Origin of the sequence: Bacillus sp. AR2-1 (assembly GCF_008368755.1) — a bacterium.
Lineage (GTDB): Bacteria > Bacillota > Bacilli > Bacillales > Bacillaceae_G > Bacillus_A > Bacillus_A wiedmannii.
Window position 1 is genome coordinate 1 of sequence record NZ_QORY01000013.1, and the last position, 56,327, is coordinate 56,327.

A 56,327-nucleotide genomic window follows, 5' to 3' on the forward strand; every position below is an offset into this window, starting at 1 on the left:
TCAAATCCTGTCTTCCCGATATTCCCAAAAACATGGGGCCTTAGCTCAGCTGGGAGAGCGCCTGCCTTGCACGCAGGAGGTCAGCGGTTCGATCCCGCTAGGCTCCACTTTATTTATTATATGTCTCGGAGGTATACCCAAGTTCGGCTGAAGGGATCGGTCTTGAAAACCGACAGGCGGTGAGAATCGCGCGGGGGTTCGAATCCCTCTACCTCCTCCATTTTCTTTTTAAATGGTTTAGATACATATAATAATAAAATTTTTATTTTTTCCTTCATGGAGGTATACCCAAGTTCGGCTGAAGGGATCGGTCTTGAAAACCGACAGGCGGCGAGAGTCGCGCGGGGGTTCGAATCCCTCTACCTCCTCCATTTTTAAAAAAACATTATATTGTCGCGGGGTGGAGCAGCACGGTAGCTCGTCGGGCTCATAACCCGAAGGTCGCAGGTTCAAATCCTGTCCCCGCAACCAAATGGTCCCGTGGTGTAGTGGTTAACATGCCTGCCTGTCACGCAGGAGATCGCCGGTTCGACCCCGGTCGGGACCGCCATTTATGTTGGCTCGGTAGCTCAGTCGGTAGAGCAGAGGACTGAAAATCCTCGTGTCGGCGGTTCGATTCCGTCCCGAGCCACCATTTTTTTATGCCGACTTAGCTCAATTGGTAGAGCAACTGACTTGTAATCAGTAGGTTGGGGGTTCAAGTCCTCTAGTCGGCATCCTTTAGGGGCATAGTTTAAAGGTAGAACTGAGGTCTCCAAAACCTCCAGTGTGGGTTCGATTCCTACTGCCCCTGTAAAAAGTGTATGGGCCTATAGCTCAGCTGGTTAGAGCGCACGCCTGATAAGCGTGAGGTCGATGGTTCGAGTCCATTTAGGCCCACCATATATTATTCCGCAGTAGCTCAGTGGTAGAGCTATCGGCTGTTAACCGATCGGTCGTAGGTTCGAGTCCTACCTGCGGAGCCATGGCCCGTTGGTCAAGTGGTTAAGACACCGCCCTTTCACGGCGGTAACACGGGTTCGAATCCCGTACGGGTCATAAAAAAAAGAGTCAGCATATTGCTGACTCTTTTTTATTTTGTGGAATCCTCCTTTATCAACTGATTTTCCTGAAATAAATAAAGGGATTTAGGAAAAGCTATGGTATGTATAAAAAGGAGGAGACAAAAATGACACGAGTGAGAGACTTTATGAGTACTGATGTTGTACATTGTACACCGCTAGACAATGTATATGAGGCTGCTGTAAAGATGAAAGAAGAATCGATTGGATTGATTCCGGTTGTTGAAAATGAGCAAGTTGTTGGTCTTGTTACGGATCGAGATTTAGTTGTTCGAGGGATTGCTGAGAAACATCCTGGATCTAATAAAATTACAAATGTAATGACAACAAACATTGTTTCAGTTTCTCCAGATGAACCTATTGAAAAGGCTACAGAGCTAATGGCACAGTATCAAATTAGACGATTGCCAGTAGTTGAGAGTGGTCAACTCGTTGGGATGTTAGCACTAGGAGATTTAGCTATAAAAGAATCGGCAGATGATCAAGCGGGATTTGCTTTAAGTGAAATATCAGAGCATACGGAATGAAGTGAGACTTTAATTAGTGGAATAAGTTACGTATAAAAATCAGATACATTATTCTAGTATATAGGGTTAAGCTAATATGTTAGCATGATGTATCTGAGCCATTATATAATAAGTATACAGTTAGTAATTTCAACAGTTTATTTAAATTTGTCATTCCTAATTTTAAATAAGAGAAAAAATGATATACTGATAGATATAAGTATTATGATAGATTTCGAATATAACAATATTTATTGTTAATGATGTAATAATGGATTAATATTTCCTATGTAGACAAAAGGGAAGGGGAATTATATGAGGGCTATACAGCGCGATCCAAATTGGAATTTGGTTACAGATACATATATAGAACCAAATAATTTCGCTGAATTATTTTCTTTACTTGTACCTTGTCATCCGAAAGGTGAAGGGAAAGAAAGAACTATATTAGTGTGGAAAGAAAAAGAATTTTATAAAGAAGAAAATTTAGCGGCATTTATCGTATATGGAATGGATAAAGCAAAAAATTTACCACAGTTTCATAAAGATGAAATTCCAACTTTATTACGTATTCTTCGTTTATGCCAAGAGATTGGCTGGTATGAAGAAGCAAATACTTTTATGGTAACTCAAGGTCTAGCTGAGTTTGTTCACACTTCATTGGAATATGAAACGTGGGATCTTTTGACACAAGCGGTTGCTTTAAACTATTTAATTATTAAATATCGTATTGGTGAATTAACTGATGAGGATGTAGCAATTTGGGATAGAATTAAATTTAATGAGAAATGTATAACGGACTGTAAACATTTATTATCCCATAAAGAAGTATTAGAATTTACATTCTTTTATATGTGTAAGAGAGCTAAATCTCTATCAAAAGAGCAATTAAATAGTGATATGATGAGTCTAGCAATGTATTGTAATACTTTTGTATATGACTTATATACACATGACTTATTACGAAAATATCGTAAGTGTACAGACTTCCTATCATACTATGGACCTAGTCAAGCGGTGTTAGCTTGTCAAAGAGCTGTACTTTCTCAAATTTCAGATCGATTAGACCCACTCAAGACTACTCATGTAGATGATTATTTATATGTAATGAAAGATATGATGGAGCACATGACGATAGGAATAATGGATCGATATGATCATTTCATCGGAAAACTATTATCATATGTGCCATTTTTCGAAATGATTCAAGTTCCACAACATGCGTATTATTGTGAAGAATTATTGTATATTTGTAAGGGCATTGAATATAAAGAAGAAATATTACGCAATTATATATTTATACAATTACATGATTGTTTACCATCATTCTTTAAACTATTTCTTAAAAATAAGCGTTATGCAACAATTCATGATATTCTGTTCTATTGGTGTGATGATGAACAAAGAATGAGCTTAGAGAAAAAATATAATCTTAGCTTTATTTATGAAAAATATGCTTGCGGATAAAGAGCATTTTCTATATAAATTAAAAAGGATCTCAAGTTTATGTGAGATCCTTTTTTTATTAGTAAAGCAAGGAGAACGCAATTAAGACGAGAAATAACATTCCATAAAGGAGAAATTGTGCCGTATTACTTCCTTGTATACCAAAAAAAGTATTTATTTTTGTGTATAAATTCAATATATATTTTATCGGATTATCTTTGAAAGATCGGTACACAGTGTCTCCTCTTTCTAAGCTTCTTGTTCGTGTTTTTTGGTATTAGGGACATGAATGTATCTAGCTATGAATAATAAAACAGCCATAAAGAATACAGGAAATACGGTAGATAAATAAAAACCATTACTAATAATATTTGTTATTAGGGCACTTAATAGAAAGATGGCATTATATATATGAGCAATTTTTTGTTTTAGTTGTACTTGAAAGGATTCCATCATAATTTCTAAAGTAACAAAAGCAATGATAATAGATAAAAATACAGTGTTTGTATTGTAAATGATTAAACAACAGATTAAACCTAAAAAGGCGAAGTATTCAATTAAGAGAGGTATATTGATATTGCGTTGCATACAATTTACCTAACTAAATATGGCAGTGGGTTTACTGCATTTGTTTTTTCAAAATTCCATTCTCCATTGTGTAATTCAAAATGAAGATGTTGCCCGTATGAATGACCTGTGTTTCCCATATGACCTACTAATTGTCCAGCTTGTACTTGATCACCAGCTTGTACAGTGCGATCTTTCATGTGTGCATAGACTGTTGTATATAATTTCCCGTTTATTTGATGGGCGATGAACACAACATTGCCATAGCTAGCTGAATAATATGATTTCACAACTTTACCTGCAGCTGCCGCCTGGATTGAGACATTACCTTGAGCCGCAATATCTATACCATAATGCATTTGTTCCCAACGTATATCAAAGGTTGAGCTAATTCTTCCTTGAGTAGGGAATTTGAAAACTGCTGGAATGGAAGTAGGTTGAGCCGTTTGAGTTTGTGATTGCATTTGATTTTGCACCACATAATGTTTTGCCACGTATCCGTATCCTGTGCCAAAACGAATTTTATACCAAGTTCCTACAGTTTCCACTACTTGTATTTGTGTACCATTTTGTAATGAACCAAGTAGTGCACCACTTGTACTAGCGTTGCCACGTACATTAAGTTTAGGTGTTGCAACTGTGTATTTCGTATTAGTTTGAACTGTGATGCCTTTTACTAAAGGCTGTGAACCATTGGATACGAATGCTTTTTGTACGTAACCTGTTTTGCCATTATGTAAAATTTTATACCACTCGCCTTGTTCTTCTTGAATGGTAACGAATTTCCCATTTGGTAATACATCTAAAATTGAAGATTCTAAATTAGGTTCAGAACGAACGTTTAATGCATTGGCATTAACGATGTATTGATTATTAGATTGAAGTTTGTTTTTTAGTAGAATAGCATCTTTTTGTACGTAACCTACTTTATTATTAACAGATACTTTATACCAGCCATTAGTTGTTTCAAGTATGTTTACCTTCGTATTAAAGCGAATTGTATCAATTGATGAGCTATTTGCGTTATCTTTTGTATGTAAGGCTACTTGATCGACTTTGACATATCCAGTTTTCACATTAGATAATTGTTCAGCGTTGGCTGTTTGTACATTTGTTTCTCCCATAGAAGGAAGTAAAGAGGCAATTGCGACAGTAGTTGCTGTTAAAGCAGTAGCTTTCATATTCATATAATAGAGACCTCCTCTAGTTGTATAGTTGTAATTTTATTATAGTATAAAGATATAATATAGTGGGTGTATTCACATAAATGTAATATGAAATCAATATAAAAATAAATTTTTTGAGGATAATGATTCCTTTTTATCCAATTAATTAGGATAATAATTTCTAAGATAGAATATAAGTATTATATAGTTTTATTATTTTGTTGACAATTGGGAAAATTAAAACAGTTGATGATGTCTTATTACGATGTTATACTGACAGTGTTAATTTCATAGTTTGCTAGGAGAGCTGGTGTTGCCAGCTGAGAGTAGGCCGTAAGCCTTTGATCCTTTTCATTACCTGATCTAGATTATGCTAGCGTAGGGAAGCAATTCGGACACTAATAATGAGTCCCCGTTTCTTTGCGTATAGAAACGGGGCTTTTTTGTTTGAAAATTTCATATTGAAACCACTAGGGGTGCTTGTTGTGCTGAGAGAGGAATAATCCTTAACCCTTACAGACCTGATCTAGGTAATACTAGCGAAGGGAAGTGGAACAACGAATAAATTATAATTTTATTTGCTGTAACCACTTCTTATTTAGAAGTGGTTTTTTATTTAGATATATAAATTGAAAGGGGATAGAGAAATGAAATTTTGCGATAGATTATTAGAAACTGTACAACCAGTTTGGGAGATGAGTCATAATCACCCGTTTGTAGTAGGTATGGGAGATGGCACGTTAGAAAAAGATAAGTTTCAGTATTATATTATTCAAGATTATTTATATTTGTTAGATTATGCAAAGCTATATGCGATTGGTGTTGTAAAAGCAACGAATCCACAAGTAATGGGGAAATTTGCTGAACAAATTGATGGCATATTAAATGGAGAAATGACGATCCATAAACAATATGCAAAAAGACTTGGTATTTCTATAGAGGAGATAGAATCTGCAAAACCATCTGCTAAAAATTTAGCCTATACAAATTACATGATGTCTGTATCTCAAAATGGCACACTTGCGGAATTAATAGCAGCACTTCTTCCATGTATGTGGAGTTACTGGGAAATTGGAAAGCGTTTAAACGATATTCCTGGAGCAAGAGATCATGAGTTCTTTGGTGAGTGGATTCAAGGATATAGTTCAGAAGAATACGGTAGCCTTTGTATTTGGTTAATAGATTTATTAAATGAAATGGCAGTTGGAAAGTCTGACAAAGAGTTAGATCGATTAGAGGAGATATTCCTATATTCCAGTCGATTTGAATATTTATTCTGGGATATGTCCTATCGTAAGGAGATGTGGGGATTTGAGGAGCAAGAACATACTACAGTTTCATAATGTTTCTTTTCATTATGATGAGAAAACAATCATCAATGAATTAAATGCTTCTATACAAGATAAAGAGTTTGTAAGTATTATCGGACCGAGTGGATGCGGGAAAAGTACTTTATTTCGCCTTATTACAGGTTTAGAAGAGGTGAGTACTGGACAGATAGAGCTGACAGAAACAAAGAGCCATCCTGTAGGCTATATGCCCCAAAAAGATATGCTCCTGCCATGGAGAACGATTATTGAGAATGCTGCCCTGCCGCTAGAGTGCCAAGGTGTACAGAAGAAAGAAGCGCAAATAAAGGCAAAGGAACTGTTACATAAATTTGGTTTACAAGGGTATGAGACAAAATATCCGAAAGATTTATCTGGTGGTATGAGGCAACGCGTATCTTTCATTCGAACTTTATTAACAGGCGGGGAGATATTGTTGTTAGATGAACCGTTTAGCGCGTTGGACGCTTTAACGAAGGCATCTTTGCAAGAATGGCTGTTTGAACAATGGAAAGAGTGGGAAAAAACAATTTTATTTATCACTCATGATGTGGAAGAAGCGTTGTTTCTTTCTAATCGAATTTTAGTAGTAGAGCAGCAACCGATAACTACTTTAACCGAGAGGGTTGTACCACTTGATCGTAATCGAACAAGAAAAGATTTATATAAGCCTGAAGTGTTAGCGCTTAAAGATGAGCTTCTTAGTATGTTACAAAGGCAGGTACTCGTATGATGAACCGGTTGAAGGAGCTATTACCTGCCCTTACACTTACTAGTATTTTACTTGCCTTTTGGGAAGTAGGCGCAAGAATCGTAGACGAAATGTACATTTTACCGTCACCGTCTGCAATTGTGATGAAGATCTGGGAACTAAAAGATATATTATTTACGGTTCATTTGCCGGCAACCCTATCCGTCGTTTTAATAGGGGTGGCTATTTCTATCGTACTTGGGGTAGGACTAGCGATGTTAATGAATGCGAGTAATTGGATGGAGAGGGCATTTTATCCACTATTAGTTGCCTCACAAACGATTCCGATTACAGCGCTTGCTCCGCTCTTCGTTTTATGGTTTGGATATACGATCTGGAGTAAGGTCGTTGTTACGGTTTTAATTACGTTTTTCCCAATTGCGGTCAATACGTATGATGGACTACGCAGTACGAAAAAAGAATGGGAGGAGCTATTAGTTACGTATGGGGCAACGAAAAAAGATGTTTTTCTTAAATTAAAATTGCCGTCTGCTCTTCCTTATTTTTTCTCAGCTTTAAAAATTGCAGTTCCGCTTAGTGTAATTGGGGCAGCAATTGGTGAATGGCTCGGTGCACAAGCTGGGCTAGGGTATTTCAGTAAAAGAATGATGACGCAGTTAGACGGCGCAGGTGTATTTGCACCCATTGTATTGTTATCATTATTAGCTATTTTCTTCGTCATACTTATTTCGATTTTAGAAAAGAAATTTATTAGTTGGAGGAAGTATTCATGAAATTTTTAAAACGCATCTTTGTGTTTACATTATTAGTTGCAATGATTGCTGGATGTTCTAGTAATTCAGCGTCAGATAAGGGGAAAAAGGAAAAAGAAATAACGGTCATGCTTGATTGGTACCCAAATGCGGTACATAGCTTTATTTATGCGGCGATTGAAAAAGGCTACTTTAAAGAAGAAGGAGTAAAGGTGAATATTAAATTCCCTTCCAATCCGACTGATCCATTAACTTTAGCAGCTGCAGGAAAAGTAACGGTTGGCTTATATTATCAGCCAGATGTTGTCATGGCAAAAGCAAATGAACAAATTCCAGTGAAATCAATTGGAGCTGTCGTACGTTCACCATTAAATCATGTTGTATCGCTGAAATCAGCAGGCATTCAATCGCCAAAAGATTTAGAGGGGAAAACAGTTGGCTATTCTGGAACACCTTTAAGTGAGATGTATTTAAAAACGATGGTAAAAGAAGCTGGTGGTAATCCAGATACAGTGAAAGTAGTCGATGTTGGCTTTGATTTAGTACCGGCATTAATTACGAAAAAAGTGGATGCGGTAACAGGGGCATACATTAACCATGAAGTACCTGTTATGCGTCATGAAGGTCATGAGCCAGCGTACTTTAACCCAGCAGATTACGGTGTACCGAATTACCATGAGCTTGTATTTGTAACAGGTGATAAAACGTTGAAAAAAGATAAAGAAGCGTTACAAGCCTTCTTACGTGGTACGAAAAAAGGCTATGATTTCATGAAGAAAAATCCAGATGAAGCATTAAATATTTTATTAAACCATCAAGAAAAAGAAAACTTCCCGCTTGTACCAGAAGTTGAAAAAGAGAGCATGAAAATTTTATTAGAGAAGATGGAAACGAAAGATGAGCCATTCTTATCGGATTCAAAAGAGTCATGGGAGAAACAAAATAAATGGCTGAAAGATAAAGGAATGACGAAAAAAATCGTTCCGGCCGATGAGTTATTCGAAAATATTTTAAAGTAGGCGAATGAATATGAAAAATGAGCTTCATGTAATCTCAAATGGTCACATGTCATTCGAAGAGTTAGTGAATGTAGCGATGCAAATTGAAAGTGAGGTTGACTATTTGCATATTCGTGAGCGTGAGAAAAGTACGAAGGATTTGTATGAAGGTGTGGAAAGTCTTTTGAAGAAAGGCTTTCCGGCATCAAAAATAGTGATAAATGATCGAATTGATATCGCTATTTTATTAAACATTCCACGCGTGCAGCTCGGATATCGAAGCGCAAATGTAAGGTCAGTGAAAGAAAAGTTTTCTTATTTGCATGTCGGCTATTCTGTACATTCTTTAGAAGAGGCGATCGATGCATTTAAGAATGGAGCGGATTCACTCGTCTATGGTCATGTATTTCCGACAGATTGTAAAAAAGGTGTACCAGCGAGAGGGCTTGAAGAGCTTTCAGACATTGCAAAGTGTTTATCCATACCGATTACAGCAATTGGAGGAATCACCACGGAAAACACTAGGGATGTTCTTGTTAACGGTGTCAGTGGTATTGCTGTTATGTCTGGGATTATAAGTAGTAGTAACCCGTATAGCAAAGCGAAATCTTATAAGGAATCAATAAGAAAGTGGGCGGAAAAACATGTGTAAGAAGTATGATGTAGCAATAATTGGCGGTGGTGTAATTGGTAGTTCAGTTGCACACTTTCTAGCAGAAAGAGGGCATAAAGTAGCGATTATAGAGAAGCAAAGAATCGCATCTGAAGCTTCGAAAGCAGCTGCTGGTTTACTCGGGGTTCAGGCAGAATGGGATGCATATGACCCGTTATTTGAACTTGCTAGAAAAAGCCGTGCTATATTTCCACAACTTGCAGCAGTTTTACGTGAAAAAACAGGCATCGATATTGGGTATGAAGAGAAAGGTATTTATCGCATTGCCCAAAATGAAGATGAGAAGGAAAGAATTCTTCACATTATGGATTGGCAGCAGAAAACAGGTGAAGATTCTTATTTTCTAACGGGAGACCTTTTACGAGAGAAAGAGCCGTTTCTATCGGAGTCAATTATAGGTGCTGTATATTATCCAAAAGACGGTCATGTTATTGCACCGGAGCTTACGAAAGCATTCGCACATTCCGCATCATTCTCGGGTGCTGATATATATGAACAGACAGAAGTGTTCGATATTCGTATTGAAAATAATAAAGTGACTGGGATTGTTACAAGCGAAGGTATTATCGCGTGCGAGAAGGTTGTGATTGCGGGTGGTTCATGGAGCACGAAGTTACTAGGTTATTTTCACCGCGAATGGGGTACATATCCAGTTAAAGGAGAAGTAGTAGCGGTAAGAAGTAGAAAACCACTTTTAAAGGCGCCTATTTTCCAAGAAAGATTTTACATTGCCCCAAAGCGTGGTGGACGTTACGTAATTGGAGCAACGATGAAGCCTCATACGTTTAATAAAACAGTGCAACCAGAAAGTATTACTTCTATATTAGAGCGTGCTTATACAATATTGCCAGCTTTAAAAGAAGCAGAGTGGGAAAGCACATGGGCAGGATTAAGGCCACAATCAAATCACGAAGCTCCTTATATGGGAGAGCATGAAGAAATAAAAGGTTTATATGCTTGTACTGGACATTATCGAAATGGCATTTTATTAAGCCCGGTTTCTGGTCAGTATATAGCTGATTTAATAGAAGGAAAGCAGGAGAATCATTTGCTAGATTCATTGCTTTCTAAACCGGTTTAGAAAGGGGATGGAAGTTTGAATTTAAAAATTAATGGTAATCAAATGAAAGTGCCAGAGAGTGTAAAAACAGTAGCTGAGCTACTTACACATTTAGAATTAGATAACAGAATTGTAGTAGTAGAGCGTAATAAAGATATTTTACAAAAAGATGATCATGCAGATACATCTGTTTTTGATGGAGACCAAATTGAGATTGTAACTTTCGTAGGAGGCGGTTGATTATGTTAAACATTGGACCATTTTCATTTCATTCTAGACTTTTATTAGGAACAGGAAAATTCCCTGATTTTGATGTACAGCAAAAGGCAATCGATGTATCTGAGGCTGAGGTTTTAACGTTCGCAGTACGTCGTATGGATATATTTGATGCAAAGCAGCCTAATTTATTAGAGAAACTTGATGTGAAAAAATATAAGTTATTACCGAATACAGCTGGAGCAAAAAATGCTGAAGAAGCTGTTCGTATTGCAAAACTAGCAAAAGCTTCGGGGCTTTGCGATATGATTAAAGTGGAAGTTATTGGTGATGATAGAACGTTATTACCTGATCCAGTAGAAACGTTAAAGGCATCTGAAATGTTACTAGAAGAAGGATTTATCGTTCTTCCGTATACATCTGATGATGTTGTATTAGCACGTAAATTACAAGAACTAGGTGTGCATGCAATTATGCCAGGAGCATCACCAATCGGTTCAGGACTTGGTATTGTAAATCCATTAAATTTAAGCTTCATTATTGAACAAGCGACAGTACCAGTTATCGTTGACGCTGGTATTGGTAGCCCAGCCGATGCGGCATTTGCGATGGAATTAGGAGCGGATGGTGTGTTATTAAATACTGCTGTATCGGGAGCAAAAGATCCAATAAAAATGGCACAAGCAATGAAGTTAAGTATTGAAGCAGGACGATTAGGATTTGAAGCAGGTCGTATTGCACGTAAACGTTGTGCAACAGCAAGTAGTCCTTTAGAAGGAATGAGCGTAGTTGAATAATCGATATTCTCGCCAAGAATTATTTTCTCCAATTGGAGAAGAGGGGCAACGAAAGATAAGAGAAAAACATGTACTCATTATCGGTGCAGGTGCATTAGGTAGTGCAAATGCAGAGATGTTTGTAAGAGCAGGTGTTGGCACAGTAACGATTGTTGACCGAGATTATGTCGATTGGAGTAATTTACAAAGGCAACAATTGTACGCAGAGAGTGATGTAGAAAATAATCTTCCGAAGGCTGTAGCGGCAAAAAAACGTCTAGCAGAGATCAATCGTGAAGTAAGAGTAGAGGCTCTCGTTCAAGATGTAACAGCTGAGGAATTAGAAGAGCTTGTTACAAACGTAGATGTAATGATTGATGCAACTGATAATTTCGAAACACGTTTTATTGTGAATGATATAGCGCAAAAACATTCTATTCCATGGATTTACGGAGCATGTGTAGGGAGTTACGGCCTTTCTTACACAATTCTTCCTAGTAAAACGCCATGTTTATCTTGTTTATTACAATCGATTCCGCTTGGCGGGGCGACATGTGATACAGCGGGCATTATATCACCTGCTGTATCTCTCGTCGTTTCTCATCAAGTAACGGAAGCTCTTAAATTGTTAGTAGAAGATTATGAATCACTTCGAGATGGACTTGTGTCGTTTGATGTGTGGAAGAATGAATATTCATGTATGAATGTGCAAAAGCTTCGTAAGCATAATTGTCTTTCGTGCGGAGAGAATGCGATATACCCGTATTTAAATAAAGAAAACACATCGAAAACAGCAGTTTTATGCGGGAGAAATACAGTTCAAATTAGACCACCTCATAAAGAGGAAATGGATTTTGAACGATACAAAGAGCTGCTGAATGATCGTGTGCATGATTTAAATGTAAATCCATATTTATTATCATTTTCTGTGGAAGAAAAGAGATTAGTTGCTTTTAAAGATGGTCGTGTACTTGTACATGGAACGAAAGATATAAGCGAAGCAAAAACAATTTATCATCGCTATTTTGGATAGAAAAGGATGAGTGGGATGAAAGTAAATAAAGCTTTAACAATTGCAGGATCTGATAGTGGCGGCGGTGCCGGCATTCAAGCAGATTTAAAAACATTCCAAGAGCTTGGTGTGTATGGGATGACGGCTATTACGGCAATTACTGCTCAAAACACGCTTGGCGTTCAAGGGGTATATCCAGTTTCGTTAGAAGGTATTACGGAACAGTTGAATTCAATTGGTACGGATTTAACACCAGATGCTGTGAAACTAGGAATGTTATTTAGCAGTGAAATTATTCAAATTGTAGCAGAACATATTAATAAATTTGGCTGGAATAATATTGTACTAGATCCTGTTATGATTGCTAAGGGCGGTGCATCATTATTACAACAAGAAGCAGTACAAGCATTAAAAGAATATTTATTACCAGTAGCAACGGTTGTAACACCGAACGTGCCTGAAGCAGAAGTATTAACTGGAATGGAGATTCATAATATTGAAGATAGTAAAGAAGCTGCGAAAGTACTGCATGAATTGGGTGCAAAATATGTGCTTATGAAGGGCGGACATGCAGAGTATCAAGGTAATGAAGTAGTTGATTTACTCTTTAATGGTGAGCAGTTTATCGAATTTAAAAGTGAAAGAATTCCTTCAAAGCAAACGCATGGAAGCGGGTGTACATTTGCTTCAGCGGTTACAGCAGGGCTTGCGAAAGGATACTCGATTGAACAGGCAGTTCAAGAAGCTAAACGATTTATTAGTATAGCAATTGAAGAGCCGTTGAATATTGGAAGTGGTCATGGGCCGACGAATCATTTTGCATATAAAGTGAATAAAACGCGTGTATAAGTAAGTGGAAAGTCAGTTTTGTAACTGGCTTTTTTTTTATTTACTTTTTCCAAATACAGGAGTAATATATCAGCCAGAATATATTTTTTGTAATACGCTGAGTCCAATTATATGGAGCGGAGGAACCAATTTGTGCAGTGTCACTAGGGGTGAATCTTTCAATTTTGAAAGTAGGGCTACTCTCAAAGTCCGAATCCGACAGCTAACTTCGTAAGCGTCTTGAGAGAGGACGGTGCCATGATGAATACATCACTTCATCGATCTGATTAGTATAGGAGAATATCAATCTATGTTTGAGTTCTTTTATGCTAAGGAGGATGAGGTACATGGAATTAACACTTATTTGTGTTGGGGAAGAAAGCAAGGTAAATAGTTTAAGAGATTTAGTAGCATTTCAACATGAGTTGATTATTTTTACAGCCAATGAAGAGATAGCTGCTGAAGTTAGGAATTGTGGGTTTGATTGGACTTATAGCTGTAGTAAGGCGCAAGATTTTACTAGTATTTGTGAGTGTATTAAGAAGGTGATTTTACTAGGCGATGAGCTTCCAATCATTAGTTTCTTCACAGAACACATTCACTTTTCTTTTCAAGCACCTATTACTGTTGTTACAAGGAATAAACGATATCCAGCGAGGCTCTATGAAACAATTGGAGCTACATTTGTCGTGTTTACGAATTGTGATAATATTTCTTTTTTATTTTTTGAATAGGGCGGGGGGAAAAAGATGAAGGTGTTGTTACTAGGAGATATAGCGAATCGTTGGGCGGTATCAGTAGAGCGAGTTCAAGAATTGGTGGTGCTTGATCCCATTTTTCCAAGGCCCTATATCATATTGCCATCGAAAGATGCTTTATATTTAAAAACAGATGTTATCGAATATGAGCAGCTACATGCAGAATTGTCACAAGTTTATATTCGTGGGAGAAATTTGCGCGCGTTTTTGCGTGGAGAATAAATAGTGAAAAAAAAGAGCGAATGCTAAGTGCAACAAGCTATGCACTTCATGTCATTCGCTCTTTTTGTTTCGTATTTAAAAGATCATTTCTGTGAAAAAGAAAGAAAAGACGAGAAAACAGATGAAATAATATTAATAACACTCAATGTAAGCGTTTAAATAGATGGATATTTTCTTATTTTCAGTAATTTGACTCTTTACAAGTTAAATATAGAGGAGTATATTTACTCTCATAAATCATTCATAAAATTTCCAAAAAAACCTAAAATCGCTGAGTTCCAGAAATGGAGCGGGGGAACCAATTTTGTGCATCGTCACTTGGGGTGAATCTTTCAGTTTTGAAAGTAGGGCTACTCTTTAGGCCCGAATCCGACAGCTAACCTCGTAAGCGTTTAGAGAGGAGGTTTACTTTGTGTTGTTCATTTCGAACACTAAGTAGAGCTTAGTGTTCTTTTTTTGACAATTTAATGGTAAATTTTTACAGGAGAGAGGGGTAGCTATGTTAGATGTTGTAATGATCGGGATTTTTGTTGTGTTAGTCGCATCGATGGTAAGTCTTGCAAGTTGGTCAGATAAAGTTGTGAAAGAAGGGAAGCAATCATGACGGTTGCCTTATCGGTTATTGTTGCAGCAATTACTGTGTACTTAGTGTATGCATTATTAAATCCAGAAAAGTTTTAATTAGGGGGAATCATTCATTATGATTTGGGTCGCAGTTGTTATTACCATGCTGTTGTTTATTCTTGTGGCAAAGCCAATGGGGATTTATTTAGAGAAAGCCTTTCAAGGTAGTAAAAAGTTAGATAAAGTATTCGGGCCTTTTGAAAAACTTATTTTTAAAATTACGGATGTAAAAGAATACAATCAAACGTGGAAACAGTATGCATTGTCATTAGTTTTATTAAATGGATTTATGATTGTTGTCGTATATTTCATTTTCAGACTACAAGGAGTATTGCCATTAAATCCAGCACACATTGAAGGGATGGAGCCTACGCTTGCTTTTAATACAGCAATTAGTTTTATGGCTGATACAAACTTACAGCATTATAGCGGTGAAAATGGTTTATCTTATTTATCACAATTAATCGGAATTACATTTTTAATGTTTGCAGCACCAGCAACGACGTTAGCACTTGTAATGGCGTTTATAAGAGGGCTTGCTGGGAAGGAACTCGGTAACTTTTTCGTTGATTTTACGAGAGCACTAACGAGAGTATTTCTTCCTATCGCATTTATTGCGGCACTAGTGTTTGTCGCACTTGGCGTACCACAAACGTTAGACGGGGCCGTTACAGCACAAACAATCGATGGGGCAAAGCAAAGTATATTACGTGGGCCTGTTGCATCATTCGTGTCCATTAAGGAACTCGGAAATAACGGCGGTGGATTTTTCGGAGCAAACTCTACACATCCTTTCGAAAATCCAGGGCAAATGAGTAATATTTTACAAATGATGCTTATGATGTTATTGCCAACAGCACTTCCATTTACGTACGGACGAATGGTAGGCAATAAAAAGCAAGGACGTATCCTTTTCGTATCATTGTTCATGGTGTTTTTACTAGGATTTATAACGATTACTACATCTGAATTACATGGGAATCCAGCGTTAAATGGAATGGGTATCGAGCATGTACAAGGAAGTACAGAAGGAAAAGAAGTACGATTTGGGACAGTATTTTCTGCCCTTTATGCGACAGTAACGACAGCTGCTGAAACCGGAGCTGTGAATACGATGCATGATACGTTAACACCAATTGGCGGTTTAGTACCACTTGTAAATATGATGTTAAATACAGTATACGGTGGCGTTGGGGCAGGTTTTGTGAACATTATTATGTATGCGATTATCGCAGTCTTTATATCTGGATTGATGGTTGGACGGACACCAGAGTTTTTAGGTAAGAAAATTGAAGGTAAGGAAATGAAATTAATTGCGGTAACGATACTATTTCATCCATTGCTTATTTTAGGGTTTTCAGCATTAGCTCTTTCAACAAGCTTAGGAACGGATGCCATTTCTCATTCTGGTTTCCACGGTTTGACGCAAGTGGTATATGAGTATACATCGTCAGCTGCGAATAACGGATCTGGATTTGAAGGATTGGCGGATAATACACCGTTTTGGAATATTACAACTGGTTTAGTTATGTTTTTAGGGCGCTATTTCAGTTTAATTACGATGCTAGCTGTTGCAGCTTCATTGAAAGAAAAGACGGTAGTACCAGAAACAGTCGGAACGTTCCGTACGGATAATAGTTTATTTGGCGGCATTTTCATCGGAACAATTGTAATTGTCGGTGCATTAACATTCTTCCCGATGTTAGTACTCGGCCCAATTGCAGAATTTCTTACATTGAAGTAATGGAGGGTAAATGATGAGACCGGTAGTAGTAAAAGAAAAGAGAGTAAATGAGTCACAAATACATGCTGTAGAAGATGAAGTTAGACAAGCGAAAACGATGGATCGTGATATCGTGAAACATGCGATGAAACAATCCTTTGCGAAATTGAATCCGAAAGTCATGATAAAGAATCCGATTATGTTTGTTGTAGAAATTGGATTTATCATTACGTTCATTTTATCGTTTCTTCCAAGTCGTTCTAGTAGTGTCCCAGGATGGTTTAATATAACAGTTTCTCTCATTCTATTATTTACAGTTTTATTTGCTAACTTTGCAGAAGCGTTAGCGGAAGGACGGGGGAAAGCGCAAGCCGATTCTTTAAAACAGTCGAAGAAAGATGTGTTTGCAAATGTTGTAAAAGAAAATGGAGACATTGTTCAAGTTTCAGCAACTGATCTGAGAAAAGATGACGTTGTTATTGTAAAACAAGGAGAAATGATTCCGAGTGATGGGGAAGTAATTAAAGGATTAGCGTCTGTTGATGAATCTGCGATTACAGGGGAATCAGCTCCTGTAATAAAAGAAGCGGGCGGCGATTTTTGTTCCGTAACAGGCGGGACGATGGTCGTAAGTGATGAGATTACAATTGTCATTACGAGTAATCCTGGTGAATCATTTATTGATAAAATGATTTCGTTAGTAGAAGGAGCTGCTCGTCAAAAAACGCCGAATGAGATTGCTTTAAATACAGTATTAACGAGTTTAACGCTTATTTTCTTAATCGTTGTTGTGACGTTGCCGATTTTTACAAACTATTTAGGGTTTCAAATTGATACAGCTGTACTTGTAGCGTTGTTAGTTTGTTTAATTCCAACGACAATTGGTGGTTTATTATCAGCAATTGGTATTGCCGGGATGGATCGCGTGACAAAGTTCAATGTGTTAGCGATGTCGGGTAAAGCAGTAGAAGCTGCGGGTGATATTAATACAATCATTTTAGATAAAACAGGTACGATTACTTTCGGGAACCGAATGGCTCATACATTGCTTCCTGTAGGAAATGAAACGATTGAGCAAGTAGGAAAATGGGCTGCGATTAGTTCAGTTTTAGATGAAACACCAGAAGGTCGATCGGTTATAGAATATGTAAAAATGAAATCTATATCATATAATCGAGAAATTGCAGAACAAGGTGAGTTTGTTCCGTTTAAAGCAGAAACGAGAATGAGTGGTGTCGATTTACAGGACGGAACGAAAGTGAGAAAAGGTGCTGTAGGTAGCGTAATTGAATGGGTTAGGTCACAAGGTGGAACGATTCCGAAAGATGTAAATCAAAAAGCAGATTCCATTTCCAAAGAGGGCGGGACACCACTTGTAGTTGCAGTGGATAATCGTATTTACGGTTTAATTTATTTAAAGGATACAGTAAAGCCAGGTATGCGTGAGCGTTTTGAGCAATTGCGTCAAATGGGGATTAAAACGGTTATGTGTACAGGTGATAACCCGTTAACAGCAGCAACGATTGCAAAAGAAGCAGGGGTAGATGAGTTTGTTGCTGAGTGTAAGCCAGAAGATAAAATTGCGGTTATTAAAGCAGAGCAAGATAAAGGGAAACTTGTAGCGATGACGGGTGATGGTACAAATGATGCGCCGGCATTAGCGCAGGCTGACGTTGGATTAGCGATGAATAGTGGTACGACAGCTGCGAAAGAAGCAGCGAATATGATTGATTTAGATTCGAACCCGACAAAAATTATTGAGGTTGTAGGGATTGGTAAGCAATTGTTAATGACGCGTGGTGCGTTAACGACGTTTAGTATTGCGAATGATATCGCAAAATATTTTGCAATCATTCCAGCAATGTTTACACTTGCGATTCCGCAAATGGAAGCATTAAACATTATGAAACTAACATCACCACTGTCAGCGATTTTATCAGCATTAATATTTAATGCAGTTATTATTCCATTACTCATTCCATTAGCGATGAAAGGTATCGCATATAAACCGATGAGTTCGAATGCACTACTTAGCCGAAACCTACTTATTTATGGACTTGGCGGGGTTATTGTACCGTTCATTGGAATTAAAGTAATTGATATAATTGTCGGCTGGTTCATATAAGGGGGAGGGGAAAAAGATGGCGAAGAAACAAAGTATACTATCATCGATTGTCCGTATTACTTTTACATTTTTAGTGTTGTGCGGCCTTGTATACCCGCTTATTGTAACTGGTATTGCACAAGCGGTAATGAAGGATAATGCGGATGGAAGTCTAATATATAATGATAAAAATGTAGTGATTGGTTCTAAATTAATCGGTCAAAATTTCACAGATCCACGTTATTTTCATGGGCGTGTTTCTAGTATTGAATATAAGGCAGAAGCATCTGGTTCAAATAACTATGCACCGTCTAATCCAGATTTAGAGAAACGAGTAGAGAAAAGTATTGAGGAGTGGAAGAAACAAAACCGGGCTGTTCCGGTAACAGAAGTGCCGATTGATCTAGTGACGAATTCAGGTTCAGGGCTAGATCCTGATATTAGTCCGCAGGCAGCTTCTGTGCAGGTGGATCGTATCTCTAAATTAACGAATATTCCGAAAGAAAAGCTAAATCAGTTGATTAAAAATCAAACAGAAGGTGCTGCACTTGGCTTATTTGGAGAGAACCGCGTAAACGTTTTAAAGTTAAATTTAGAATTGCAGAAACTACTGAAATAGTAACAGTGCTACCTCAATCTAACGGATTGAGGTAGTGTTGTTTCGAAAGAAAGGTTGTGAGTGTGTTGTATGCGGATGACTATAAACCAACGTTTCAAAGGCGAACACCAGAAGAGTATTTAGAATATATTCGTCAGCAAAACCGCGGGAAGTTAAAGCTATACGTAGGAGCGGCTCCAGGAGTAGGGAAAAGTTATAAAATGCTACTTGATGCAAGAGAGATGAAAAAGGACGGTATGGATATTGTAATTGGTTTAATTGAAACGCATGGAAGAAAAGAGACAGAAGACGCAATTGCTGATTTAGAAAAGGTTCCTTTAAAAGAAATAGATTATAAAGAGAAAGTGTTTTATGAACTCGATGTAGAAGGAATTATAAAACGTGCACCGCAAGTAGTTGTTGTGGATGAACTTGCGCATAGTAATATTCCTGGATCTAAAAATAAGAAACGTTATATGGATGTACAGGAATTGCTAGACGCTGGTATATCCGTATTATCAGCGTTTAATATTCAACATTTAGAAAGCGTACATGACATTGTAGCTCAAATTACGAATGTTAAAGTGCGAGAACGTATTCCAGATTTTATTTTACAAAAAGCAAATGAAATTCAGCTCGTTGATGCAACCCCGGAAGTATTAAGGAAGAGATTAATAGATGGGAAGATATATAAGGAAGAAAAAATAAAGCAAAGCTTACAAAATTTCTTCACGCTTAATAATTTAGGGGCACTAAGAGAATTATCACTTCGGGAAGTTGCCGATGATATGGACGAGAAAATTAGCCAAACCGTTATAGAACCGATTGGTGTGAAAGAAAAAATTCTCGTTTGTGTACAATACAGTTCAACGGCAGAGAAGTTAATACGAAGAGGTTGGCGTATGGCGGATCGGTTAAATGCTGAATTGTATGTATTAAATGTTGAAAGGGAAAATATAGAGTCCCTTTCAGCAGGGAAAAAGCAAACGATTGAAGAGTGGAAGTTGCTAACGAATCAATTTGATGCGAGTTTTGTTTTAGAAGAGGCAAAAGGCAGAAAGCCAGCGGATGTTATTATTGAAGTCGCGAAAAGGCTACAAGTAACGCAAATTTTACTCGGACAATCAGCAAGAACAAGATGGGAAGAAATTCGAAAAGGTTCAATTGTAAATGAAATTATGAGGCAAACGAAGTATATTGATATTCATATTGTTGCGGATCAAAGAGTTTAGAATAGAGACCATTTGTAGGTCTCTATTTTGCTTTTTGTGTGGCAGGGAAGCGTAGCAGTTTCATCGCATATAAGATTATGAGTAGAAACATAATTGCACCTATGAAGAAAATCCAAAAGTAATTTTGATTAAATAAAAGAAATCCACCTACAAGTGGTCCTGTTCCCATACCGAGATAGCGAATAAAGTTGTACATACCGATAGCAGTTGCGCGTTCTTTTACGAATTCTTCTGTTAATAAAGTAGGGTGAGTTGGCATAGAAAGTCCCATACTAAAACCGTATAAAGATGTAACGATAATGATGAATGAGATATTGATGCTATATGTGAAAGAGAATAAAGTGACACATATAATATTGAAGAAACTAGTGATGAATAAAGCTTGCTTTGTTGTGAGGCGTTTTTGCAAAAGCTTGTAGCAATAACTTCCTAACATAATAGAAAGGGACATCGGTACAAATATAAGACCAATTTCACTTGCAGTTAAGTGAAATAAATTTGTTAAAATGCTCGGTAAAAAAATGAGGAAGCAAAAGTAAATACAAAATTGAATAAAGCCAATAAGAGTAATAGAAAATCCAGTTTGATTTTTTAAGATAAACCAGTAATTCTTTTTTGCTTGTGGTTGCTTAATTACAGTGGGTTTTGTTTCTGGAAGTAGTGAAATGTTTATAATTAATAAGAGAATGCCAAGTGTAGATAAAAACAAAAATACGTATAAATGGCCATTTATACTGCCGAGATAACCACCTATAAGAGGGCCAATTGCAGGTGCGAGAGCAAGTAACATTTGATACAGGCTCATCGCTTCTCCGCGTTCTTTTCCTTCAAATAAATCACCGATAATCGTTGCTGCAACTACAGGTATAGCCGCTATTCCTATTGCTTGAACAGCTCTAAAAAATAGAAATAAATAAACGTTCGCCGAAAAAGCACATCCGATTGAACCAATTGTACTAATGATTAAACTAGGGATAAGGATAGATTTTCTCCCTTTTGTATCAATTAAAGGTCCATATATGAGCTGCATAATTGCAAGAACGAATGTGAATAGTGAAACTGTTAAATTTACTAGATAAAGAGAAGTGTGAAAAGAAGCTTGAATCATAGGCAAGATAGGTGTGTAAATATTTTGAGCGAAGGAACCGAGTAAGGCACTCATACAGACAACGTATAAAATGAAATGTAGTTTGGATTTTTTCATTATGTTAATCTCCTTGTAATTTAGTTTCCTCGGAAACTAAATTTATTTTAACATGTTTTTCTCACTTGTAAATATGAAAAAATGATTTTAAAATGGTATATAGTTAAATTGTTTCTTTGGAAACTTAGGGGGCGAACGGATTGGATCATGCAACGAAACAAATGGAAATACTTTCGGATATTCGTACACTTTTGCATAAAAAAGAAGAACATTTGAAAGAACAAAATGAGAAATTTCTTCGTGAGACAGGTATAAGTGGTATGTCTTTATCTGAATTACATGTTATCGAGTGTATCGGAAAAAATGCTCTGATGAATGTAACTGCTATTACGACAGAAATGGGAATGACGAAGGGTGCAATCTCTAAAATTTGTACAAAGTTGTTTCAAAAGCAATTCGTTGAGAAGATGCAAATGTTAGATAATCAAAAAGAAATTTTCTTCCGCTTAACGGAAAGCGGAAATGAAATATATAAAGCTCATGATAAATTGCATAAACAAGCTGAAGAAAAGTGGCTATTACTTTTAGATGGATATACGAAAGAAGAACAAGATTTTATTCAAAGGTTTATAAAGGATGTCTCCGGTCATTTGGAAATATAATTGGAAGAAAAAACTCCTTTATTTCAAGACTTTTGAATATAATTTCTAAAAGAACTCATATATAATAGAAAAAGATACTTAACATGGTGAATAATTAAAGAGTCAATATATAAAGAGGAGAGAATAACATGCTTGAAAATACGGGGTTAGTATTAGAAGGCGGCGGTATGCGTGGTGTATATACGGGCGGGATATTAGAATACTTTATGGAACAAGATTTATATTTTCCATATGTAATTGGTGTATCAGCTGGTGCTTGTCATGCAGCGTCGTATCTTTCCAGACAAAGAAATAGAAATAAGACGGTCAATATTGATTATGCATCACACCCACAATATTTATCGTATAAAAATTTATGGAGAAAACGCCAATTGTTTGATATGGAGTTCATTTTTCATGAAATTCCAGAAAAACATGTCCCGTTTGATTTTGAAACATATTTTAATAGCCCAGAGCGTTTCCTTGTAGGCACAACAGATTGTGAAACAGGACAGTCTGTTTATTTTGAAAAAGAAGGAACGAATGATGATGCACTAAATTTATTACAAGCATCTAGTTCATTACCTTTCATTGCACCGGTAGTAAATTACCGTGGTAAGCAGTTATTAGATGGTGGGATTTCTGATCCAATTCCAGTTCGTAAAGCACAGGAAGATGGTTTTAAAAAATCAGTCGTTATTTTAACGAGAAATCATGGTTATGCGAAGAAAAAATCAAAGTTTGGATGGATTGCAGCGAAAGCATATAAAAAATATCCGAACCTTGTGAAGACGATGTTGAATCGTTATGAAGTATATAATGAAACACTTCACTACATTGAAAAAGAAGAGCAAGCCGGGAATTTATTTGTTATTCGCCCAGAAGTGCCGCTTCAAGTAGATCGTATGGAAAAAGATACAGCAAAACTACAAAATCTATATGAGCAAGGCTATGAAGATGCAAAGAGACAGTTTGCAGATTTACAGTCGTTTTTACAAAAATAAGTATGAGGCTGCGGAGAAGAATTTCTCTGCAGCCTTTTTTATTATTGGTTTGAATGTCGAATGACGATTATACACCCTTATCGTTATGGTATAATATGGATAAAAGTATGTGAAGAGGTGATACATATGGAAAATGTATATAAAGGTCTTAGGCATACTGGATTTACTATGATGTTTATTTTTGGTGGTGTATTTTTACTGCGCTGGTTCATTCATGATGAAATGCTACTGGATCAGCTTATTGGATTTAGTGTAGGGATGGTAATGGTTATTTCATCCGTTTTCATTCAAAAGTATAGTAAAGAAGTACAGATGAATGAAAAATATTAATAAGTTTTAACTTCTTTTATATTGTTCATAGTTTAGGAATAGTGGAGGCTTTCGTATGATTTTCTTATTTGTAGTATATTTTGTGATCATTATGACATTAGTAATTACGTTTCTTCTTTCAAAAAAATCATATAAGAAGCCTATTATTAAATATATACCAACGTTAATATTGTTTATTTTAGCTTTCATTTCTTCTGTTATGTTTGTATTGAATAACGGAATGGGAGAGCTGATAATAGCGGTATTTTTAGGGATTGCAGCGATAGTGAACGGTCTTTTACTTCTTGTATTGAAAGTAGTTCGTGTGATTGTTGCAAAAGGAAAATAGAGCATCGAAATTCGATGCTCTATTTTTTTATACATAAAAAAAAATCCCTCTTTATGAGGAATTTTAATGTGGTAAGAAAATCAATTGATAAGCGAACAAGATTCCGAATACATACACAAGTGGGTGAACAGAACGGAATTTACCTTTTGCCACTTTCATAAGTGGGTATGAAATAAATCCAAGTGCGATACCTGTTGCAATACTTGATGTAAGTGGCATGCTTAATATTACTAAGAATGCTGGGAATGCTTCATCAAATGTGTCCCAATCGATGTGGCGAACTGATCCCATCATAAGACTACCAACGATAATTAATGATGGTGCAGTAATAGCTGATACGCCAGAAACAGCACTTACTAATGGTCCGAAGAATGCTGCTAGTGCAAATAGAACAGCTACTGTAACAGTTGTTAAACCAGTACGACCACCAGCTGCAACACCAGCAGATGATTCAATGTACGCTGTTGATGGTGTTGTTCCGAACATAGAACCGATTGTTGCTGAGAATGAGTCAGATAGAAGAGCTCGTCCAGCTTTTGGAAGCTTTCCATCTTTCATAAATCCACCTTGTTGAGCAACTCCAAGTAATGTACCTGTTGTATCAAATAATGTAACAAGGAAGAATGAAAATACAACGCCGTACAATCCGTAGTTAATTACATCAGATACAGCAGTAATTGGATTGGAAACGATGATTCCTTCTGGTAATCCAGGCATTGATGTAACGCCGTTTGAGAACGATAATTGTCCTGTGAAGTAAGCGATAATACCAGTTAATAGCATGCCGATAAATAGTGCACCATTTACATTTAAAGACATAAGGACAATTGTAATTCCAAGTCCAGCTAATGCTAGTAGTACTGGAGCAGAGTGAAGATCACCAAGTCCAACTAAGTTTGCTTCATTTTTTGTAACGATACCTGTTAAACGTAAACCGATAAAGGCGATGAAAAGACCGATACCAGCAGTAATTGCATGTTTTAAGTTTTCAGGAATTGCTTCCATTAATTTTGTACGGAAAGATGTGAATGATAACAAAATTAAAATCATACCTGCTACGAATACAGCAGAGAATGCAATTGCGAAAGTCATGCCTTCATGAGCTTTTACAACAGAGTAAGAGAAGTAAGCATTTAATCCCATACCTGGTGCGATTGCGATTGGTAAGTTTGTAAAGATTGCCATAAATAATGTTCCGACAACAGCAGCGATAATTGTTGCTGTAAATGCTTGTTCAAATGGAACACCTGCATCCCCAAGGATGACAGGGTTTACGACAATGATATATGCCATTGTTAAGAAGGTAATAATACCTGCCATAATTTCAGTTTTAATAGAAGTTTTATGTTTTGAAAGGTTAAACATATAAACATCCTTTCTGTTTACGAATAATTTTCACAACAGTTATATATAATATTCGTTTTTTAACTATTTTGCAATAGTTTTGCATAAAAAGTTTACAACAATTCATATTTTGTGTCTTAAATTCGAATATTAATCGTAAAACGATGTGTGAATTTCAGTTTTTATTGTGCGCATATTATAAGGAAAAGGAGTTGAAAGAAGATATGCCACAGCAAAAAAACTTTGTAACAATGCCAGCGCAACATCAAAATAAACAACCTGGTATTGAATCGTTAATGAATCCTCTACCACAGTTCGAAGACCCAAATTATAAAGGAAGCGAAAAGTTAAAAGGAAAAAATATATTAATTACAGGAGGAGATAGTGGGATTGGACGCGCTGTTTCCATCGCTTTTGCGAAAGAGGGAGCAAATATTGCGATTGCGTATTTAGATGAGGAGGAAGATGCAAATGAGACGAAACAATATGTTGAGAAAGAGGGGGGGAAATGTGTATTGTTGCCGGGTGATTTAAGTAATGAACAGCATTGTAAAGATATTGTAGAAGAGACCGTTCGGCAGCTAGGTAGTTTGAATGTTTTAGTAAATAATGTCGCGCAGCAATATCCGCAGCAAGGGCTAGAGTATATTACAGCAGAACAGCTAGAAAAGACTTTTCGTATTAATATTTTTTCTTATTTTCACGTTACGAAAGCAGCACTTTCTCATTTAAAGCAAGGGGATGTCATTATAAATACGGCGTCTATCGTTGCGTATGAAGGAAATGAAACTTTAATTGATTATTCCGCAACGAAAGGAGCAATCGTAGCTTTTACAAGATCGCTTTCTCAATCGTTAGTGCAAAGAGGGATTCGTGTAAATGGTGTTGCGCCGGGACCAATTTGGACACCACTTATCCCATCGAGTTTTGATGAGAAGAAAGTCTCTCAGTTTGGAAGCAATGTTCCGATGCAAAGACCTGGTCAACCATATGAACTAGCGCCAGCATATGTATACTTAGCGTCTGATGATTCATCCTATGTTACCGGACAAATGATGCATGTAAATGGAGGCGTTATTGTAAATGGATAGTTTTCATTGATAAGAGCAAAGTAAAGTTAATTCCACTAATTATATTGAGCGCTAGGGGAGGGATATAGATGAAAAAATTATATTTCGTCATACTATTATTTTTCATCCTACCGGTTAGTGCTTTTGCTGATACAGATCATTTAATATTAGTGAATCTTACGACAAACCAGTTGTCTTTTTTTGAAAATGGAAATTATACAAAAACATTCCCCGTAACAACTGGAAGAGATCGTACACCTACGCCTGAAGGTAATTTTTGTATTATAACTAAATTTAAAAATAAAGAATACCATCGAAAAAAAATAGCTGGTGGTGCACCGAATAATCCTCTCGGTACGCGTTGGTTAGGTTTGGATAAAAAGGAGTATGCGATTCATGGAACAAATCGGGAATGGACGATTGGAAGCCGAGAGTCGAATGGCTGTATTCGCATGCATGACCGGGATATACAATGGTTATATGATCGGGTGCAATTACAGACGAAAGTAATCATTTCTCGTTTTCATACGAGCCCTGAATATGAAGCGAATAAGCTTGGTTACCGCGTTGTGAGCTGGAATGGTCGTAAAATAGAAGAAGAGCAAATTGGCATGCTTACGTTAGTAGACCGTGCTGATATATATTGGCAAGAACCAAATGGGCAGTTAACGAAAGTGAAAACGGTATTGCCGAACGAAAGATATGCAGTGTACTCAAAACGAAAAGATGGAATATATTATATAGGAAACAATTTGTATATTGTGGATGAAACAGGAGAAAAAATTCGTTATGAGCAAATTCCTGCCTCGACTTTAAGTAATATATATAAACGGAAATATAATGTTCCATAATGGCTACCGTATTACAGACGGTAGCTTATTTCTACTTCGAGTTTAACTGCAACTATTGTATTTTGCTGAATATAATACAGTACAGATAGGGGGCGGTTACATTATGAAAAGTGAATTTGCTTTTAAAGTTTTCTTAGTAACGACCTGTTTATTTATCGTGTATTTGTATGCGTTTCTCGTCTTTTCTTTTTATGTTCCATATTTTGATTTAATATTATTTTTTGGATTTATTTGGGCATTTGTGAAAGCGAGAGAAGGAGAGAAGAGTATATATCGGCGCATTACCTTATGTGGGACAGTTGTTCTCGTTATTTTGTACTTTTTTATCATGCATGATTTTTGGAGAGGAATGTAAAAAAAGCATACGAGTAATCGTATGCTTTTTATGTTTAATATTTTGGCTTAAATGTATGACAACAAGTTTCTACACTCGTTGCTACAGAACTTTCTAGCGTCTCGTTTGTTAAAACCGCACCTGTATACGAATCATTTGCATTCGAACCGGCCTCTTGTGCATCTGGTTGAACAACGATTGCACTTGCTTGACAAAAGTTACCTTGTCCCCAAAATGAGCAATTGGAAACAGAACATTTCACTTCTGGCATAAAACCCCCTCCTTATACATTAGTTTGGGATTTTACGCCCATTTCATGTGTAGAAGGAGTTTCCTTTTCGCATTATTTTTTTGTTTGCTCAAGCCATTCTTTTAATTTGTCTTTCGGTTGTTCACCACTAATACGGCTTACTTCTTTGCCATCTTTAAAGTGAATGATTGTTGGAGTTCCTTTAATTTTATATTCATCCCAAGGAGCATCTAGTTTTTCAATATCCATAACTTTCATATCAACGTTCAAGTCTTTAGCCATTGGTACTACGACAGGAGATAGCTTTTGGCAATGAACGCAAGATGTTTGATAAAAGTATACTGTTTCTTCTTTTTTCTCTTTTAAATTCTTTTGAAGATCTGAAAGAGAGATTTTGTTTGTATAGTAGTCAGGGCCATTTGTTTTACTATCAGTAGCATTATCAATTTTTTGACTAGTAGCATTTTTTTCTTCCATTTGTGTGACAGCGAAAATTGCTGCAAACAAAGCGATAATAATACCACCAAATATAAGCATTTTTTTCATTGTTTCATCTCCTTATTTGTTTTTTATTACAATAAAACTACATACAGCGATTGTAATAAAGCCGATAAGTGCTAAAAACGGGATTGTAATAAAACCAAACCAGTTTATGAATTCTCCGGTGCAGGGTACACGGCCGCAAGCTGCTCCAGCAGCTGAAAATGCTGGGACTTTTTGAATTGCATAGTGATATAAAGAAATACAAGCACCGATACTTGCAATTGGTAAAGAATAACTTGCGATGCGATAATCTTTCTTTGCTACAGCGATACCAAGCCATAAAACGAATGGATACATAAAAATACGTTGATACCAACAAAGTACACAAGGTTCAAATTTCATGATTTCGGAAAAGTACAGACTTCCTAGTGTAGCGATAAAAGAAGCTCCCCATGCGGTAAGTAAAGCATATTCTTGCTTTTTTTCTCGTCCCATATTTTATACCTCTCTTATAATAGTTACATACTAAATTATAGTATGAAGTAGCACAGAAAAGAAAGAAAAAATATGTTTATCAATAAAAGTTTTATAAGGGGAAACTTTTATTGATATAAACATTTTAAAAAAGCGCTATTCTCATAAAGAGAATAGCGCTATATTTTACATTTGAATTTGCTCTACTTCTTCTATATGTGACTTTTGGGATGCATGGTCAATATATTGAAATAGGAGCTGCAATTGTTTATCAACTTCTGGCATTTCTTTACTGTATTGATAAGCGTGTAAAAAATGTTCAATACGCTTAGAAAATAGTTGATCGTTCGTTTGAACCATAAGAACGAGTAATTTATCCCAATTACAGCTATACGTGTAATAGAGAGCTTTGTCATAGTCGTTATATGTTTGCACTGTGTACCCTCCTTACTGAGGAGTTATATATAGTGTGTGACAAGCAAGGAGAAATACACTTGAAAGAATTTGTTAAGAAAAAAAGCGAATGAAAAGAAAAAACGAGGAATATCCCCGTTTTTAAGCTTTTGGCATTGGCGTAGGTGTTGGCTTGCCGTAGCCCTCTTTATATTTATTGTCGATATAGTTACGAATTTCGAGCGTTGATTTTCCTTTTTGTTTCATGGAAGCAGATTCAACCGCGATTTCTAAGCAATTGACGCAAGTCGTTGCATGGGAGTCCCAAACAACTTCACCATTCTTTTTCATTTCACGAATAAAGCAGTTTTTATTATTTTTATGTCCCACACTCTCACCGCAACCGCAGTAACATGGAATCCAATCTAATAGCTCTGCATTTTGCCCAGCGACAGTGTAGATATCTTTCATTTGTGGATCAAGCTTGTCTAGGAAGGTAGGAAGTGTGTCGACTCCTTTTGTTTTTTCTTGAATGTCAGCTTGCTGAGTGTGCGATGCGTGGTCATGCTCTTCTTTTGATTCAGATGATTTCTTTTCATTTGTACTAGTAGCTCCGCAACCAGCAAGAATTAAACTTAGTACTGCAAGTAAAGAAAATACATATTTCTTCATACGCTTGTCCCCTTTACAAATGTATTACTCAAATTGTATCAGAGATTATGGTGTATCGGTTGAAGATTTTTTCGACGGATTTTTGAAACGCCATCGTACTGAATGGAATAGAAATAAAATTGGGATATAAGCGTATACAATATATAAACCCGCTTTAGATAGTACTGTATTTAATGTGTTGATACTTTCACGATTTGTGAAAAATAAGGAAGCTGTAAAGACCATGAAAATAAAAAATGGTAATGTGAATGTAAAGGGAATATGGAATGAACGCTTCATCGTTTGACATGATGACCAAATGGTTAAACAAAGGTTTGGCAAAATAATTAAAAACCAAACGAAAATAATAATATATTCAAAGCGTTGAATGAAAGGGACTTTAATGATTTTTAACATTGTTAAAGTAGGCCAAATCGTGTGATTTAATTGGCCCTCGCTATAATACATAAAAGATACGATGGCTAAAACTACATAAATTAAGGTACTAAAAGCAATACCTGCATGAGCCCATCTTTTTAAGGATTTTCCTTTTTCAATAAATGGATAGAAGATTAAGATTGTCTCAAAACCAAGAAACTCTAACGCAGAGTGTTTTGCAGATATAAGCATGTCAAAAGGTGAATGTGTAAAAATAGGTAAAATATTGCGGAAATGTGCATATTTCATTGGATAAATTAAAAAGAATACAACGAAAATAGGAAGAACGACTCCCCAAAAACATATTCCCGTCACAGAGCGAAATCCTCCCTTTATAATATAGTAAGTCACTAATAAAAACATAAGGGTTAGTTTCCATAACTTAATGGTAGGGAAAATCCAAACTTGTATTACTTCCATATATGTACGAAGAACAGTAAGGCAAAATAATAAGCAATAAAGAGTAAAAATTACAGAAAATATAGAACCGATCCATTTTCCAAAGCTCGTTGTATGAATGCTAATTAAATCGCCATCTTTTTCTAACATTTTTAGCATACAAAACAGTACAATATGAGTTGCAATACCTGCTATGATTAGAGATATCCAAGCGTCATAACCAGCATTTTTTAAAATTACCCGTTGATATCCTAGAATTCCTATTCCAATTTGAAGAGAATGTAACAAAACAAATGCAAAATATGGAGAGACAGTCTTTGTTTTATTCATTGTATGCATTGCTTATTTCACCTCACTATTCTCCAATTCCAGATTGTACAATGTTAATATCTAAATTTATATCCACAGCTATATTCGGGTACATATTTCGAATTTGGTTTATATTCCATTTTCTCGTATGGCTTCTAATTTCATCGCGTATTCCTAAAGGATCAATTCTCTTTTGTTGAAATTGTTTTATTAATTCTTCACAATCTTGTTCAACGTTTCGTTCAATTTGTTTTTTTATATAATTGATATTTGTTTTTTTTCTTAAATCAATCCAATTAGGGGAGTTTTTAATTAGTCCATTTAGTTTTAAATGGATTTTTACTTTTGGTATGTCACCAGTTTGATCAATATCATACTTGCTTTCCCCAGCTAAGTTTTGTATGACAACCATACCTTTATGTTTGTTCTTCTTTATCGCTGCTTCGTAACGTCCATTTTTCGTAGGGTTAATAAGTAATTTTGCTAAAACAGAATGTCTTTTATCTGTATACATAACGACTTTATCACCTTTTAAAAAAGCAAGTCCTTTGACAGCCACGGAATGATTATCGTCCATTTTAATATAAGGAACATACGCATCACATACAGAAGAGTAGTAATTATATAAAAAAATGTTTAATGTGGTTTGTGGAATGTTCTCGTTTCGTATATTTTGTTCAAGTAAATCAGCAATGTATAACGAACCATTTTTTTTTACATAATTTAAAAGCTCTTCAGCCGAGCCATCTACAATTGCTAGTTGTACATCACGCCCGATATTTGGGTCACGTTGTAAGTTAGTAATAATTTCCCCCATTCCTTGTTCTCCTAGATCTTTTCCAAATAGAACGACACGCATTTGACCTACAACTACATTGTGGGGGGATTTTGCATTTAATCGTGAAGCGATTGTTTCAAGTGAGCGGGCAGATGTTGATTGAGTTTCTGGTTTCGATTTTACACCATGTGTATACTCTGGAAATAAGATCGTTCCTTGGAATCTTTTGTTTTTTGTGATGTCAAATCCAGCAATATGAATAATACGCTGTGTATCCACTATATACGTTTGTGTACAGCCAGTTTGTAGAACAAAAAGGGGTATAATAAGGAACAATAAGAGTTTTTTCATTCATTATCACCATCACGTTTTTGCTTCGCTTTGTTTGGATTATAACGCCATTTAGATTTTGGTCTAAGGAAAGAAGGCCTTTGTGCAGTTTGGCTAAACGGTAAACGGAAAAAACCTTCCGCTGTACCTAAACCACGAAATGGATATAAAGGTAATAAATAAGGTGATCCAAGTGATTTTAATTTAATTAAATGAGCTAAAATAAACACAAACCCGACAATAAGACCTAATCCACCAAATGCACCAGCTAAAAGAATAAGCGGGAATCGTAACAACCGAATAGTAGAAGACATTTTTACAGTCGGCGTTGTGAAAGATGCAAGAGCGGATAAAGCAACTGCAATTAATAAAATCGTACTCGTTAAAGCGGCTTCAACAGATGCTTGCCCAATTACAATCCCGCCAACAATACCAATTGTTTGTCCGACTTTCGTCGGTAAACGTGCTCCCGCTTCACGAAGCAATTCGATTGTAATCTCTAGAAAGAGTGCTTCTAGAATAGGCGGGAAAGGTACGTTCGCTCTCGAGAAAATAATAGGTCCTAGTAAATCAGCAGGAATCATTTGATAATGATATGTTAAAGCCGCTGTATAAATAGCGGAGGAAAAAAGAGAAAATATAGCTCCGAAAAAACGGATAACGCGAAAGAACGATCCAATCATCCACGGTAAATAATAATCTTCTGGTGAAATGAAAAAATCTAGTAACGTTGTCGGTCCTAATAAAGCATATGGAGAGCCATCTGTTAAAATTAAAACTTCCCCGTTAATTAATGCAAATACTGCTCGATCTAATCGTTCTGTAGGTAATAGAACAGGGAATGGTGAATTGCTATTATCACTGATAAATTGCTCAATCATAGTCGAATCAAAGGGAACATCAAAGTCAATGTCTTCTAGTCGTTGTATTGCAGTGTTGATAAATTGTTCATTTGTAACCCCTTCAATATAAGCAACTGCTACTTTCGTTTTTGACATAGATCCAACGATAACTTCTTTGAAAATGAGTTGCTCCGTTACAATATTTCGGCGCAATAAGTGTATATTTGTATCAAGGTTTTCAACGAAACCGATTTTAGGTCCAATTACGCTATACTCATTTTCTGTATCGTTATATAATCGTGTTCCTAAAACAGTACTTTCGGCACGAATTAAAGCATATTGATCGGGATTCGAATTGCTTTTTAAGCGTACTAAAATATATCCACCTAATAATTTCTCACGAATATCATCAATAGAGGGAGAGGTAATAATATCTTCAATGGAGACAATATTACATAGGTCAGAGATATTTTGAATATGTTCTGATTCCTTTTTCATAGGAGTTAAAATAAACTGTTTAATAATAAGTGCTTCCACGACAGATTTATAATAAAACAAGCATAACGTTTCATCTTCAAGTACGTTATAAGATACAAAATCGCTAGATTCTTTCATGGTATGTATAAATTCTGGAATAGAACAAAGTGGTTTTGCCGTAGTCTTTTTGGATTTTTCAGATGAGAAACCGAACATTTTTACACCCCCTGACATATAGCATTTACTTATGTTAGTTTTTGGGAAAGGCGGGAATTTATACTTGAAAATTGAAAGTTCATAAAGAAAAGGAAGGGTATTGGGAATCCCTTCCTTTTTTGGCGTATTAATTTGTTTTCTTTTCCTTAATAGACTTCACTAATTTAATCATTTCTGCTCGTATATCTTCTTTTTTTACATTTAATTTTTCTGCAATTTGTTTAATGTCCATTCCGTCTTTTTTCATTTTTAGTACATCATCAAGAGGAGTGTTACTTTTTTGAGAGATGATTGTTAATACCGTGAGCTGACGTAATCCGATATTATAATCTTTCATTTTTTGTTTTAGGCCGTCTGGTGTAGATTTTTGCATATTTGCTAATTCTTGCAGCAGTGCTTTTTTCGTCTCTTTATTCATATGATGCTTTTTTAATTTACTTGGATCTACACCGAAATGCTGGGCTGTTTTCTCCCAAGATTTATTTTGCTTATAGTAAGCTAAAACGTCTTTTATTTCTTTTTTACCGATTCTTGCAATGTGAGCAGCTTTCCAAATTTCATGTTTGTTATAGCCGAGTTTTTCGAGCGACTGCATTTCTTCTTCTGAAATAGGCTTATGATGGTGCAATGTTATTTCTTTTGGCGTGGCAGCGAAAGTAGGGAAGACGGTTGCCCCGAATAATAATGTTGCCATAGTCATACTTACTGCGATTTTTTTGTACATATAAACTCCTCCTAGATGGATAATGTGGAAAACTGTACACATATCATTTCCATAAAATGTGAAATACTTGTGAACAAGTTAAGTTTTTTTATTCACAGTATAAAATGACGTTTTTGGAAGTTTTCCAACATAAAACATTGATTAATAGTAAAAAACTAAGGTATAATCGAAATTGAAAATCAATATCAATAACAAATGTATACATATAGATGAAAATAAGGGAGAGAAAAATATGACTACATATACTTCCATCGCAAATGTGATTAAAGAAAGACGCTCTGTACGTACATTTACAGATAAAGCTGTAGATAAAGAGTTATTAATTGAACTATTAAACGACGCAACATGGGCACCGAATCATAAACACCGTGAACCATGGAATTGTAAATTATACATTGGAGAAGGCCGCAAAAAATTAGTAGATGCAGTATTAAACTCTTTCACAGAAGAAGAAAGAGCGAAACGCGGCAAAATTTTATCAGATCGTTTCTTAAGCACGCCGGCACAAATTGTTGTTTATATTAATGAAGATCCACGTCAAATTCAACGCGACGAAGATTACGCTGCAACATGTGCATTTATGCAAAACTTCCAACTGCTTGCTTGGGAACGTGGCTTAGGTTGCGTTTGGAAATCAGGCGGATTAAACTACAATCCATTATTTATAGAAGGACTTGGTTTAACAAGAGGTCAACGCATCGTTGGAATTCTTCACCTTGGCTATTTCGATAAAGCACCAGAAGGAAAAGCTCGTACGCCGATTACGGAGAAGATGGAGATTATTGAAGGTTAATAGATGAGACATTCTCGTTTTTATGAGGATGTCTTTTTATTATGCAATCAATCCTCATGAAAGCTTGTTCCTCAACATACACTTTCTTAAGGGAAAGTGTAAGGAGGGAAAATAATGAGAGCAAGTGAAGATAAAGCGCTGCAATATGCGATTGCGGAAATTACGGAAATTGCGACTGGATTTGGGCTTGATTTTTATCCGATGCGTTATGAAGTATGTCCAGCGGAAATTATTTATACATTTGGTGCATATGGGATGCCGACGAGGTTTTCGCATTGGAGTTTTGGAAAGCAATTTTTCAGAATGAAATTACAATACGATTTAGGACTTAGTAAAATTTATGAACTCGTTATTAACTCTAATCCATGTTACGCCTTTTTATTAGATACGAATTCTTTAATTCAAAATAAATTAATCGTGGCGCACGTTTTAGCGCACTGTGATTTCTTCAAAAATAATATTCGTTTCTCTAATACGAAACGCGATATGGTGGAGAGTATGGCAGCGACAGCAGATCGTGTGAAGGCGTATGAACATAAGTATGGAAGAGAAGAGGTAGAAACGTTCTTGGATGCAGTACTTGCCATTCAAGAACATATTGATCCATCGCTTATGCGTCCGAAACTTGCTTGGAGTATTGGAGATTTAGAAGAGGATGTAGAAAAGAAAAAGATATCACAGTACGATGATTTATGGAATTTAGATGATCGAAACAAAAAGAGGGAACGACCTAATATGCATAAAAAGAAGAAAATCCCACCGCAGCCAGAAAAAGATTTACTCCTCTTTATTGAAGAATATAGCCGTGAGCTAGAAGAGTGGCAGCGCGACATATTAACGATGATGCGCGAGGAAATGTTATATTTCTGGCCACAGCTTGAAACGAAGATTATGAATGAAGGCTGGGCTTCCTTCTGGCATCAACGCATACTTCGTGAAATGGACTTAACATCTTCTGAAGCGATTGAATTCGCAAAGCTTAATGCAGGTGTAGTTCAACCATCAAAAACAAGCATTAACCCATACTACCTCGGTATTAAAATGTTTGAAGATATTGAAGAACGTTACAACAACCCGACAGAAGAAATGAAGCGACGCGGTGTAAAACCAGGATCTGGTCGAGATAAAATTTTTGAAGTACGTGAAATTGAGTGGGACGTATCGTTCTTAAGAAACTACTTAAATAAAGACCTCGTAATGAGAGAAGATATGTACTTATTCCAGCGCCAAGGAAAAGAATATAAAGTAATAGATAAAGAATGGGAACATGTGCGTGATCAGCTCGTAAATATGCGTACAAATGGTGGCTTCCCGTACTTAGTAGTAGAAGACGGGGACTACTTAAAGAACGGAGAGTTGTACATTAAACATAGTTACGAAGGGATCGAGCTCGATTTAAAATACTTAGAAAAAGTATTGCCATACCTTCATCAATTATGGGGAAGAACGGTGCATATGGAGTCGATTGTGGAGAGTAAGGGCGTTGTATTTTCTTATGATGGGAAGATGGTGCATCGGAAGTATGTGTGATGAAAAGAACGGACATAGAATGCTATGTCCGTTCTTTTTTATTTGGAACAAGGTTAAATATGCTATTCTTGAAAAAGGGAGTTACATAGAGAAATGGAGCGATTCAAATGAGCAAAATAGGGGTATGCAAGGTGGATATTACGCCGCCTGTCGGTATTGATTTTGTCGGATACCATAGAGAGACAGGAATAAATAATATTGAAGAGCGTATTTACGGGACGGTCTTTGTATTTGAAAAAAATGAAATGAAAACGGTGTTTATAAGTGTTGATAATATTGGGATGTTAGTAGAAGATACGAATGTAATTCGTGAGCGAGTAGCTAGTAGGCTTCATGTGCCATTTGAGCGAATAACAGTTGTTTATACACATACACACTCTGGTCCAGAAACAGTCGGTGAGCAACCTTTAGTAAATTCGTATAAAACGAGTTTAGTAAATAATGTAGTGCAAGGTGCGGTTACTGCGGATAACAACTTGAAGCTCTGTGAAGTTGGCTGGGGTGTTACGACAGGTGATATTGGGGTCAACCGAAGAGAGAGAACATCTGATGGAAGAGCAAAGATGGGAACAAATATAGAAGGTGTTGTAGATAAACGAATTGGTATGTTAGCAATAAGACATGCTGAAACGAAGGAGCTATCTGGAATTATTGTATTTTGTACTGCGCATCCGAATGTTTTAAAAGGTGATAGCGATGTATTATCAGCGGATTATCCTGGAATGACGAGGGAGATTCTTGAGAAAATCGTAAACTGTCCTGTTATTATTATGCAAGGAGCTGCTGGTAATGTAAATGCGAAGCATCGTGGTTCAAGGGAAGCATTAAAGAAAATGGCTTACACACTTAGTGGACATGTATTAACGATGTTGCCAATAGTTACATATAGCCCAATTGTAAATTTAAGAACAGTTTCGAGTATGATGCAAATGAAGTTGAAAGATATTCCAGAAATTCATGAGATACGAAGAATGGCTCAATTAGCGGAGAAGCAGTGGGGTGTGAACACGGATGAATGGTTTACTATCGTTTTAGAGAAATATAAGCAAGGTATTCGGCAGTTACGTATTGATTTGGAAGTTCAACTGTTTCAAGTTAATGATGGTATGTTCTCTGGTATACCGATGGAACCTTTTTCAGAAACTGCGTTAGAAGTGAAAGAGAGTCTTCAAAATGAACTAGCTTTCTTTGGTGGATATACGAACGGATATATTGGTTATTTACCTACAAAGGAAGAGTATGTATATGGTGGATATGAAGTGGAATTAAGTCCTGTCGTATATGGGCCAGCTACAAATTTGTTGATGCCACCGGAGGAGAATACGGCGAGTTTGATTGTGCAGAGAGTTATGAAATCATATAATGTTTAAAATATAGACTTTCATGTATTTAATATAAAATTTAAAAGAAACAATAATTATTAATAAAACTGTAAAAAACGAATCCATTTTGAAAAAGAATAATCAAAATGGATTCGTTTTTTATATGGAGTTTTTGTTTACCAAACAGGGCGTATATTTGATGATAATTTTCCTGTATTTTTTTTAGTAACGAATGTTGTTAAATCTTCTTTAAGCATTTGCATTCGTTCTGCACCTATGTTTTCAATCCATCGCTGTTCTATTTCAGCTATTATTTCTTCTTTTGCTTTCATTACTGACAAACCACGTTCGGTTAAAATAATGATCTTACCTCTTTTATCAGTAGGATGCGTTTTACGTGTAACGTAACCACTACTCTCAAGAGAATCTACCATTTTACTTACAGCTTGTTTGGAAATCCCTAAATACTCAGCTAGTTCTATACCAGTTGCTCCATTAGGAAGAATGCGTTTGAACATAAAACCATGTGCTGGCCTAATATCTTCAAATCCTAATTCACTTAATTTTTCATGTAGTTCAGTAATTAATGTACTGAAAGATAATGATAAAAGTGAAGTAAGGTCTAGTTCGTTAAATGTTGAATGATCCATGTATATAACCTCCGTAATTATAGTCAATTAAGTTGACTACATGTGAAACCTATTGTACTATACAGAATATAGTCAATCAAATTGACTATATTCCGTATAGTACAAATAATGATTTATATAAATAGAATCAATGGAGGTTTCACATGGTTAATATCGTTAAAATTAGAGGGAGTGTATTTGCACCATATGCATCGCTGGAACCTATTAAGGATTCTGCAACAGGAAGAGTGTTTGAATATGCTGGAGATGCACGTGAGTTTACACCATACGCTGTGAACACAAAGCGTTCAAGATTAGAACAAGAAGTGAATATTGATTTTTATAAAAAAGAAATTTTCACATATGCAGATGCTTGTATCGTCACTGTGAAGATTACAAATCCAGATGGCTCAATTGAGTATCAAAAAGGAGAAACAAGTACAGAAAGCATTGTATGTACAAATATTGTATGGAGTGAAGATGAAGTTTCATTTGAAATGAGAGCAAGTGCAAGTAATCCGTTAAACACGACAGCACCTGCAGCTGACTATTTTTTGACTATACGAGTTAATGAATGTGGTACTGTGCATGTTGAAGGTGTACACGATGGTTTCCCTTGCTATGAATTTTATAAACAAATAGACTTTGGTTTATTTGAATTAATATACACACATGATTTCAGAGAAACGGATGATACCCCAGCAGCACTAGCTGGAGAAATGGAATATAGTTTTAAAACGACAATCTAATAAATATAGCGCTATTTTTCAGAAGGAAGTAGCAAACGTTAAAAGAGAAATCTATTGATTATGGGACCGAAATTGTGATCTGTTTTACTCAATGATATGCAGTATTTAAAATAAAATTATAGAGGTGTTTCTTATGACTAATATCGTTAAAATTAGAGCCAGTGTATTTATTCCAATGTCTTGGACTGAAGCTAAGAAGGATATGGAAACGGGAAAAGTAATCCAATTCGAAGGTGATTCCCGTGAATTTACACCGTATGCGGTAAACGCTATGCGCTCTAGAGTTGAGCAAGAGGTAGTAGTGGATTTTTATAAAGAAGAAGTGTTTTCATATGCGGACACGGGTATTACGACAGAGAAGGTTACAAACCCAGATGGTTCGGTGAATAAAAGAACAGGAAAAGCGAGTACTGAAAATATTGTGTGTACGGATATTGAATGGAATTCTGATGGTGTGCAATTCAAAATGAGAGCAAGTGCAAGTAATCCGTTAAATGTGTATGCTCCTCCTGTGGACTATTTATTAACTGTATGTGTGAAAAAGGATGGTAGTATTAATATTCAAGGAGAACATGATGGTTTCCCTTGCTATGAATTTTATAAGCAAGTAGATTTCGGTTCATTTGAACAAATTTATACACATGATTTTAGAGAAACTGGTGATACACCTGAAGCGTTAGGTGGAGAAATGGATTATAGTTTTACAAAGAGTTTATAGGAAGTATGACAAATTACTTCATCCGTAAATGAATTCAGCCGTCAAAAATAAGTATTACTCCATACTACGCCGCCTTTAGGCATGGATTTAATCATACAGAAAGGAACCTGGAGATATCTAGGTTTTTTTGTTTCGAATTTGTGAACAAAAGATATATATATTGAAAATGATTTTTGTATATTTTATTATATACCCATACGGGTATAAGTTTTCTGTTTTTGATACATTAAGAAAATAAATAAGATGGAGGTTTGAAATATGTCTAGAAAAATTGTAGTAGTAGGTGGAGTTGCCGGCGGGGCATCAGTAGCTGCAAGGCTTCGTCGTTTAAGCGAAGAAGATGAAATTATTATGGTGGAGCGTGGTGAATATATTTCATTTGCAAATTGTGGCTTACCATACTATATTGGCGGTGTCATTACAGAAAGACAAAAGTTATTAGTACAAACTGTTGAAAGGATGTCAAAGCGTTTTAATTTAGATATACGTGTATTGAGTGAAGTGGTAAAGATAAATAAAGAAGAGAAAACAATTACTATAAAGAATGTAACTACAAATGAAACATATAACGAGGAATATGATATTTTAATTCTTTCACCAGGGGCAAAACCAATCGTTCCACCTATTCCAGGTATTGAAGAAGCGAAGGCGTTGTTTACGTTACGAAATGTACCTGATACAGATCGTATTAAAGCGTACATTGATGGGAAGAAACCACATCATGCGACGGTTATTGGTGGCGGATTTATTGGAGTAGAAATGGTTGAAAACTTAAGAGAACGAGGAATTGATGTTACTCTTGTAGAGATGGCAAATCAAGTAATGCCACCAATTGATTATGAAATGGCAGCATATGTGCATGAGCATATGAAAAAGCACAATGTTGAGCTTGTTTTAGAAGATGGTGTAGATGCATTAGAAGAGCACGGGACTGTTGTACGTTTAAAAAGTGGTTCAATCATAAAGACAGATATGATTATTTTAGCAATTGGTGTGCAACCAGAGAGCAGTTTAGCGAAGGATGCAGGGTTAGCACTAGGAGTTAGAGGAACGATAAAGGTAGATGAGAGTTTTCAAACGTCGGACCCGCACATATATGCAATTGGTGATGCGATTGAAGTAAAGGATTTTGTTACAGAAACAGAAACGATGATTCCGTTAGCGTGGCCAGCTAATCGTCAAGGTCGCATGTTAGCAGATATTATTCATGGTCGTACGGATTCTTTATATAAAGGTACGCTGGGAACTTCTGTAGCTAAAGTTTTTGATTTAACAGTTGCTGCGACGGGAGTAAATGAGAAAATATTAAAACGATTAAATATACCCTATGAGGTAGTACACGTACAGGCGAATTCGCATGCCGGATATTATCCGAATGCGACGCCAGTGTTAATAAAATTAATTTTTAATAAAGAAAGCGGAAAAATGTATGGGGCGCAGGCGTTAGGGCGTGACGGTGTAGATAAGCGTATTGATGTTATTGCAACGGCAATGAAGGCAAACTTAACCGTAATTGATTTGCCAGATTTAGAATTATCATATGCCCCGCCTTATTCTTCTGCAAAAGACCCAGTAAACATGGTGGGGTATGCGGCAAGTAATATAGTAGATGGTTTCGTGGACACAGTACAATGGCATGAGGTAGATCGTATTATTGAAAATGGTGGATATCTTATTGATGTTCGAGAGCCTAATGAACTCAAACAAGGAATGATTAAAGGTTCTATTAATATCCCCTTAGATGAGTTACGTGATCGTTTGGATGAAGTACCGGTAGATAAAGAAATATATATTACCTGTCAACTTGGTATGAGAGGTTATGTCGCAGCGCGCATATTAATGGAAAAAGGATATAAGGTAAAGAATGTAGATGGTGGCTTTAAATTGTATGGGACAGTATTACCAGAACGTGTTGCGTATTAATATTTTTTCATCTTCCATTTCAAAATTTAGTGGAAGATGAAAGCTTATGTATTAAGGTTTCACTTCTTGTTTTGTGAACATATAAGATAAACATTAAAAATAGGGGTTTACAAAATACCCTATAGGGTATAATATATTGTCATAGGTTATAAATAGTGACATAATGGTAATGAGGTGATTATAGAATGGAATATAATCAAGATATGAAAAATAGATTGAAACGTATTGAAGGTCAGGTTCGTGGTGTGCTTCGTATGATGGAAGAAGGAAAAGATTGCCGAGAGGTTATTACACAGTTAACGGCATCTCGTTCTGCACTTGATCGTACAATTGGACTTGTTGTTGGAACGAATCTAGAGCAATGTTTGCGTGAGCAGTTTGAAAGCGGTAATGGTTCAAATGAAGAGTTAATTAAAGAAGCTGTTCAATTACTTGTAAAAAGCCGATAATCTGTCAAACATAAGTGTTGACAGATTTTCAAAAACATTTTAATATACCCCTACAGGTATATGTATATAAATTATGGAGGAATCGACTATGAGTATAAAAGTGGATATGAGTTTAGATTGTAAAGGTTTGGCCTGTCCGATGCCGATTGTGAAGACGAAGAAGGCGATGGAAGGTTTGACATCAGGGCAAGTGATTGAAGTTCAGGCAACAGATAAAGGGTCTACTGTAGATATACAAAGTTGGGCGAGTAAAGTAGGTCATCAGTACATCGGGACGAAACACGAAGGTGATGTATTGATGCATTACGTTAGAAAAGCACACGAGCATGAAGTGAATGAAGTAGTGAAATATCCTCAAACAATTACGAATTCGGAATTGGAAGAGATATTATTAAGTGGTGAAGAGTGTATTGTAGTAGATGTTCGTGAAGCGGCGGAATTCGCTTTTGGTCATATTCCATCGGCTGTTTCCGTGCCGTTAGGGGAATTAGACAGTGCAGCGTTAGATCAGAAGAAGCAAATTTATGTTGTTTGCCGAACTGGTAACCGTAGTGATGTAGCTTGCCACATGTTGAAAGAGAAAGGTTATGCAAATGTGAAAAATGTCATTCCAGGCATGTTAGAGTGGCAAGGCAATGTGGAAAAATAAAATTTTTTAAATAAAAATATACCTATGGGGGTAATGAGATGAACGTTAAACCGTTACAAGCAAAAGATGTTGCAGAGAAAGTTTTATTCGGAAAGTTATTTATTTTAGATGTTCGTAATGAGGCGGATTATGAAGATTGGAAAATTGAAGGAAAAGAAGTTACTTCAATGAATGTGCCGTACTTTGATTTATTAGAGGGTGTAGATCATATTGTAAGTGAACTACCTAAAGATAAAGATGTTTTAGTAGTATGCGCAAAAGAAGGGTCTTCTATATTTGTGGCAGAGCAATTAACAGAGGCTGGATTAGAAAATGTTTATTATTTATCTGGTGGTATGAAGGCTTGGAGTGAATATATAAAGCCTATAAAAGTTGGAGATTTAAAAGATGGCGGAAGTATGTATCAGTTTAACCGTCTTGGAAAAGGTTGCTTATCTTATATGGTCGTTTCAAACGGTGAAGCAGCAGTTATTGATGCAGTAAGAACAGTTGAAGCGTACGAAGAGTTTGCGAAAGAACATGGTGTTACGATTACGAATATAATGGATACACATTTACATGCAGACCATATTTCTGGCGGACGTAAGTTAGCGGAAAAAGTAGGTGGTACGTATTGGTTGCCGCCAAAAGATGCGGAGGAAGTTGTGTTCTCATATAAACCACTTGTTGAAGGATCTGTTATTACGGTGGGGGGTACTAAAATTGAAATTGACGCATTATACTCACCAGGGCATACGATTGGAAGTACGTCATTTATTGTAGATGATTCCTATTTATTATCAGGCGATATTTTATTTGTAGATTCAATTGGGCGTCCAGACCTTGCTGGGAAAGCTGAAGATTGGGTAAGTGATTTACGTACTACTTTGTATAGCCGATATAAAGAACTATCTCAAAACTTAGTTGTGTTACCGGCTCATTATTCAAAAATAAGTGAAATGGACGAGAGTGGCATTGTTAGTGCTAAATTAAAAGATTTATTTGCGTATAATGCAGGATTAAATATTGAGGATGAGGGAGAGTTTCGTAAAGTTGTAACAGAGAATTTACCACCTCAACCGAATGCATATCAAGAAATTCGTCAAACAAATATGGGGCGATTAAATCCAAGTCAAGACGAAGAGCGTGAAATGGAGATTGGTCCAAACCGTTGTGCTGTTCATAATTAATTCGGTTTCAAATGAAATAAAAATAGGAGGTATATAAGATGAAGGTGAAAGAAGTATTAGATGTAAAAGGATTAGCATGTCCAATGCCAATTGTGAAAACAAAGAAGGCGATGGAAGCATTACAATCGGGGGAAGTGTTAGAAGTACACTTAACAGATAAAGGTGCGATTAAAGATATTCCAGCATGGTCACAAAAAGGCGGTCATGAAGTGTTAAAGCATACAGAAGAAGACGGCGAATTAAAGTTCTGGATTAAGAAAGCTTAATTATAAAAATAGGAGGCATATAAGATGAAAGTGAAAGAAGTATTAGATGTAAAAGGATTAGCATGTCCAATGCCAATTGTAAAAACAAAGAAGGCAATGGAAGCATTACAATCGGGGGAAGTGTTAGAAGTACACTTAACAGATAAAGGTGCGATTAAAGATATTCCAGCATGGTCACAAAAAGGCGGTCATGAAGTGTTAAAACACACGGAAGAATCTGGTGAATTAAAATTCTGGATCAAGAAAGCATAGCAGTTCAATAACAAGTGGAAGATTACATCCTATGCTTATTATTGAAAGTAAAGAGGATAATCATATATGTTTTATATAGTTATATCTCTACTAGTATGGATGCTAGGAATTTTAGTAAAACGTTACATTCCGGTTTTAAACGTTGCATATATTTCGTTAGAACAAGTAAGGAAAATGGAAAGTGTTGTTGTAGATGTACGCAATTATACAGAGAGTCACAGTGATAACACTTCTAGAATTATGTGTATACCGTATGCGTATTTAAAACGGTATTATCATGAAATACCAAATAAGCCTTTGCATCTTATTGTTCATAATAAAGTGGATCGGAATTTAAGTGTTCGTTTTTTAAGAAAGAAAGGGTTCCATATTCAAAGCTATAGTTTATATTTGGACGGGAAAAAAGCACAAAAGGAGTTTAAATAGTTTTATGGATGTAAAGACAATATTAAATGTAATCTTAATTGTACTTGTATCGTGGTTTATTATTTCTCGCTTCTTACCAGTTAGAGGAGTAAAAAATATTTCAGGAAAAGATTTAAAACGGATGATGGGGCAAAAGAATAAACAATTTATCGATGTACGTACAGTAGGTGAGTATAGAGGGAATCATATGAAAGGGTTTCAGAATATCCCATTAAATGAGTTAGCTAGTAAAGCAAATCAATTAGATAAAAATAAGGAAGTAATCGTTATTTGTCAGAGCGGGATGAGAAGTAAGCAAGCAGCAAAGGTATTAAAGAAATTAGGATTTCAGCACGTTATCAATGTTTCAGGCGGTATGAATGGTTTGTGAGGAGGAAATTTAAAATGAAAGAAATGACAGTAAAAGAATTAGAAGAAAAATTGTTACGTAAAGAAGCAGTCAATATCGTAGACGTACGTGAAGTAGAAGAAGTTGCCGAGGGGAAAATCCCAGAAGCATGTAATATTCCACTAGGACTATTAGAGTTTCGTATGCATGAGTTGGATAAAAAGAAAGAGTATATTATCGTTTGTCGTTCTGGCGGAAGAAGTGCACGAGCAGTTCAGTTTTTAGAGAGCTACGGTTTTCAAGCAATTAATATGGTAGGTGGTATGTTAGCATGGGAAGGTAAAGTCGTATAGTACAGAGATACATGATTTGAGCCTTTTTATAAATGACAAAATACCCCTATAGGTAATCGGAGGGAGAAAAACATGGAACAACAGAAGAAAACAACAATCGTTTTATTTAGCGGAGATTATGATAAAGCAATGGCTGCTTATATTATTGCAAATGGTGCAGCGGCGTATGATCAAGAGGTAACTATTTTTCATACTTTTTGGGGATTAAATGCTTTAAGGAAAGATGAGCATGTGAAGGTGAAGAAAACTTTCATCGAAAAAGTATTTGGAAAGATGATGCCACGCGGTGCGGATAAGATGGGATTATCAAAAATGAATTTTGCAGGTATGGGACCAAAGATGATTAAAGGTATTATGAAAAAACATAATGCGATGCCTTTACCCGATTTAATCGATTTGGCGAAAGAACAGGGGATTAAACTTGTCGCTTGTCAAATGACAGTAGATTTATTAGGGTTAAAAGAGGAAGAGATTATGGAAGGGGTAGAGTTTGCAGGAGTAGGAGCTTATTTAGCAGATGCTTCGGATGGGAATGTAAACTTATTCATTTAATTCACCTTCTTTTTAGAAGGGAGGGGATGTAAGATGAGCTTAGTCGTATTACTTTTTATAATTGGGTTTATAGGATCGTTTATATCAGGAATGGTTGGAATTGGCGGTGCGATTATTAATTATCCGATGATCTTATACATTCCGGTATTGCTGGGGTTTACTGGCTATACGTCACATGAAGTAAGTGGTATTACAGCGGTTCAAGTATTCTTTGCAACTTTTGCAGGGGCATGGGCCTATCGGAAAAGTAATGATATGGATAAAACACTAGTTGTGTATATGGGAGCTAGTATATTAATAGGAAGTTTCATAGGGAGTTTTGGTGCTAACGTATTAGCGGAACATACGGTCAATGTTGTTTATGCAGCGTTAGCAACAATAGCTGCTATTATGATGTTTGTCCCGAAACGAAATAATAGTGGTGAAGTGACATATAATAAATGGTTAGCAAGTTTGTTAGCATTTATTGTAGGCGGAGCATCAGGCATTATAGGTGCTGGAGGTTCTTTCTTATTAGTTCCCATTATGCTGGTCATTTTAAAATTGCCGATACGTACAACAATAGCAACATCTATCGCAATTACGTTTATTTCCTCAGTAGGAATTACGACTGGAAAAGTAATAACTGGGCAAGTAGTTGTAATTCCAGCTCTTATTATCGCGATTGCAAGTATCTTTGCTGCGCCGCTTGGAGTGCGAGTCGGGAAAAAGATCAATCAAAAAGCATTGCAATATATGTTATCGATTTTGATTGTAGGCACTGCTGTTAAGATGTGGATTGATATGATATCGAAATAAAAGGATGGTGCTGCTTGCAGCTCATCCTTTTATTTATGCCGCTATTTGAAGGTAGTAAACGCCTGATTGGTGCAGGCTGATTTATGCCCAAATAACTTTCATTAAGTTTTTATATTCGTCATTTGCTAATTTATATAGCATTCTCGTATGTTCAAAGACAAGTGCTGGATTAAAGTTTGGTTCTGAGAATGCAAGCGATGCTGAAATATCAATTGCATTTTGCTTGTTTAATGTGAATTTTGCAAATCGATAAGATGTGTTTAATTCATTGATAACATGCAAAATATCATTTGTTGATGTTGCATCAGGTACGTGAGCAACATTGAAGCAGTATATATCCACAGTAGGATGTTCGTTTTGGAAAGCAGCGATAAGTTGAATTTTTGCGCCAGCTTCTGTTTCTAAGCCTACTGAAAAATGAACAGAACCATCATTTTCATCTATATTTTCTTCCATGTATATATCGTTGGATTTTAAGTAGTCTTTAAAATCTGAGATGTTATGTTTTACTGCAGCTTTCATATGTATGAGCCCCCTGATAATTGGAATAGATTGCTACTATTTATTATAATTTAAAAATATTAAAAAAGATAGTTAGAAAGTTCTGATTTTTGATTTAGAAGAAATAAAAAGAAGCAGTACTCTACCTCCATAGAGAACTGCTTCTTTTTTATTCATTGTCGTTAGACGATGCTTCTGTATCTTCACTGCTATTTTTATTCTTATTTTTCACTTCATTGTTACTTGATTCGCGTTCACTTGAATTTTCAGACTTAGATTCTTTTGTTTTCTCTGTGCTTGTTTTCTTCGAATCAGAGTCTGTTTTTGTATATGCAGGTAATCCAAGGTGAGCGCGAAGCCCGTTTGTTACATTTGCTAATTCTTTTTTATCTGGATTGTAGTAATATGTTCGGCCGCCGCCAGCAGATTTGCTACATGTATCGTCACCTTTTTCCATATAGCAGTCTTCACCTTGAATTTGTAATTTCTCAATTTCCGAATCCGATCCGTACTTATAGAATGAAAGCATATCATCGAATGTTAAGTTCGTAACGAATTGGCCGTTAATATCATCAATGATGTTACCAACTTTTGTTACAGATCCAACGCTTGTTAGTTTCTTTAAAATAGCTTCAATAACGAGCTGTTGGCGTTGTCCACGCATTGCATCACTATCGATGTGGCGCGTTCTAGCAAGGGCAAGAGCTTCTTCACTATTTAGCTTTTGAACACCTTTCTTCAGGTGAATCGCATCAGCAGTATCATTACTATCTTGTTCAGTAAATTCAACTGGTACATCGACTTCAATACCACCTAAATCGTCGACAATTTTCATAAATGACTTGAAGTTAAACTTTACAAAGTAATCAACGGGAACATTCATTAATTTTTCAACTGCATCAATGCTTGCTTGGGGTCCACCATCTTTTCCGTTTTTAGTAGAACCGTATGCATGAGCGTGTGTAATTTTATCTTTTTTCTTTTCCACTGGGATATAAGTATATGTATCTCGTGGAATACTTAATAGTTTTACAGTTTTGCTATCTTTATTAAACGTTGCAAGTAGTAGTGCATCCGTTCTTATAGCTTCTCCATATTCTTTCCCGCGGACATCGCTTTCATCAACACCCATGATTAAGACGGAGACGTTATTTGTGATAGGTTTTACAGCTTTATCACGTAAATCAGATTTATCACCGCGCGCTAAATCGTGTGCGGCATTTCGAACAGCAGAAGATGCTTTATTTACTAAAAACCAAGTATAACCGCCACCTATTATTAAAAAGAATAGAATAACGCCTATAATAATTTTTGTTTTTTTCCTACTTTTTTTCGGTTTACTGCGTGTATTTTCTTGCAAAGATGGGTTTTGCTCCATTTCCTGTACTCCTTCATTTGGATTGAAATACGACACTCACATCCACTTATTATAATGAAATTTGACGAAAAAAGACATTACAAATCATTTACATTTCGTAAAAATTCAATATATTTATAAAAAGTCAGATTTTCTATATTTTATTTTTCAGATGTAGAATAAGTATAAGTTGTTTTAGTGGAAATGAAAACATGTATTGTGAGAAAGTGATAGAGAAGTAAGATTTGTTGAAATATAGCCAAGAAGAAATGAGTAGGTTTACTGGTTTCTTCTATATAATAAAGAAGAATTTTACGGATAAAGGAGCGGGCATAGTGAATCATACATCATTCCGAGCAATCGTTGTGAACGAAACAGAAAGTAAGCAGTTTGTAAGAAACATTGTAGAGAGAGAAGTAAGTAGTTTACCTGAGGGGGACGTATTAATACAGGTTCACTATTCTTCATTAAATTATAAAGATGCGCTTTCAGCCACGGGTAATAAAGGTGTTACGAGAACATATCCTCATACGCCAGGAATTGATGCAGCAGGAGAAGTTGTGAGTAGTGAAGGGGAAACCATTAAGGTAGGAGATCAAGTCATTGTAACGGGATATGATTTAGGTATGAATACTTCTGGTGGTTTCGGAGAATATATTCGCGTGCCAGCATCTTGGATCACCCCTTTACCAGAGGGAATGTCATTAAAGGAAAGTATGATGTACGGGACAGCAGGTTTTACAGCTGCTTTATCAGTATATAAGCTTATTGGAGCAGGCATAACGCCTAGTATGGGAGATGTTTTAGTAACGGGTGCCACAGGCGGCGTAGGGAGTGTAGCTGTTAGTATTTTAAGTAAGCTAGGATTTAACGTAGTAGGAGCGACAGGGAAAATGGAAGAGGAAGAGATGCTACTACGTCTAGGAGCGAAACAAGTGATTCATCGTACGGAGTTGAATGATGAATCAGGAAGACCAATGTTAAAAGGGATATACGCCGGGGTTATCGATACTGTAGGTGGACATATGCTAGAAACCGCTTTAAAAACGGTAAAGTATGGTGGTTGTGTAACGACATGCGGTAATGTGGCAGGGCAGGAGTTACAAACAACGGTATATCCGTTTATTTTGCGAGGTATAAGTCTTTTAGGAATAGATTCTGTGCAATGCCCAGTGGATGTGAGAAGAAATGTGTGGACGCTCTTAGCAAGTGAATGGGAAAATAATGAGTTACTATCTTATACAGAAGAATGTACATTGGAAGAGTTAGATGAAAGGTTTACACTTATATTGCAAGGAAAGTTAAAAGGAAGAACGGTTGTAAATATGAAATAAAAAAGAGACGCTAACTTAAGCGTCTCTTTTTTATTATAATGATTGTTTTAAATTGATTTTACCTTGTTCACCTAAAACACCATCAGCGATATTTACAGCGTGATCACCGATACGCTCTAAGTTACTTACCATATCAACGTAGATGATACTTGCATCACCTGAACAGCTACGTTCGTTCAGACGTAATACGTGACGTTTACGAAGAACACGTTCCATTTGGTCAATTTTACGTTCTTTTGCAATAACCGTTTGAGCTAGTTCAGTGTCGAAGTTAGTTAAAGCATTGATTGCATCTTGTAATGTTGAAATTGTTAACTCAAGCATTTCATTTAATTCAGCTAGTGCTTCGTCTGATAGTGAAACACGATGTGAAATTTGGAAATCTACAAGTTCTACAAGGTTTTCTACATGATCACCGACACGTTCAATATCTCCAACGACACCTGCTAGCACCGAATGCTTTTCAGAGTCTGTAGGTGAAAGTGGTTTTTCTGATAGTAAAACTAAATACTCGATAATTTTTTTATCTAAATTGTTAATAGCTCCTTCTAATTGAGTAGCCATATCAGCGTGTTTTTTGTCTTGTGTATTTAAAAATTGATTCGCTTCTTTTAATCCGTGTAATGAAAACTCAGCCATACGGATGATTTCTTTTTGAGCTTCTGTTAAAGCAATAGCTGGAGATTGCTCAATAAAGATTGGGTTTAAATGTTGCGGTTTGAAGTTAATAGATGAATCTTCACCACGAATGATTTTTGTTACGATCCATGCTAATACTGCAATGAATGGGAACTGAATAATTGTATTCGTTACGTTAAATGTTCCGTGTGCAAATGCAATTGTCATTTCTGGATTTAAATTTAATGACGTTTGGAAATATTGAATTAAACTTGTAAATGGTATTAATATAATCGTAAAGATAAGGGTACCGATAATATTAAAGATAACGTGAACTAATGCTGCACGTCTTGCAGCAATTGAAGTACCGATTGCTGCTAATACTGCTGTAATTGTCGTACCGATATTATCACCGAATAATACAGGAAGAGCAGCTTGTAAATCAATAGCACCTTGACCGAATAGTTCTTGTAAAATACCGATTGTTGCGCTTGAGCTTTGTACAATTAAAGTGAACACTGTACCGACAATAATTCCTAAAATTGGATTGTCACTCATGCTAACCATTAACTCTTGGAATGCCTCTAAAGAACGAAGAGGTTTCATACCTGCGCTCATTAATTCTAAACCGAAGAATAACATACCAAAACCAAATACAACTTGACCTACAGAATGTACTTTTTTATTTTTAAAGAAGAATAGCAAAATTGCTCCAACTGCCATAACTGGGAGAGCGTATTCTCCGATTTTAATTCCGATAATAAATGCAGTAACTGTCGTACCGATGTTCGCACCCATAATAACACCGATTGCTTGTCTTAATGTCATAAATCCGGCACTTACAAGTCCGACTGTTAAAGCGGTTGTTCCTGAACTTGATTGGATTAATACAGTAACTAACATACCTGCTAGCACACCCATAAGTGGGTTTGTTGTAAAGCGATCTAAAATATCGCGAAGACGATCTCCAGCTGCTTGTTGCAGTCCATCGCCCATGTATTTAATACCGAATAAGAAAATACCTAATCCACCAATGAACTGGAAGATCATATCTTGAATATTGTATTCCACGCATTCCACTCCTTAAATTTCATGTACGATGTAATTATTAACTAAACCTTGAGGCACTGTAAACGGTTTATCAGTAAAATTTACACTAAATTTACAAAGTGATAAAAAGTTTACAAACCTTTAAAGAAACACCTGGATTTAATTGGTTTTTTAGATGATATATCTAATCGGTTTGTAAAGAAGTCACATTTGTCACACTATTTATTGATAGTAAAAATAGGTGAAGGGAAACTACCCAACTGGGTATGCGGATTGGAATTTTATTTTGTTATGATGATGGTTCTTTGCATATTTTTTGATTAAAGTTAGAAAAATATGTAGGGAAACGGGGGAGGTTTGAAATGGATTTATTTAATGAAAGTAAAAAACGATTAAATTATTTTAAACTGTTTTCTTTTGAGATGCTCGCAACAATAAAAAAGAGCAATTCGCATATGAATTTGCTCTGCCTTTTTATGTTAAAAACTTTCGGTGCCTTGCATTTTAACAATTATGCAAAGTGTTTTTTCTTTATTTAGAATCGTCATCATGCTCCATAGTTATGACGACATTTCCCCTCTTATGTCCTTTTTCAACATATATGTGAGCTTCAATAATTTCCTCAAAAGTGTATTGCCTATCAATGACCACTTTTATTTTACCGTCCTCAACAAGTTCTTTAAGGAAATTTAATGCTTCGGAAGTTTCAGGTGCGTTTTGACTTAATATGAGTTTCACGCGACTTGTCAATTTAGTCCAGAACATTTGAGCACTTGGTAACGGTTCAACAATATTTATATAGGTACCATCTTCCTTTAACATTTTAATACACTCTGAAAAGGAGCTCCTGTTTACCGCTTCAAAGATAACATCATAAGTTTCGTCTGTAGTAGAAAAATTTTTTGTGGTGTAATCAATTACTTCGTCAGCTCCTAGAGATTTGACCAATTCTAAATTGGAGCTACTGCACACACCTGTAACTGTTGCGCCGAAATACTTGGAAATTTGTACTGCATAACTTCCGACACTTCCAGAAGCTCCGTAAATAAGAATGTTTTGACCGCTTTGAACGTTAGCTTTCCTAAGGAAAAACAAAGCTGTACGTGCTCCAATTGGGATGGCTGCGGCTTCTTCATAGGATATATTGGAGGGCTTCATGCACACTGCTCCAACTTCAGGTAGACAAATATACTCAGCATAAGAACCAAAATTTACTTGGGTGGCTGCAAAAACTTGGTCTCCTTTTTTAAATCGTGTGACGTCTTTTCCTACTGATTCAACTTCACCAGCCAATTCCATTCCAAGTATTTGTTTTTTCGGTTGCTTAAAGCCAAGTGCGATTCGAGCGGGTAGCCAAACAGAAGAGGGAACCGTAAAACTTCGTGAGCGAATATCTCCTGCTGTTACGGTTGTCGCTTTTATTTTTACTAGTATTTCATTGTCCTTAGGAGCAGGTTTTTCTATCTCTTTCAGTTGAAGAACGTCGGGGAGACCGTATTCTGTATATACTATTGCTTTCATTAATATTTCCTCCAATTCGTTCTATATGTTAATATCATACGAACAACATGAATAAATAGAACAGCGGTTCACTCTTCAATACAATGCAAAAAGCAGTGTGATTTTTTAGGAATCCACTGCTTTTTACAAATGTGTATACATGATTTTTTGGTCCAAGTACTTCGAAAAAGAACCCATTAGCATTACCCAACGGCTTTTTCTTTTGTTTTATCCCCTTGTTTTTGCTTCCGTAAGCTTGTGATGTAAATGAAAAGAAAAGCGATAAGTAATAGAGAGGAATATCGATATACAGTTGCATAGTTGGTAAAGTGTGCAATGAATCCAAATATAATTGCGCCAGCGCCAATACCGAGGTCAAATGCTGAGAAGAATGTAGCTGTTGCGACTCCTCGTCGGTGTGGTGCTACTCGGTCGATCATCCATGCTTGTAGTGCAGGTTGAATCGCTCCAAAACCACTTCCGTAGCATGCTGCTGCAATAATTAAACTCGGAATTGTAGTTGTATACGACAATAAAATAATACCTGTAAACGTAATGATAACCCCTGGAATAATAACGAATGCATGACCTTTCGCATCGTATAACTTTCCAGAAAACGGACGAGTGACAGCGATTGCAAGTGCATTAAATAAGAAGAAGAGGCTTATATCAGCAATTCCGACTTCCGTAGCAAATAATGTAATAAAGCTCCCGATTCCGCCGTACATTAATGTAATACATAATATTAATAATGAAGGAAGTAAAGCTTTGCGCTCAATAAATCCATCGAGAAAAGTACCAGATGTTTGCTGTGGTGGTTGCGGCGATTTTTTGATTTGAAGTAGTTTCGTTAATATTAATGAAACAATTGTACATGAAAGTGCACATAAAAAAAGCATCGTGAAGTTATATGTTTGCATGAGCCAAAGTCCGATAAGTGGACCGAGCGCCATTGCAATCGTTCCAGAAAGACCGAAATATCCCATGCCTTCGCCGCGACGAGCTTGCGGAATTAAATCTGAAACGACAGTTCCATATGTAGTCGTTGTAATACCAAAGCCAGCTCCGTGTAAAATTCGCACGGCAAGCAATAGGAAGACGGTTGAAGCGAAAAGATAACTACCCATAGCGAGTAAACAAATAGCAGTACCGATCATTAAAATGATTTTTTTGTTGAATTTTTGCAAGGCGTTTCCAGTCAGTGGTCGAACAAAAAGTGCCGCCACGGTAAACATGCCTACAACAAATCCGATATTAGAACTTGTGCCGCCAATTTCTTTCACATAAACAGGTAAAGTAGGAATTAACATTTGAAACCCTAAAAACATACATAAGTTTGCAAAAATTAAAGCGACAAACTCTTTCGTCCATAACGATTCTCGTTTTACGAGTATTGCTTCTCCCATATATTCATCCCCTATATAAAATTTTCTCTTTTCTTTCGAGTATATGTATTGGTCAATGTAACAGTCAAGGAAGGTGCCTTGAAAACGTATAACAATTTTTGCGGTGAAAAAACTGACAAATTTGTGTAAAAGCTACACAACTCTGAAAAAAAGATGTAAAGTATAGATGTATAGACTTGTAGTTGTTATGAATGATAGAAATTGGTTTTTCTTTAAAGAAAGCGGATTCAAAAAGTAGTGAATGAGAAGGGGAAATATACTTTTTCACTACATATATTTGAAAAGGTTTACAAAACAATGAAGAAAGAGGCGTGTACATATGAGACGATTAGGTATTTCTATTTATCCAGAACATTCAACAGTAGAGAAAGATAAGGAATATTTAACATTAGCAAGTAAATACGGATTTAATCGTGTATTCACATGCTTATTGTCTGTAGATGGAGAAAAAGAGAAAATTATAGAAGAGTTTAAAGAAACGATCTCTCATGCAAATGCATTAGGGTTCCAAGTATTAGTTGATATTAGTCCGTCTGTTTTTACACAATTAGGTATTTCATATAATGATTTATCGTTCTTCCATGAGTTGGGAGCGTACGGCATTCGTTTAGATGTTGGATTCTCTGGTTTAGAAGAATCGATTATGACTTACAATCCATACGGCTTAAAAATTGAAATTAATATGAGTAACGGTACGAAATATGTAGATAACATTATGAGCCATAGACCAAACCGTGAAAATTTAATTGGTTGCCATAATTTTTATCCGCATCGTTATTCAGGATTATCATACGATCATTTCATTAAATGCTCGAAACAATTTAAAGATTACGGTATGAGAACGGCTGCGTTTATTTCATCCTTTGATGCAACGTACGGACCTTGGCCAGTAACAGAAGGCTTATGTACGTTAGAGCAGCATCGTGAATTACCGATGACAACACAAGCGAAGCATTTATTTGCGACAGAATTAATTGATGATGTTATTATTGCGAACGCGTATGCATCAGAAGAAGAATTACAAGCACTAGGTGCATTAAATAAAGAGAAACAAACATTTGATATAGGATTATATGATACAACAACAGAACTAGAAAAAATTATCGTATTAGACGAGCCTCATTTTTACCGCGGAGATGTATCTGAATATATGATTCGTTCGACACAAAGTCGTGTGAAATATAAGAAAGAAGAGTTCAAACCGCATAATACACGCGAAATTAAACGCGGTGATCTTTTAATTGATAATGAACAGTATGGTCAATACAAAGGTGAATTACAAATTGCTTTAAAAGATATGGTGAATACAGGAAAAACAAATGTAGTTGGCCGAATTGTGGAAGAAGAAATTTTCTTATTAGATTATTTACAAGCGTGGGATAAATTCGGATTTACATTAAAGAAATAGATAAAATGAAAAAGGAAAAAACTACTGACCTCAGCAGCTTTTTCCTTTTTATATATAAATTGTGAGAGGAAGAGC

General features: G+C 36.1%; 64 protein-coding genes, 11 tRNA genes and 4 riboswitches. Of the genes, 56 read left to right on the forward strand and 19 right to left on the reverse strand.

What is annotated here, in order from left to right; genetic code table 11:
• Positions 1-34: 34 nt before the first annotated feature.
• The 13 genes from DT250_RS15620 (at position 35) to DT250_RS15680 (ending at position 3,034) form a co-directional block, all read left to right on the forward strand.
• Positions 35-107, forward strand: a tRNA-Ala gene (locus tag DT250_RS15620).
• 20 nt (positions 108-127) lie between these two features.
• Positions 128-220, forward strand: a tRNA-Ser gene (locus DT250_RS15625).
• A gap of 58 nt (positions 221-278) precedes the next feature.
• Positions 279-371 (forward strand) — tRNA-Ser (locus tag DT250_RS15630).
• Between the two features lie 23 nt (positions 372-394).
• Positions 395-471: transfer RNA gene (locus DT250_RS15635), tRNA-Met, on the forward strand.
• 3 nt (positions 472-474) lie between these two features.
• Positions 475-550, forward strand: a tRNA-Asp gene (locus DT250_RS15640).
• Between the two features lie 8 nt (positions 551-558).
• Positions 559-634: transfer RNA gene (locus tag DT250_RS15645), tRNA-Phe, on the forward strand.
• A 9-nt stretch (positions 635-643) separates the two neighbouring features.
• Positions 644-716, forward strand: a tRNA-Thr gene (locus DT250_RS15650).
• A 6-nt stretch (positions 717-722) separates the two neighbouring features.
• Positions 723-793: transfer RNA gene (locus DT250_RS15655), tRNA-Trp, on the forward strand.
• 12 nt (positions 794-805) lie between these two features.
• Positions 806-882, forward strand: a tRNA-Ile gene (locus DT250_RS15660).
• Positions 883-890: 8 nt separating this feature from the next.
• A tRNA-Asn gene (locus DT250_RS15665) sits at positions 891-965 on the forward strand.
• Between the two features lies 1 nt (position 966).
• A tRNA-Glu gene (locus DT250_RS15670) sits at positions 967-1,038 on the forward strand.
• Between the two features lie 130 nt (positions 1,039-1,168).
• The gene (locus DT250_RS15675; protein WP_087985846.1) at positions 1,169-1,588 is read left to right on the forward strand and encodes a CBS domain-containing protein; all 420 of its coding nucleotides are present in this window, start codon (positions 1,169-1,171) and stop codon (positions 1,586-1,588) included.
• Between the two features lie 294 nt (positions 1,589-1,882).
• On the forward strand, positions 1,883-3,034 hold the full coding sequence (locus DT250_RS15680) for a DUF3965 domain-containing protein (RefSeq protein WP_149213321.1): 1,152 nt from the start codon (positions 1,883-1,885) through the stop codon (positions 3,032-3,034).
• Positions 3,035-3,262: 228 nt separating this feature from the next.
• Here DT250_RS15680 and DT250_RS15685 read toward each other — a convergent pair whose 3' ends face one another.
• Positions 3,263-3,601, reverse strand: coding sequence for a hypothetical protein (locus DT250_RS15685; protein ID WP_088061961.1), 339 nt, complete (start codon positions 3,599-3,601; stop codon positions 3,263-3,265).
• Between the two features lie 5 nt (positions 3,602-3,606).
• Entirely contained in the window at positions 3,607-4,767 is a 1,161-nt protein-coding gene (locus DT250_RS15690) for an SH3 domain-containing protein (RefSeq protein WP_149213322.1), read from the reverse strand.
• A gap of 269 nt (positions 4,768-5,036) precedes the next feature.
• A riboswitch (TPP riboswitch) is annotated at positions 5,037-5,148 on the forward strand.
• A gap of 60 nt (positions 5,149-5,208) precedes the next feature.
• A riboswitch (TPP riboswitch) is annotated at positions 5,209-5,311 on the forward strand.
• Positions 5,312-5,393: 82 nt separating this feature from the next.
• Here DT250_RS15690 and tenA point away from each other — a divergent pair.
• From tenA to kdpDN, 18 genes are all read left to right on the forward strand, one after another.
• On the forward strand, positions 5,394-6,089 hold the full coding sequence (gene tenA / locus DT250_RS15695) for a thiaminase II (RefSeq protein WP_000666832.1): 696 nt from the start codon (positions 5,394-5,396) through the stop codon (positions 6,087-6,089).
• The gene (locus tag DT250_RS15700) at positions 6,058-6,807 is read left to right on the forward strand and encodes an ABC transporter ATP-binding protein (RefSeq protein ID WP_088061965.1); all 750 of its coding nucleotides are present in this window, start codon (positions 6,058-6,060) and stop codon (positions 6,805-6,807) included. Before tenA ends, DT250_RS15700 begins: the two co-directional genes overlap by 32 nt.
• The gene (locus DT250_RS15705) at positions 6,807-7,559 is read left to right on the forward strand and encodes an ABC transporter permease (RefSeq protein ID WP_149213334.1); all 753 of its coding nucleotides are present in this window, start codon (positions 6,807-6,809) and stop codon (positions 7,557-7,559) included. The genes DT250_RS15700 and DT250_RS15705 overlap by 1 nt, the downstream gene beginning before the upstream one ends.
• Complete coding sequence (locus tag DT250_RS15710; protein WP_149213323.1) at positions 7,556-8,557, forward strand: ABC transporter substrate-binding protein; 1,002 nt, start codon at positions 7,556-7,558, stop codon at positions 8,555-8,557. The genes DT250_RS15705 and DT250_RS15710 overlap by 4 nt, the downstream gene beginning before the upstream one ends.
• Before the next feature lie 10 nt (positions 8,558-8,567).
• Positions 8,568-9,188 carry a thiazole tautomerase TenI gene (gene tenI / locus DT250_RS15715; protein WP_149213324.1) on the forward strand — a complete coding sequence of 207 codons (621 nt, stop codon included), beginning with the start codon at positions 8,568-8,570 and terminating at the stop codon, positions 9,186-9,188.
• A complete protein-coding gene (gene thiO / locus DT250_RS15720) occupies positions 9,181-10,290 on the forward strand; it encodes a glycine oxidase ThiO (protein WP_149213325.1) in 1,110 nt (369 codons plus the stop codon). Before tenI ends, thiO begins: the two co-directional genes overlap by 8 nt.
• 15 nt (positions 10,291-10,305) lie before the next feature.
• The gene (gene thiS, locus DT250_RS15725; RefSeq protein WP_001049513.1) at positions 10,306-10,509 is read left to right on the forward strand and encodes a sulfur carrier protein ThiS; all 204 of its coding nucleotides are present in this window, start codon (positions 10,306-10,308) and stop codon (positions 10,507-10,509) included.
• 2 nt (positions 10,510-10,511) lie between these two features.
• The gene (gene thiG / locus DT250_RS15730; RefSeq protein WP_000931990.1) at positions 10,512-11,282 is read left to right on the forward strand and encodes a thiazole synthase; all 771 of its coding nucleotides are present in this window, start codon (positions 10,512-10,514) and stop codon (positions 11,280-11,282) included.
• Positions 11,275-12,294 carry a thiazole biosynthesis adenylyltransferase ThiF gene (gene thiF, locus DT250_RS15735; protein ID WP_001065458.1) on the forward strand — a complete coding sequence of 340 codons (1,020 nt, stop codon included), beginning with the start codon at positions 11,275-11,277 and terminating at the stop codon, positions 12,292-12,294. The genes thiG and thiF overlap by 8 nt, the downstream gene beginning before the upstream one ends.
• A gap of 6 nt (positions 12,295-12,300) precedes the next feature.
• Positions 12,301-13,122 carry a bifunctional hydroxymethylpyrimidine kinase/phosphomethylpyrimidine kinase gene (gene thiD, locus DT250_RS15740; protein WP_098857305.1) on the forward strand — a complete coding sequence of 274 codons (822 nt, stop codon included), beginning with the start codon at positions 12,301-12,303 and terminating at the stop codon, positions 13,120-13,122.
• Positions 13,123-13,207: 85 nt separating this feature from the next.
• Positions 13,208-13,355: riboswitch (cyclic di-AMP (ydaO/yuaA leader) on the forward strand.
• A gap of 93 nt (positions 13,356-13,448) precedes the next feature.
• The gene (locus tag DT250_RS15745) at positions 13,449-13,835 is read left to right on the forward strand and encodes a hypothetical protein (RefSeq protein WP_048545796.1); all 387 of its coding nucleotides are present in this window, start codon (positions 13,449-13,451) and stop codon (positions 13,833-13,835) included.
• A gap of 15 nt (positions 13,836-13,850) precedes the next feature.
• Positions 13,851-14,081 carry a hypothetical protein gene (locus tag DT250_RS15750; protein WP_000866315.1) on the forward strand — a complete coding sequence of 77 codons (231 nt, stop codon included), beginning with the start codon at positions 13,851-13,853 and terminating at the stop codon, positions 14,079-14,081.
• Positions 14,082-14,340: 259 nt separating this feature from the next.
• Positions 14,341-14,486: riboswitch (cyclic di-AMP (ydaO/yuaA leader) on the forward strand.
• A gap of 94 nt (positions 14,487-14,580) precedes the next feature.
• The gene (locus DT250_RS15755; protein WP_000887892.1) at positions 14,581-14,685 is read left to right on the forward strand and encodes a SipW-dependent-type signal peptide-containing protein; all 105 of its coding nucleotides are present in this window, start codon (positions 14,581-14,583) and stop codon (positions 14,683-14,685) included.
• Positions 14,682-14,762 carry a K(+)-transporting ATPase subunit F gene (gene kdpF / locus DT250_RS15760; protein ID WP_000214976.1) on the forward strand — a complete coding sequence of 27 codons (81 nt, stop codon included), beginning with the start codon at positions 14,682-14,684 and terminating at the stop codon, positions 14,760-14,762. Before DT250_RS15755 ends, kdpF begins: the two co-directional genes overlap by 4 nt.
• A gap of 19 nt (positions 14,763-14,781) precedes the next feature.
• Positions 14,782-16,449, forward strand: coding sequence for a potassium-transporting ATPase subunit KdpA (gene kdpA / locus DT250_RS15765; protein WP_149213326.1), 1,668 nt, complete (start codon positions 14,782-14,784; stop codon positions 16,447-16,449).
• A 13-nt stretch (positions 16,450-16,462) separates the two neighbouring features.
• Positions 16,463-18,553: a potassium-transporting ATPase subunit KdpB gene (gene kdpB / locus DT250_RS15770; RefSeq protein ID WP_149213327.1), complete on the forward strand. Its 2,091-nt coding sequence runs from the start codon at positions 16,463-16,465 to the stop codon at positions 18,551-18,553.
• Positions 18,554-18,569: 16 nt separating this feature from the next.
• The gene (kdpC, locus tag DT250_RS15775; protein WP_098857303.1) at positions 18,570-19,151 is read left to right on the forward strand and encodes a K(+)-transporting ATPase subunit C; all 582 of its coding nucleotides are present in this window, start codon (positions 18,570-18,572) and stop codon (positions 19,149-19,151) included.
• Between the two features lie 56 nt (positions 19,152-19,207).
• The gene (kdpDN, locus tag DT250_RS15780; RefSeq protein WP_098857302.1) at positions 19,208-20,362 is read left to right on the forward strand and encodes a KdpD-like non-kinase potassium sensor; all 1,155 of its coding nucleotides are present in this window, start codon (positions 19,208-19,210) and stop codon (positions 20,360-20,362) included.
• A 22-nt stretch (positions 20,363-20,384) separates the two neighbouring features.
• Here the strand turns inward: kdpDN and DT250_RS15785 are convergent, their stop codons facing one another.
• On the reverse strand, positions 20,385-21,566 hold the full coding sequence (locus DT250_RS15785; RefSeq protein ID WP_149213328.1) for an MFS transporter: 1,182 nt from the start codon (positions 21,564-21,566) through the stop codon (positions 20,385-20,387).
• A gap of 140 nt (positions 21,567-21,706) precedes the next feature.
• On the opposite strand from DT250_RS15785, the gene DT250_RS15790 reads away from it, so the two are divergent.
• The 4 genes from DT250_RS15790 to DT250_RS15805 all read left to right on the forward strand — a co-directional run bounded on the left by DT250_RS15790 (position 21,707) and on the right by DT250_RS15805 (position 23,809).
• Positions 21,707-22,168 (forward strand): MarR family transcriptional regulator, encoded by a 462-nt coding sequence (locus tag DT250_RS15790; RefSeq protein ID WP_088608408.1) that lies wholly within the window; start codon positions 21,707-21,709, stop codon positions 22,166-22,168.
• 128 nt (positions 22,169-22,296) lie between these two features.
• Positions 22,297-23,151 carry a patatin-like phospholipase family protein gene (locus tag DT250_RS15795; RefSeq protein ID WP_149213329.1) on the forward strand — a complete coding sequence of 285 codons (855 nt, stop codon included), beginning with the start codon at positions 22,297-22,299 and terminating at the stop codon, positions 23,149-23,151.
• A 126-nt stretch (positions 23,152-23,277) separates the two neighbouring features.
• Positions 23,278-23,481, forward strand: a complete 204-nt coding sequence (locus DT250_RS15800; RefSeq protein ID WP_255450177.1) for a hypothetical protein — start codon at positions 23,278-23,280, stop codon at positions 23,479-23,481.
• Between the two features lie 55 nt (positions 23,482-23,536).
• A complete protein-coding gene (locus DT250_RS15805) occupies positions 23,537-23,809 on the forward strand; it encodes a hypothetical protein (protein ID WP_000576485.1) in 273 nt (90 codons plus the stop codon).
• Positions 23,810-23,872: 63 nt separating this feature from the next.
• Here DT250_RS15805 and DT250_RS15810 read toward each other — a convergent pair whose 3' ends face one another.
• On the reverse strand, positions 23,873-25,174 hold the full coding sequence (locus DT250_RS15810; RefSeq protein WP_088062002.1) for an NCS2 family permease: 1,302 nt from the start codon (positions 25,172-25,174) through the stop codon (positions 23,873-23,875).
• Positions 25,175-25,377: 203 nt separating this feature from the next.
• On the opposite strand from DT250_RS15810, the gene DT250_RS15815 reads away from it, so the two are divergent.
• From DT250_RS15815 to DT250_RS15825, 3 genes are all read left to right on the forward strand, one after another.
• Positions 25,378-26,244 (forward strand): SDR family oxidoreductase, encoded by an 867-nt coding sequence (locus tag DT250_RS15815; protein ID WP_097907254.1) that lies wholly within the window; start codon positions 25,378-25,380, stop codon positions 26,242-26,244.
• A gap of 68 nt (positions 26,245-26,312) precedes the next feature.
• Positions 26,313-27,074 (forward strand): L,D-transpeptidase, encoded by a 762-nt coding sequence (locus DT250_RS15820; protein ID WP_088062006.1) that lies wholly within the window; start codon positions 26,313-26,315, stop codon positions 27,072-27,074.
• 103 nt (positions 27,075-27,177) lie between these two features.
• The gene (locus DT250_RS15825) at positions 27,178-27,429 is read left to right on the forward strand and encodes a hypothetical protein (protein ID WP_088062008.1); all 252 of its coding nucleotides are present in this window, start codon (positions 27,178-27,180) and stop codon (positions 27,427-27,429) included.
• 34 nt (positions 27,430-27,463) lie between these two features.
• Here the strand turns inward: DT250_RS15825 and DT250_RS15830 are convergent, their stop codons facing one another.
• From DT250_RS15830 to DT250_RS15870, 9 genes are all read right to left on the reverse strand, one after another.
• Entirely contained in the window at positions 27,464-27,679 is a 216-nt protein-coding gene (locus tag DT250_RS15830) for a DUF1540 domain-containing protein (RefSeq protein WP_088062010.1), read from the reverse strand.
• Between the two features lie 72 nt (positions 27,680-27,751).
• Entirely contained in the window at positions 27,752-28,204 is a 453-nt protein-coding gene (locus DT250_RS15835) for a thioredoxin family protein (protein WP_088608414.1), read from the reverse strand.
• Positions 28,205-28,216: 12 nt separating this feature from the next.
• Positions 28,217-28,636, reverse strand: a complete 420-nt coding sequence (locus tag DT250_RS15840; protein WP_000532264.1) for a disulfide formation protein C — start codon at positions 28,634-28,636, stop codon at positions 28,217-28,219.
• A gap of 165 nt (positions 28,637-28,801) precedes the next feature.
• Positions 28,802-29,050, reverse strand: a complete 249-nt coding sequence (locus DT250_RS15845; RefSeq protein WP_001195461.1) for a YhdB family protein — start codon at positions 29,048-29,050, stop codon at positions 28,802-28,804.
• Between the two features lie 120 nt (positions 29,051-29,170).
• Positions 29,171-29,680 carry a PCYCGC domain-containing protein gene (locus DT250_RS15850; protein ID WP_048545771.1) on the reverse strand — a complete coding sequence of 170 codons (510 nt, stop codon included), beginning with the start codon at positions 29,678-29,680 and terminating at the stop codon, positions 29,171-29,173.
• 45 nt (positions 29,681-29,725) lie between these two features.
• Complete coding sequence (locus DT250_RS15855) at positions 29,726-30,835, reverse strand: GerAB/ArcD/ProY family transporter (protein WP_088608416.1); 1,110 nt, start codon at positions 30,833-30,835, stop codon at positions 29,726-29,728.
• Positions 30,836-30,851: 16 nt separating this feature from the next.
• Positions 30,852-31,934, reverse strand: coding sequence for a Ger(x)C family spore germination protein (locus tag DT250_RS15860; RefSeq protein WP_060487580.1), 1,083 nt, complete (start codon positions 31,932-31,934; stop codon positions 30,852-30,854).
• Positions 31,931-33,448: a spore germination protein gene (locus DT250_RS15865; RefSeq protein ID WP_088062016.1), complete on the reverse strand. Its 1,518-nt coding sequence runs from the start codon at positions 33,446-33,448 to the stop codon at positions 31,931-31,933. The genes DT250_RS15860 and DT250_RS15865 overlap by 4 nt, the downstream gene beginning before the upstream one ends.
• Before the next feature lie 127 nt (positions 33,449-33,575).
• Positions 33,576-34,172, reverse strand: coding sequence for a hypothetical protein (locus DT250_RS15870; protein WP_141542708.1), 597 nt, complete (start codon positions 34,170-34,172; stop codon positions 33,576-33,578).
• 232 nt (positions 34,173-34,404) lie between these two features.
• On the opposite strand from DT250_RS15870, the gene DT250_RS15875 reads away from it, so the two are divergent.
• The 3 genes from DT250_RS15875 to DT250_RS15885 all read left to right on the forward strand — a co-directional run bounded on the left by DT250_RS15875 (position 34,405) and on the right by DT250_RS15885 (position 37,865).
• Entirely contained in the window at positions 34,405-34,965 is a 561-nt protein-coding gene (locus DT250_RS15875) for a nitroreductase family protein (RefSeq protein ID WP_000214808.1), read from the forward strand.
• Positions 34,966-35,079: 114 nt separating this feature from the next.
• Complete coding sequence (spoVR, locus tag DT250_RS15880; protein ID WP_001202728.1) at positions 35,080-36,495, forward strand: stage V sporulation protein SpoVR; 1,416 nt, start codon at positions 35,080-35,082, stop codon at positions 36,493-36,495.
• Positions 36,496-36,602: 107 nt separating this feature from the next.
• Positions 36,603-37,865 carry a neutral/alkaline non-lysosomal ceramidase N-terminal domain-containing protein gene (locus DT250_RS15885; protein WP_088608418.1) on the forward strand — a complete coding sequence of 421 codons (1,263 nt, stop codon included), beginning with the start codon at positions 36,603-36,605 and terminating at the stop codon, positions 37,863-37,865.
• Positions 37,866-37,993: 128 nt separating this feature from the next.
• Here DT250_RS15885 and DT250_RS15890 read toward each other — a convergent pair whose 3' ends face one another.
• Positions 37,994-38,467, reverse strand: a complete 474-nt coding sequence (locus tag DT250_RS15890) for a MarR family winged helix-turn-helix transcriptional regulator (RefSeq protein WP_098133089.1) — start codon at positions 38,465-38,467, stop codon at positions 37,994-37,996.
• A gap of 143 nt (positions 38,468-38,610) precedes the next feature.
• Between DT250_RS15890 and DT250_RS15895 the strand changes: the two genes are divergently transcribed.
• The 13 genes from DT250_RS15895 to DT250_RS15955 all read left to right on the forward strand — a co-directional run bounded on the left by DT250_RS15895 (position 38,611) and on the right by DT250_RS15955 (position 47,078).
• A complete protein-coding gene (locus DT250_RS15895) occupies positions 38,611-39,195 on the forward strand; it encodes a DUF3238 domain-containing protein (protein WP_088608420.1) in 585 nt (194 codons plus the stop codon).
• 133 nt (positions 39,196-39,328) lie between these two features.
• A complete protein-coding gene (locus DT250_RS15900) occupies positions 39,329-39,913 on the forward strand; it encodes a DUF3238 domain-containing protein (protein WP_088608421.1) in 585 nt (194 codons plus the stop codon).
• A 258-nt stretch (positions 39,914-40,171) separates the two neighbouring features.
• Positions 40,172-41,836 (forward strand): CoA-disulfide reductase, encoded by a 1,665-nt coding sequence (gene cdr, locus DT250_RS15905; protein ID WP_149213331.1) that lies wholly within the window; start codon positions 40,172-40,174, stop codon positions 41,834-41,836.
• Between the two features lie 185 nt (positions 41,837-42,021).
• Positions 42,022-42,285, forward strand: coding sequence for a metal-sensitive transcriptional regulator (locus DT250_RS15910; RefSeq protein ID WP_000456206.1), 264 nt, complete (start codon positions 42,022-42,024; stop codon positions 42,283-42,285).
• 88 nt (positions 42,286-42,373) lie between these two features.
• Positions 42,374-42,934 carry a sulfurtransferase TusA family protein gene (locus DT250_RS15915; RefSeq protein ID WP_088062026.1) on the forward strand — a complete coding sequence of 187 codons (561 nt, stop codon included), beginning with the start codon at positions 42,374-42,376 and terminating at the stop codon, positions 42,932-42,934.
• Between the two features lie 38 nt (positions 42,935-42,972).
• A complete protein-coding gene (locus DT250_RS15920) occupies positions 42,973-44,103 on the forward strand; it encodes an MBL fold metallo-hydrolase (RefSeq protein ID WP_098133086.1) in 1,131 nt (376 codons plus the stop codon).
• Positions 44,104-44,141: 38 nt separating this feature from the next.
• Positions 44,142-44,369, forward strand: a complete 228-nt coding sequence (locus DT250_RS15925) for a sulfurtransferase TusA family protein (protein WP_044796320.1) — start codon at positions 44,142-44,144, stop codon at positions 44,367-44,369.
• A 24-nt stretch (positions 44,370-44,393) separates the two neighbouring features.
• The gene (locus tag DT250_RS15930) at positions 44,394-44,621 is read left to right on the forward strand and encodes a sulfurtransferase TusA family protein (protein ID WP_000864996.1); all 228 of its coding nucleotides are present in this window, start codon (positions 44,394-44,396) and stop codon (positions 44,619-44,621) included.
• Positions 44,622-44,687: 66 nt separating this feature from the next.
• Positions 44,688-45,047, forward strand: coding sequence for a sulfurtransferase (locus DT250_RS15935; RefSeq protein ID WP_088608426.1), 360 nt, complete (start codon positions 44,688-44,690; stop codon positions 45,045-45,047).
• Positions 45,048-45,051: 4 nt separating this feature from the next.
• Complete coding sequence (locus tag DT250_RS15940) at positions 45,052-45,417, forward strand: rhodanese-like domain-containing protein (protein WP_000382694.1); 366 nt, start codon at positions 45,052-45,054, stop codon at positions 45,415-45,417.
• Between the two features lie 14 nt (positions 45,418-45,431).
• A complete protein-coding gene (locus DT250_RS15945) occupies positions 45,432-45,728 on the forward strand; it encodes a rhodanese-like domain-containing protein (protein ID WP_000661816.1) in 297 nt (98 codons plus the stop codon).
• Positions 45,729-45,800: 72 nt separating this feature from the next.
• Positions 45,801-46,280: a DsrE/DsrF/DrsH-like family protein gene (locus tag DT250_RS15950; protein WP_000437728.1), complete on the forward strand. Its 480-nt coding sequence runs from the start codon at positions 45,801-45,803 to the stop codon at positions 46,278-46,280.
• Positions 46,281-46,313: 33 nt separating this feature from the next.
• The gene (locus DT250_RS15955) at positions 46,314-47,078 is read left to right on the forward strand and encodes a sulfite exporter TauE/SafE family protein (protein WP_097907258.1); all 765 of its coding nucleotides are present in this window, start codon (positions 46,314-46,316) and stop codon (positions 47,076-47,078) included.
• 81 nt (positions 47,079-47,159) lie between these two features.
• Here DT250_RS15955 and DT250_RS15960 read toward each other — a convergent pair whose 3' ends face one another.
• Together DT250_RS15960 and DT250_RS15965 are read right to left on the reverse strand one after the other, a co-directional pair.
• Positions 47,160-47,600: a hypothetical protein gene (locus tag DT250_RS15960; protein ID WP_000642361.1), complete on the reverse strand. Its 441-nt coding sequence runs from the start codon at positions 47,598-47,600 to the stop codon at positions 47,160-47,162.
• A 148-nt stretch (positions 47,601-47,748) separates the two neighbouring features.
• A complete protein-coding gene (locus tag DT250_RS15965; RefSeq protein ID WP_149213332.1) occupies positions 47,749-48,957 on the reverse strand; it encodes an LCP family protein in 1,209 nt (402 codons plus the stop codon).
• A 314-nt stretch (positions 48,958-49,271) separates the two neighbouring features.
• On the opposite strand from DT250_RS15965, the gene DT250_RS15970 reads away from it, so the two are divergent.
• Positions 49,272-50,270, forward strand: coding sequence for a YhdH/YhfP family quinone oxidoreductase (locus tag DT250_RS15970; protein ID WP_088062035.1), 999 nt, complete (start codon positions 49,272-49,274; stop codon positions 50,268-50,270).
• Positions 50,271-50,303: 33 nt separating this feature from the next.
• On the opposite strand, the gene DT250_RS15975 is transcribed toward DT250_RS15970, so the two are convergent.
• The 3 genes from DT250_RS15975 to DT250_RS15985 all read right to left on the reverse strand — a co-directional run bounded on the left by DT250_RS15975 (position 50,304) and on the right by DT250_RS15985 (position 54,844).
• On the reverse strand, positions 50,304-51,959 hold the full coding sequence (locus tag DT250_RS15975) for a Na/Pi cotransporter family protein (RefSeq protein ID WP_048545730.1): 1,656 nt from the start codon (positions 51,957-51,959) through the stop codon (positions 50,304-50,306).
• Positions 51,960-52,469: 510 nt separating this feature from the next.
• Entirely contained in the window at positions 52,470-53,459 is a 990-nt protein-coding gene (locus tag DT250_RS15980) for an NAD(P)-dependent alcohol dehydrogenase (protein ID WP_097891346.1), read from the reverse strand.
• Positions 53,460-53,641: 182 nt separating this feature from the next.
• A complete protein-coding gene (locus DT250_RS15985) occupies positions 53,642-54,844 on the reverse strand; it encodes an MFS transporter (RefSeq protein WP_149213333.1) in 1,203 nt (400 codons plus the stop codon).
• A gap of 319 nt (positions 54,845-55,163) precedes the next feature.
• On the opposite strand from DT250_RS15985, the gene DT250_RS15995 reads away from it, so the two are divergent.
• Entirely contained in the window at positions 55,164-56,252 is a 1,089-nt protein-coding gene (locus tag DT250_RS15995) for a DUF871 domain-containing protein (RefSeq protein ID WP_061680157.1), read from the forward strand.
• Positions 56,253-56,327: the final 75 nt, after the last annotated feature.

Bases quoted from the DNA above. Each gene is read 5' to 3' on its own strand.
- thiD (WP_098857305.1), top strand. From the start codon at position 12,301: ATGAGTGGGATGAAAGTAAATAAAGCTTTAACAATTGCAGGATCTGAT.
- kdpA (WP_149213326.1), top strand. From the start codon at position 14,782: ATGATTTGGGTCGCAGTTGTTATTACCATGCTGTTGTTTATTCTTGTG.
- DT250_RS15710 (WP_149213323.1), top strand. From the start codon at position 7,556: ATGAAATTTTTAAAACGCATCTTTGTGTTTACATTATTAGTTGCAATG.
- DT250_RS15705 (WP_149213334.1), top strand. From the start codon at position 6,807: ATGAACCGGTTGAAGGAGCTATTACCTGCCCTTACACTTACTAGTATT.
- DT250_RS15965 (WP_149213332.1), bottom strand. From the start codon at position 48,957: ATGGAGCAAAACCCATCTTTGCAAGAAAATACACGCAGTAAACCGAAA.
- DT250_RS15805 (WP_000576485.1), top strand. From the start codon at position 23,537: ATGATTTTCTTATTTGTAGTATATTTTGTGATCATTATGACATTAGTA.
- DT250_RS15855 (WP_088608416.1), bottom strand. From the start codon at position 30,835: ATGCATACAATGAATAAAACAAAGACTGTCTCTCCATATTTTGCATTT.
- DT250_RS15915 (WP_088062026.1), top strand. From the start codon at position 42,374: ATGAGTATAAAAGTGGATATGAGTTTAGATTGTAAAGGTTTGGCCTGT.
- DT250_RS15910 (WP_000456206.1), top strand. From the start codon at position 42,022: ATGGAATATAATCAAGATATGAAAAATAGATTGAAACGTATTGAAGGT.
- DT250_RS15900 (WP_088608421.1), top strand. From the start codon at position 39,329: ATGACTAATATCGTTAAAATTAGAGCCAGTGTATTTATTCCAATGTCT.
- DT250_RS15985 (WP_149213333.1), bottom strand. From the start codon at position 54,844: ATGGGAGAAGCAATACTCGTAAAACGAGAATCGTTATGGACGAAAGAG.
- kdpF (WP_000214976.1), top strand. From the start codon at position 14,682: ATGACGGTTGCCTTATCGGTTATTGTTGCAGCAATTACTGTGTACTTA.
- DT250_RS15800 (WP_255450177.1), top strand. From the start codon at position 23,278: ATGGAAAATGTATATAAAGGTCTTAGGCATACTGGATTTACTATGATG.
- DT250_RS15745 (WP_048545796.1), top strand. From the start codon at position 13,449: ATGGAATTAACACTTATTTGTGTTGGGGAAGAAAGCAAGGTAAATAGT.
- DT250_RS15935 (WP_088608426.1), top strand. From the start codon at position 44,688: ATGTTTTATATAGTTATATCTCTACTAGTATGGATGCTAGGAATTTTA.
- kdpB (WP_149213327.1), top strand. From the start codon at position 16,463: ATGAGACCGGTAGTAGTAAAAGAAAAGAGAGTAAATGAGTCACAAATA.
- DT250_RS15920 (WP_098133086.1), top strand. From the start codon at position 42,973: ATGAACGTTAAACCGTTACAAGCAAAAGATGTTGCAGAGAAAGTTTTA.
- DT250_RS15960 (WP_000642361.1), bottom strand. From the start codon at position 47,600: ATGAAAGCTGCAGTAAAACATAACATCTCAGATTTTAAAGACTACTTA.
- DT250_RS15840 (WP_000532264.1), bottom strand. From the start codon at position 28,636: ATGGGACGAGAAAAAAAGCAAGAATATGCTTTACTTACCGCATGGGGA.
- DT250_RS15870 (WP_141542708.1), bottom strand. From the start codon at position 34,172: ATGTACAAAAAAATCGCAGTAAGTATGACTATGGCAACATTATTATTC.
- DT250_RS15930 (WP_000864996.1), top strand. From the start codon at position 44,394: ATGAAAGTGAAAGAAGTATTAGATGTAAAAGGATTAGCATGTCCAATG.
- thiG (WP_000931990.1), top strand. From the start codon at position 10,512: ATGTTAAACATTGGACCATTTTCATTTCATTCTAGACTTTTATTAGGA.
- DT250_RS15750 (WP_000866315.1), top strand. From the start codon at position 13,851: ATGAAGGTGTTGTTACTAGGAGATATAGCGAATCGTTGGGCGGTATCA.
- DT250_RS15940 (WP_000382694.1), top strand. From the start codon at position 45,052: ATGGATGTAAAGACAATATTAAATGTAATCTTAATTGTACTTGTATCG.
- DT250_RS15950 (WP_000437728.1), top strand. From the start codon at position 45,801: ATGGAACAACAGAAGAAAACAACAATCGTTTTATTTAGCGGAGATTAT.
- DT250_RS15785 (WP_149213328.1), bottom strand. From the start codon at position 21,566: ATGAAAAAATCCAAACTACATTTCATTTTATACGTTGTCTGTATGAGT.
- cdr (WP_149213331.1), top strand. From the start codon at position 40,172: ATGTCTAGAAAAATTGTAGTAGTAGGTGGAGTTGCCGGCGGGGCATCA.
- DT250_RS15830 (WP_088062010.1), bottom strand. From the start codon at position 27,679: ATGCCAGAAGTGAAATGTTCTGTTTCCAATTGCTCATTTTGGGGACAA.
- thiO (WP_149213325.1), top strand. From the start codon at position 9,181: ATGTGTAAGAAGTATGATGTAGCAATAATTGGCGGTGGTGTAATTGGT.
- DT250_RS15980 (WP_097891346.1), bottom strand. From the start codon at position 53,459: ATGAAAGCAATAGTATATACAGAATACGGTCTCCCCGACGTTCTTCAA.
- DT250_RS15860 (WP_060487580.1), bottom strand. From the start codon at position 31,934: ATGAAAAAACTCTTATTGTTCCTTATTATACCCCTTTTTGTTCTACAA.
- DT250_RS15875 (WP_000214808.1), top strand. From the start codon at position 34,405: ATGACTACATATACTTCCATCGCAAATGTGATTAAAGAAAGACGCTCT.
- DT250_RS15810 (WP_088062002.1), bottom strand. From the start codon at position 25,174: ATGTTTAACCTTTCAAAACATAAAACTTCTATTAAAACTGAAATTATG.
- DT250_RS15835 (WP_088608414.1), bottom strand. From the start codon at position 28,204: ATGAAAAAAATGCTTATATTTGGTGGTATTATTATCGCTTTGTTTGCA.
- DT250_RS15925 (WP_044796320.1), top strand. From the start codon at position 44,142: ATGAAGGTGAAAGAAGTATTAGATGTAAAAGGATTAGCATGTCCAATG.
- DT250_RS15850 (WP_048545771.1), bottom strand. From the start codon at position 29,680: ATGAAGAAATATGTATTTTCTTTACTTGCAGTACTAAGTTTAATTCTT.
- spoVR (WP_001202728.1), top strand. From the start codon at position 35,080: ATGAGAGCAAGTGAAGATAAAGCGCTGCAATATGCGATTGCGGAAATT.
- DT250_RS15685 (WP_088061961.1), bottom strand. From the start codon at position 3,601: ATGCAACGCAATATCAATATACCTCTCTTAATTGAATACTTCGCCTTT.
- DT250_RS15895 (WP_088608420.1), top strand. From the start codon at position 38,611: ATGGTTAATATCGTTAAAATTAGAGGGAGTGTATTTGCACCATATGCA.
- kdpC (WP_098857303.1), top strand. From the start codon at position 18,570: ATGGCGAAGAAACAAAGTATACTATCATCGATTGTCCGTATTACTTTT.
- DT250_RS15825 (WP_088062008.1), top strand. From the start codon at position 27,178: ATGAAAAGTGAATTTGCTTTTAAAGTTTTCTTAGTAACGACCTGTTTA.
- DT250_RS15820 (WP_088062006.1), top strand. From the start codon at position 26,313: ATGAAAAAATTATATTTCGTCATACTATTATTTTTCATCCTACCGGTT.
- DT250_RS15675 (WP_087985846.1), top strand. From the start codon at position 1,169: ATGACACGAGTGAGAGACTTTATGAGTACTGATGTTGTACATTGTACA.
- DT250_RS15955 (WP_097907258.1), top strand. From the start codon at position 46,314: ATGAGCTTAGTCGTATTACTTTTTATAATTGGGTTTATAGGATCGTTT.
- tenI (WP_149213324.1), top strand. From the start codon at position 8,568: ATGAAAAATGAGCTTCATGTAATCTCAAATGGTCACATGTCATTCGAA.
- DT250_RS15865 (WP_088062016.1), bottom strand. From the start codon at position 33,448: ATGTTCGGTTTCTCATCTGAAAAATCCAAAAAGACTACGGCAAAACCA.
- DT250_RS15885 (WP_088608418.1), top strand. From the start codon at position 36,603: ATGAGCAAAATAGGGGTATGCAAGGTGGATATTACGCCGCCTGTCGGT.
- DT250_RS15680 (WP_149213321.1), top strand. From the start codon at position 1,883: ATGAGGGCTATACAGCGCGATCCAAATTGGAATTTGGTTACAGATACA.
- DT250_RS15690 (WP_149213322.1), bottom strand. From the start codon at position 4,767: ATGAATATGAAAGCTACTGCTTTAACAGCAACTACTGTCGCAATTGCC.
- DT250_RS15995 (WP_061680157.1), top strand. From the start codon at position 55,164: ATGAGACGATTAGGTATTTCTATTTATCCAGAACATTCAACAGTAGAG.
- DT250_RS15795 (WP_149213329.1), top strand. From the start codon at position 22,297: ATGCTTGAAAATACGGGGTTAGTATTAGAAGGCGGCGGTATGCGTGGT.
- DT250_RS15755 (WP_000887892.1), top strand. From the start codon at position 14,581: ATGTTAGATGTTGTAATGATCGGGATTTTTGTTGTGTTAGTCGCATCG.
- DT250_RS15815 (WP_097907254.1), top strand. From the start codon at position 25,378: ATGCCACAGCAAAAAAACTTTGTAACAATGCCAGCGCAACATCAAAAT.
- DT250_RS15890 (WP_098133089.1), bottom strand. From the start codon at position 38,467: ATGGATCATTCAACATTTAACGAACTAGACCTTACTTCACTTTTATCA.
- DT250_RS15945 (WP_000661816.1), top strand. From the start codon at position 45,432: ATGAAAGAAATGACAGTAAAAGAATTAGAAGAAAAATTGTTACGTAAA.
- tenA (WP_000666832.1), top strand. From the start codon at position 5,394: ATGAAATTTTGCGATAGATTATTAGAAACTGTACAACCAGTTTGGGAG.